The 54068-nt window shown below is 40.1% G+C and carries 54 protein-coding genes and 3 tRNA genes (1 of these 57 only partly in view); 27 read left to right on the forward strand and 30 right to left on the reverse strand.

What is annotated here, in order from left to right; all coding sequences use genetic code 11:
- From PGH07_RS10360 to PGH07_RS10370, 3 genes are all read right to left on the reverse strand, one after another.
- Positions 1 to 48, reverse strand: a tRNA-Arg gene (locus PGH07_RS10360); it reaches 29 nt to the left of the window's first position.
- 26 nt (positions 49 to 74) lie between these two features.
- Positions 75 to 150, reverse strand: a tRNA-His gene (locus tag PGH07_RS10365).
- A gap of 41 nt (positions 151 to 191) precedes the next feature.
- A tRNA-Pro gene (locus PGH07_RS10370) sits at positions 192 to 268 on the reverse strand.
- 190 nt (positions 269 to 458) lie between these two features.
- On the opposite strand from PGH07_RS10370, the gene PGH07_RS10375 reads away from it, so the two are divergent.
- The gene (locus PGH07_RS10375; RefSeq protein WP_289414400.1) at positions 459 to 1925 is read left to right on the forward strand and encodes an alanine/glycine:cation symporter family protein; all 1467 of its coding nucleotides are present in this window, start codon (positions 459 to 461) and stop codon (positions 1923 to 1925) included.
- A 163-nt stretch (positions 1926 to 2088) separates the two neighbouring features.
- On the opposite strand, the gene purM is transcribed toward PGH07_RS10375, so the two are convergent.
- Genes purM through PGH07_RS10390 form a run of 3 tightly spaced genes read right to left on the reverse strand, consistent with a single transcriptional unit; the run spans position 2089 to position 3675 of the window.
- Positions 2089 to 3084, reverse strand: a complete 996-nt coding sequence (gene purM, locus PGH07_RS10380) for a phosphoribosylformylglycinamidine cyclo-ligase (protein ID WP_289414401.1) — start codon at positions 3082 to 3084, stop codon at positions 2089 to 2091.
- 2 nt (positions 3085 to 3086) lie between these two features.
- Complete coding sequence (locus PGH07_RS10385; protein WP_289414402.1) at positions 3087 to 3320, reverse strand: hypothetical protein; 234 nt, start codon at positions 3318 to 3320, stop codon at positions 3087 to 3089.
- Between the two features lie 40 nt (positions 3321 to 3360).
- Positions 3361 to 3675: an MTH1187 family thiamine-binding protein gene (locus PGH07_RS10390; RefSeq protein WP_289414403.1), complete on the reverse strand. Its 315-nt coding sequence runs from the start codon at positions 3673 to 3675 to the stop codon at positions 3361 to 3363.
- Between the two features lie 43 nt (positions 3676 to 3718).
- Here PGH07_RS10390 and PGH07_RS10395 point away from each other — a divergent pair, with 43 nt between their 5' ends.
- Positions 3719 to 4936, forward strand: a complete 1218-nt coding sequence (locus tag PGH07_RS10395; protein ID WP_289414405.1) for a BaiN/RdsA family NAD(P)/FAD-dependent oxidoreductase — start codon at positions 3719 to 3721, stop codon at positions 4934 to 4936.
- Between the two features lie 338 nt (positions 4937 to 5274).
- Here PGH07_RS10395 and typA read toward each other — a convergent pair whose 3' ends face one another.
- Together typA and PGH07_RS10405 are read right to left on the reverse strand one after the other, a co-directional pair.
- Positions 5275 to 7095: a translational GTPase TypA gene (gene typA, locus PGH07_RS10400; RefSeq protein ID WP_289414406.1), complete on the reverse strand. Its 1821-nt coding sequence runs from the start codon at positions 7093 to 7095 to the stop codon at positions 5275 to 5277.
- A gap of 70 nt (positions 7096 to 7165) precedes the next feature.
- Complete coding sequence (locus tag PGH07_RS10405; RefSeq protein WP_289414408.1) at positions 7166 to 8269, reverse strand: deoxyguanosinetriphosphate triphosphohydrolase; 1104 nt, start codon at positions 8267 to 8269, stop codon at positions 7166 to 7168.
- Between the two features lie 106 nt (positions 8270 to 8375).
- Between PGH07_RS10405 and PGH07_RS10410 the strand changes: the two genes are divergently transcribed.
- Both PGH07_RS10410 and PGH07_RS10415 read left to right on the forward strand, forming a co-directional pair.
- Positions 8376 to 9206, forward strand: coding sequence for an FAD-dependent thymidylate synthase (locus PGH07_RS10410; RefSeq protein WP_289414409.1), 831 nt, complete (start codon positions 8376 to 8378; stop codon positions 9204 to 9206).
- Positions 9207 to 10913 (forward strand): L,D-transpeptidase family protein, encoded by a 1707-nt coding sequence (locus tag PGH07_RS10415; protein ID WP_289414410.1) that lies wholly within the window; start codon positions 9207 to 9209, stop codon positions 10911 to 10913. It abuts the gene before it with no gap.
- 175 nt (positions 10914 to 11088) lie between these two features.
- Here the strand turns inward: PGH07_RS10415 and ruvC are convergent, their stop codons facing one another.
- Positions 11089 to 11577, reverse strand: coding sequence for a crossover junction endodeoxyribonuclease RuvC (gene ruvC, locus PGH07_RS10420; protein ID WP_289414411.1), 489 nt, complete (start codon positions 11575 to 11577; stop codon positions 11089 to 11091).
- Positions 11578 to 11689: 112 nt separating this feature from the next.
- Between ruvC and dnaA the strand changes: the two genes are divergently transcribed.
- From dnaA to pyrG, 3 genes are all read left to right on the forward strand, one after another.
- Positions 11690 to 13018 carry a chromosomal replication initiator protein DnaA gene (gene dnaA / locus PGH07_RS10425; protein WP_289414412.1) on the forward strand — a complete coding sequence of 443 codons (1329 nt, stop codon included), beginning with the start codon at positions 11690 to 11692 and terminating at the stop codon, positions 13016 to 13018.
- Positions 13019 to 13212: 194 nt separating this feature from the next.
- Positions 13213 to 14280 (forward strand): DNA polymerase III subunit beta, encoded by a 1068-nt coding sequence (gene dnaN / locus PGH07_RS10430; RefSeq protein WP_289414413.1) that lies wholly within the window; start codon positions 13213 to 13215, stop codon positions 14278 to 14280.
- A 19-nt stretch (positions 14281 to 14299) separates the two neighbouring features.
- On the forward strand, positions 14300 to 15937 hold the full coding sequence (gene pyrG, locus PGH07_RS10435; RefSeq protein WP_289414414.1) for a glutamine hydrolyzing CTP synthase: 1638 nt from the start codon (positions 14300 to 14302) through the stop codon (positions 15935 to 15937).
- A 168-nt stretch (positions 15938 to 16105) separates the two neighbouring features.
- On the opposite strand, the gene PGH07_RS10440 is transcribed toward pyrG, so the two are convergent.
- Positions 16106 to 16549 (reverse strand): thioredoxin domain-containing protein, encoded by a 444-nt coding sequence (locus PGH07_RS10440; RefSeq protein WP_289414415.1) that lies wholly within the window; start codon positions 16547 to 16549, stop codon positions 16106 to 16108.
- A gap of 60 nt (positions 16550 to 16609) precedes the next feature.
- On the opposite strand from PGH07_RS10440, the gene PGH07_RS10445 reads away from it, so the two are divergent.
- From PGH07_RS10445 to PGH07_RS10460, 4 genes are all read left to right on the forward strand, one after another.
- Positions 16610 to 17620, forward strand: coding sequence for a flavin monoamine oxidase family protein (locus PGH07_RS10445; RefSeq protein ID WP_289414417.1), 1011 nt, complete (start codon positions 16610 to 16612; stop codon positions 17618 to 17620).
- A 79-nt stretch (positions 17621 to 17699) separates the two neighbouring features.
- Positions 17700 to 19283, forward strand: a complete 1584-nt coding sequence (gene recJ, locus PGH07_RS10450) for a single-stranded-DNA-specific exonuclease RecJ (protein ID WP_289414419.1) — start codon at positions 17700 to 17702, stop codon at positions 19281 to 19283.
- 265 nt (positions 19284 to 19548) lie between these two features.
- Positions 19549 to 21009: an NAD(P)/FAD-dependent oxidoreductase gene (locus PGH07_RS10455; RefSeq protein WP_434481311.1), complete on the forward strand. Its 1461-nt coding sequence runs from the start codon at positions 19549 to 19551 to the stop codon at positions 21007 to 21009.
- 109 nt (positions 21010 to 21118) lie between these two features.
- A complete protein-coding gene (locus tag PGH07_RS10460; RefSeq protein ID WP_289414420.1) occupies positions 21119 to 21340 on the forward strand; it encodes a hypothetical protein in 222 nt (73 codons plus the stop codon).
- A gap of 55 nt (positions 21341 to 21395) precedes the next feature.
- Here the strand turns inward: PGH07_RS10460 and PGH07_RS10465 are convergent, their stop codons facing one another.
- The 3 genes from PGH07_RS10465 to folE form a co-directional block, all read right to left on the reverse strand.
- Positions 21396 to 22358, reverse strand: a complete 963-nt coding sequence (locus tag PGH07_RS10465) for an iron-sulfur cluster assembly scaffold protein (RefSeq protein ID WP_289414421.1) — start codon at positions 22356 to 22358, stop codon at positions 21396 to 21398.
- Between the two features lie 38 nt (positions 22359 to 22396).
- Entirely contained in the window at positions 22397 to 23599 is a 1203-nt protein-coding gene (locus PGH07_RS10470; RefSeq protein WP_289414422.1) for a NifS family cysteine desulfurase, read from the reverse strand.
- 313 nt (positions 23600 to 23912) lie between these two features.
- Positions 23913 to 24491, reverse strand: coding sequence for a GTP cyclohydrolase I FolE (gene folE, locus PGH07_RS10475; protein WP_289414423.1), 579 nt, complete (start codon positions 24489 to 24491; stop codon positions 23913 to 23915).
- Positions 24492 to 24607: 116 nt separating this feature from the next.
- On the opposite strand from folE, the gene PGH07_RS10480 reads away from it, so the two are divergent.
- Complete coding sequence (locus PGH07_RS10480) at positions 24608 to 26098, forward strand: DUF945 family protein (protein WP_289414425.1); 1491 nt, start codon at positions 24608 to 24610, stop codon at positions 26096 to 26098.
- Positions 26099 to 26120: 22 nt separating this feature from the next.
- Here PGH07_RS10480 and PGH07_RS10485 read toward each other — a convergent pair whose 3' ends face one another.
- The gene (locus PGH07_RS10485) at positions 26121 to 27074 is read right to left on the reverse strand and encodes an A/G-specific adenine glycosylase (protein ID WP_289414426.1); all 954 of its coding nucleotides are present in this window, start codon (positions 27072 to 27074) and stop codon (positions 26121 to 26123) included.
- Between the two features lie 140 nt (positions 27075 to 27214).
- On the opposite strand from PGH07_RS10485, the gene tig reads away from it, so the two are divergent.
- From tig to def, 3 genes are all read left to right on the forward strand, one after another.
- Positions 27215 to 28507, forward strand: coding sequence for a trigger factor (gene tig / locus PGH07_RS10490; RefSeq protein ID WP_289414427.1), 1293 nt, complete (start codon positions 27215 to 27217; stop codon positions 28505 to 28507).
- 141 nt (positions 28508 to 28648) lie between these two features.
- The gene (clpP, locus tag PGH07_RS10495) at positions 28649 to 29236 is read left to right on the forward strand and encodes an ATP-dependent Clp endopeptidase proteolytic subunit ClpP (protein ID WP_289414428.1); all 588 of its coding nucleotides are present in this window, start codon (positions 28649 to 28651) and stop codon (positions 29234 to 29236) included.
- Positions 29237 to 29339: 103 nt separating this feature from the next.
- The gene (gene def / locus PGH07_RS10500) at positions 29340 to 29852 is read left to right on the forward strand and encodes a peptide deformylase (RefSeq protein WP_289414429.1); all 513 of its coding nucleotides are present in this window, start codon (positions 29340 to 29342) and stop codon (positions 29850 to 29852) included.
- Positions 29853 to 29913: 61 nt separating this feature from the next.
- On the opposite strand, the gene gdhA is transcribed toward def, so the two are convergent.
- On the reverse strand, positions 29914 to 31263 hold the full coding sequence (gene gdhA, locus PGH07_RS10505) for an NADP-specific glutamate dehydrogenase (RefSeq protein WP_289414430.1): 1350 nt from the start codon (positions 31261 to 31263) through the stop codon (positions 29914 to 29916).
- A gap of 219 nt (positions 31264 to 31482) precedes the next feature.
- Positions 31483 to 32547: a YeiH family protein gene (locus PGH07_RS10510; RefSeq protein ID WP_289414431.1), complete on the reverse strand. Its 1065-nt coding sequence runs from the start codon at positions 32545 to 32547 to the stop codon at positions 31483 to 31485.
- A 126-nt stretch (positions 32548 to 32673) separates the two neighbouring features.
- Here PGH07_RS10510 and PGH07_RS10515 point away from each other — a divergent pair, with 126 nt between their 5' ends.
- Positions 32674 to 33612: a LysR family transcriptional regulator gene (locus PGH07_RS10515; protein WP_289414432.1), complete on the forward strand. Its 939-nt coding sequence runs from the start codon at positions 32674 to 32676 to the stop codon at positions 33610 to 33612.
- Here the strand turns inward: PGH07_RS10515 and mobA are convergent.
- From mobA to gspG, 8 genes are all read right to left on the reverse strand, one after another.
- On the reverse strand, positions 33595 to 34161 hold the full coding sequence (mobA, locus tag PGH07_RS10520; RefSeq protein WP_289414434.1) for a molybdenum cofactor guanylyltransferase MobA: 567 nt from the start codon (positions 34159 to 34161) through the stop codon (positions 33595 to 33597). The two genes, PGH07_RS10515 and mobA, sit on opposite strands and share 18 nt — an antisense overlap.
- Entirely contained in the window at positions 34154 to 35287 is a 1134-nt protein-coding gene (locus PGH07_RS10525) for an MFS transporter (protein ID WP_289414436.1), read from the reverse strand. Before PGH07_RS10525 ends, mobA begins: the two co-directional genes overlap by 8 nt.
- Complete coding sequence (locus tag PGH07_RS10530; protein WP_289414437.1) at positions 35284 to 35781, reverse strand: RDD family protein; 498 nt, start codon at positions 35779 to 35781, stop codon at positions 35284 to 35286. Before PGH07_RS10530 ends, PGH07_RS10525 begins: the two co-directional genes overlap by 4 nt.
- A complete protein-coding gene (locus tag PGH07_RS10535; RefSeq protein WP_289414438.1) occupies positions 35781 to 36545 on the reverse strand; it encodes a TIGR04219 family outer membrane beta-barrel protein in 765 nt (254 codons plus the stop codon). The genes PGH07_RS10530 and PGH07_RS10535 overlap by 1 nt, the downstream gene beginning before the upstream one ends.
- 3 nt (positions 36546 to 36548) lie before the next feature.
- Complete coding sequence (locus PGH07_RS10540; protein WP_289414439.1) at positions 36549 to 37763, reverse strand: type II secretion system F family protein; 1215 nt, start codon at positions 37761 to 37763, stop codon at positions 36549 to 36551.
- A gap of 92 nt (positions 37764 to 37855) precedes the next feature.
- Positions 37856 to 38281, reverse strand: coding sequence for a type IV pilus modification PilV family protein (locus PGH07_RS10545; protein WP_289414440.1), 426 nt, complete (start codon positions 38279 to 38281; stop codon positions 37856 to 37858).
- Positions 38281 to 38814, reverse strand: a complete 534-nt coding sequence (locus tag PGH07_RS10550) for a type II secretion system protein (protein WP_289414441.1) — start codon at positions 38812 to 38814, stop codon at positions 38281 to 38283. Before PGH07_RS10550 ends, PGH07_RS10545 begins: the two co-directional genes overlap by 1 nt.
- A 12-nt stretch (positions 38815 to 38826) precedes the next feature.
- Positions 38827 to 39261: a type II secretion system major pseudopilin GspG gene (gene gspG / locus PGH07_RS10555; protein ID WP_289414442.1), complete on the reverse strand. Its 435-nt coding sequence runs from the start codon at positions 39259 to 39261 to the stop codon at positions 38827 to 38829.
- Between the two features lie 78 nt (positions 39262 to 39339).
- Between gspG and PGH07_RS10560 the strand changes: the two genes are divergently transcribed.
- From PGH07_RS10560 to PGH07_RS10605, 10 genes are all read left to right on the forward strand, one after another.
- Positions 39340 to 40254 carry a hypothetical protein gene (locus PGH07_RS10560; protein WP_289414443.1) on the forward strand — a complete coding sequence of 305 codons (915 nt, stop codon included), beginning with the start codon at positions 39340 to 39342 and terminating at the stop codon, positions 40252 to 40254.
- A complete protein-coding gene (locus tag PGH07_RS10565; protein ID WP_289414444.1) occupies positions 40232 to 41155 on the forward strand; it encodes a hypothetical protein in 924 nt (307 codons plus the stop codon). Before PGH07_RS10560 ends, PGH07_RS10565 begins: the two co-directional genes overlap by 23 nt.
- Complete coding sequence (locus PGH07_RS10570) at positions 41152 to 41553, forward strand: hypothetical protein (protein ID WP_289414445.1); 402 nt, start codon at positions 41152 to 41154, stop codon at positions 41551 to 41553. The genes PGH07_RS10565 and PGH07_RS10570 overlap by 4 nt, the downstream gene beginning before the upstream one ends.
- Positions 41541 to 42056, forward strand: a complete 516-nt coding sequence (locus tag PGH07_RS10575; protein WP_289414446.1) for a hypothetical protein — start codon at positions 41541 to 41543, stop codon at positions 42054 to 42056. The genes PGH07_RS10570 and PGH07_RS10575 overlap by 13 nt, the downstream gene beginning before the upstream one ends.
- Positions 42040 to 42897: a PDZ domain-containing protein gene (locus PGH07_RS10580; RefSeq protein ID WP_289414447.1), complete on the forward strand. Its 858-nt coding sequence runs from the start codon at positions 42040 to 42042 to the stop codon at positions 42895 to 42897. Before PGH07_RS10575 ends, PGH07_RS10580 begins: the two co-directional genes overlap by 17 nt.
- Entirely contained in the window at positions 42884 to 44872 is a 1989-nt protein-coding gene (gene gspD / locus PGH07_RS10585; RefSeq protein ID WP_289414448.1) for a type II secretion system secretin GspD, read from the forward strand. Before PGH07_RS10580 ends, gspD begins: the two co-directional genes overlap by 14 nt.
- Positions 44873 to 44875: 3 nt before the next feature.
- Positions 44876 to 46387: a GspE/PulE family protein gene (locus PGH07_RS10590; RefSeq protein ID WP_289414452.1), complete on the forward strand. Its 1512-nt coding sequence runs from the start codon at positions 44876 to 44878 to the stop codon at positions 46385 to 46387.
- Between the two features lie 6 nt (positions 46388 to 46393).
- Entirely contained in the window at positions 46394 to 46972 is a 579-nt protein-coding gene (locus tag PGH07_RS10595) for a PulJ/GspJ family protein (RefSeq protein WP_289414454.1), read from the forward strand.
- Positions 46973 to 47022: 50 nt separating this feature from the next.
- Positions 47023 to 49356 (forward strand): ATP-binding protein, encoded by a 2334-nt coding sequence (locus PGH07_RS10600; RefSeq protein WP_289414455.1) that lies wholly within the window; start codon positions 47023 to 47025, stop codon positions 49354 to 49356.
- A gap of 112 nt (positions 49357 to 49468) precedes the next feature.
- On the forward strand, positions 49469 to 49960 hold the full coding sequence (locus PGH07_RS10605; protein ID WP_289414457.1) for a PAS domain-containing protein: 492 nt from the start codon (positions 49469 to 49471) through the stop codon (positions 49958 to 49960).
- Between the two features lie 20 nt (positions 49961 to 49980).
- Here PGH07_RS10605 and pyrE read toward each other — a convergent pair whose 3' ends face one another.
- The 3 genes from pyrE to secG all read right to left on the reverse strand — a co-directional run bounded on the left by pyrE (position 49981) and on the right by secG (position 51640).
- Positions 49981 to 50589, reverse strand: coding sequence for an orotate phosphoribosyltransferase (pyrE, locus tag PGH07_RS10610; RefSeq protein ID WP_289414458.1), 609 nt, complete (start codon positions 50587 to 50589; stop codon positions 49981 to 49983).
- Between the two features lies 1 nt (position 50590).
- Positions 50591 to 51148, reverse strand: coding sequence for a ribosome recycling factor (gene frr, locus PGH07_RS10615; protein ID WP_289414459.1), 558 nt, complete (start codon positions 51146 to 51148; stop codon positions 50591 to 50593).
- Positions 51149 to 51295: 147 nt separating this feature from the next.
- Positions 51296 to 51640, reverse strand: coding sequence for a preprotein translocase subunit SecG (secG, locus tag PGH07_RS10620; RefSeq protein WP_289414460.1), 345 nt, complete (start codon positions 51638 to 51640; stop codon positions 51296 to 51298).
- A 101-nt stretch (positions 51641 to 51741) separates the two neighbouring features.
- On the opposite strand from secG, the gene PGH07_RS10625 reads away from it, so the two are divergent.
- Positions 51742 to 52470: a methyltransferase domain-containing protein gene (locus tag PGH07_RS10625; RefSeq protein ID WP_289414461.1), complete on the forward strand. Its 729-nt coding sequence runs from the start codon at positions 51742 to 51744 to the stop codon at positions 52468 to 52470.
- On the opposite strand, the gene PGH07_RS10630 is transcribed toward PGH07_RS10625, so the two are convergent.
- The 3 genes from PGH07_RS10630 to PGH07_RS10640 form a co-directional block, all read right to left on the reverse strand.
- A complete protein-coding gene (locus tag PGH07_RS10630) occupies positions 52457 to 52879 on the reverse strand; it encodes a thiamine-phosphate pyrophosphorylase (RefSeq protein ID WP_289414462.1) in 423 nt (140 codons plus the stop codon). The two genes, PGH07_RS10625 and PGH07_RS10630, sit on opposite strands and share 14 nt — an antisense overlap.
- The gene (locus PGH07_RS10635) at positions 52872 to 53561 is read right to left on the reverse strand and encodes a Bax inhibitor-1/YccA family protein (protein WP_289414463.1); all 690 of its coding nucleotides are present in this window, start codon (positions 53559 to 53561) and stop codon (positions 52872 to 52874) included. The genes PGH07_RS10630 and PGH07_RS10635 overlap by 8 nt, the downstream gene beginning before the upstream one ends.
- A gap of 79 nt (positions 53562 to 53640) precedes the next feature.
- Entirely contained in the window at positions 53641 to 53817 is a 177-nt protein-coding gene (locus tag PGH07_RS10640) for a hypothetical protein (RefSeq protein WP_289414464.1), read from the reverse strand.
- Positions 53818 to 54068: the final 251 nt, after the last annotated feature.

Consider the following 54068-nt stretch of genomic DNA (forward strand, 5'->3'; position numbering starts at 1 on the left):
ACCCTCAGATCCGAAGTCTGATGCTCTATCCAATTGAGCTACTAGCGCTTCATGAGGTGGTTCTACTATCAAAATGGGGTGGATGACGGGGCTCGAACCCGCGACACCCAGTGCCACAAACTGGTGCTCTACCAACTGAACTACATCCACCATAACTTGATGATTTTACTATTACTATCTTAAAGAACAAATGGTCGGAGTGAAAGGACTCGAACCTTCGACCCCCTGGTCCCAAACCAGGTGCGCTACCAGACTGCGCTACACTCCGTACTTCCTTTTCAATCAATCTGTTTGAATAAGGACCGCAATTATAGTCAAAAGGTTTTGGTTTGTCAATAGTATTTTGCATTTTTTTTAAAAAATTACTATAAATCCTTTAATAAAACCTATTTTTAGGAGAATTTAGGGGTTTACAAGTATAATAGATATTATATCTCTATCACATTTCAAGGTAATCCATGAACAGTATATTCGAACATATCAATGGTATTTTAGGCTCAATATTTTTCTATGATGTATTTTTTGGTATGGTTGAAGGGGCCACTATGCCTTTCATTGTGGCATGGCTTATCATTGGGGGAGTTTTCCTAACATTTCGTTTTGGATTTATCAATGTACGTATGTTCTCGCACGCTTACAAGATTATTACCGGACAATACAAAACGGCCGATGATGTAGGAGAGATCACCCCTTTCCAATCTCTCACAACGGCACTCTCTGCCACTGTTGGACTTGGAAATATTGCCGGTGTTGCCATTGCTATTGCAGTAGGAGGACCCGGAGCAACATTTTGGATGATCCTTGCCGGGTTCTTCGGTATGACACTCAAATTCACAGAGGTATCGCTGGCTCAAATTTATCGTGAAAAAAGGCCCGATGGACGTATTATGGGTGGTGCTATGCAATATCTCTCAAAAGGTCTGGCAACAAAGGGTTATACACGACTGGGAAAAGTTCTTGCTGTGCTGTTTGCCTTTCTTGCAATTGGAGGAAGTTTAGGTGCAGGAAATGCCTTTCAAACCTCACAGGCACTAGGTGCACTGGCTGAAAGCGTACCATTCTTTCAAAGTTACCCTATTGCATTTGGTCTAATCATGGCTCTGATAGTAGGATTTGTCATTATCGGCGGGATAAAACGTATTGCCAGAACGGCAGAGAAAATTGTTCCCTTAATGGTTTTAGTATACCTGCTTGCCTCTTTATGGATATTAATTACCAATGCTTCGGCCGTACCGGGAGCCATCACAACAATCTTTCATGAAGCATTCGCCCCAACAGCAATAGCAGGAGGTCTTATAGGTGTACTTGTACAGGGATTTAAACGTGCTGCCTTCTCAAGTGAAGCAGGAATAGGATCTGCAGCGATCGTACACTCTACTGCATCAGTAAAGTATCCTGTCAGACAGGGGATGGTAGCACTTTATGAACCATTCATAGATACGATCGTCATCTGTACCATGACTGCCCTTGTCATTGTTACAACCGGTGTTTATGACCCAGGTGGGGAGTTTGCAAATCTAGTTGCATCAAAACAGGGTGCTGCACTTACAGCTGCTGCTTACGGAACGGTGATCTCATGGTTTCCTGTAATTCTCACTTTTTCTATCGTACTTTTTGCCTTTTCAACAATGATCTCTTGGTCCTACTACGGTGAACGTTCTTGGACTTATCTTTTTGGAGAGAAGTATACATTGGCATATAAGCTTATTTTCGTTGCATTTACTGTGATTGCTTCGATTACAAGTGCGTCTGCTCTACTGGACTTTTCTGATTTGCTTATACTGGCTATGGCACTACCTAACCTTGTAGGACTCTATATACTCCAAGGTGACGTACACAGTAATCTCAAAGAATATCTTTCAAAATGGAAGAGCGGGGAACTTGATAGAGAGTGTATAGAAAAAGGGATTTGTAAAAGCGAATAAAAGAGTGAAAACGATTAAAAGCTTTTCAAAATAACATTTATATAGTATAGGTTTTTTATAAATTGCATTTAGATTTGAATGTGATGGAAAGGCGAACTTACTGCAGTAAGTGACCGCACCCACCATTCAAAGATGAGTGCGAGTTATAAGAAAGGTATTCTATTTAAACCATCTCTACTCTACGTTCACCCTCTTCAAGGTGACCGATCACATAACCGTCTGTGTTTGCAAGCACTGCATCTACATCTTCAGGTTCAACACACCAGATCATACCAACACCCATGTTGAATGCTCTGAACATTTCCTCTTCATCCACATGTTGTCCTATGAATTCGAAGATAGGAAGCACTCTGATATCATCTTTTTTCACTACGGCTTTGATACCTTCTGGTAATACTCTAGGAAGGTTTTCTACGATTCCCCCGCCTGTGATGTGAGCAAGCGCTTTCACATGCTGTTTGTTAGCCTTATACTCTTTCACATAGATACGTGTCGGCTCAAGTAGTGTTTCAAGAAGCGGTTTTCCCTCAAATTCAGTATCCAAAGTCATACCGAGCTTGTCAAACATTAATTTTCTCACCAAAGAGTATCCGTTAGAGTGAACTCCTGAGCTTGGAAGTGCGATAAGTGTCTGTCCTGCTTTGACATTGGCAACAGTATCCATCTCTGAACGTTCTGCTACACCTACTGCAAATCCTGCCAAGTCAAAATCATCTTCGGCATACATTCCAGGCATCTCAGCAGTTTCACCACCGACTAAAGCACACTCTGCACGTCTACATCCCTCAGCGATACCTGCAACAACCTCTTTAGCATTTTCAGGAAGAAGTTTTCCTGTCGCATAGTAATCAAGGAAGAACATCGGTACACCGTTATTACAGATAAGGTCGTTCACACACATAGCTACAAGATCGATACCTACTGTATCGAGTTTACCGCTCTCAATAGCGATCTTAAGCTTTGTTCCTACTCCATCCGTTGCAGAAAGCAGTACAGGCTCTTTATACCCTGCAGGCAATGCATATGCACCTGCAAATGATCCGATTCCACCGATAACATTACTATCGAATGTTGATTTTACATCCGCTTTAATCGCCTCTACAAATTCATTTCCGGCATCGATATCAACACCGGCATCCTTATAAGAAATATTTGCCATGATTACCCTTCTTCGTTCACTTTCTCTTTACATGGAGGAAATATCTTTTTGAGTACCATAAGACCTGGACACCATCCAGTCAATCCAGCAATAATCAACATGATCATCATCGCAAGCTGTACCAAAAATGCCAGCTGAAGCATTCCCTGCTCACCTGCGATACCCATTGCTGCCATTCCCATGACCATACCAAGAATAATCGCCTGGATAAGACGTTGGATCTTCTCTGCACACATAAATATATCCTCTAGTTGTTTTGGCGTATTATATCGAGTTTTAGCTGTTGAGTTTACGTCCCAATTTTGCTTCGACTGAACCGACTTTCTTGTTAAGTCTTCCTATCGGTCCTTTACGGTAATCGATCTTGATAGAACTATAGATTCGCTCACAATCCGTCTGCAGTTCTTCATAGGCTTTGTTGATCACCGCCAGGACCTCCTCTACGGTCTCACCCTCAATGATCGTACCCATTGGTGTAAGTTGATACTCAAGGCCGCTTTTGTCTACAATATCCAGTACCCTTGCCACAAAAGCGCTTTTGCTTTGTGTCTTTTCTGTCGGGAACATACTGAATTCTACCAATGCTGACATCATTTATCCTTTGTATTTTATTCATCAGGAGCTATAATACCTTATGAATAATAAACCCATGATAATAGTCGGTGCAGGTGCTGCAGGACTCTGTGCGGCCATTACAGCTGCAAGAAACGGTATCAATGTCACTCTTCTGGAACAAAACAGTAAGCCCGGTAAAAAAATACTGGTCAGCGGTAACGGAAAGTGTAATATCACCAATGCCGATATCTCCCCTGCCCGTTTTCACTCCCAAAACCCTGAATTTGCAGAACAAGTACTTGAAGGGTATAGTCTTGAGAGTGTGAAAAAATTTTTTGATTCTATAGGTTTACCGATCATCGAGGGCAAAGAGGGGAAAATGTTCCCGATGAGCCTGCAGGCAGGAACCGTCACAGAGCTACTGGAGTACGAGGCAGATATACTAGATGTAGAGATTATCACAGAGTGTGAAGTTCTCAAAATCTACAGAAAGAACAATCAATTTTTACTGGAAACCAATCAAGGCACCATGCAATGTGAAAAACTTCTACTGGCTTCAGGGTCCCCTGCTGCACCACAGCTTGGAGGTAATGACAGCGGTCTAAAATTTGCCGAGTCTATGGGACATACCCTCATACCAACGTACCCTGCCCTTACCCAGCTTGTCAGTGATGAAAAGTGGGTCAAACATGCAAGTGGTGTGAAAATGGCCGGAGTAGCAAAACTCTATGCCAACGGAGAGTGTATCACTGAGAAAAAAGGTGACCTGCTCTTTACCAACTACGGTATCAGCGGACTGGCGATCCTTGATCTCAGCCGTGAAGTGAGCCTGAGACTGGCTGACTATGAGTACTGTGAACTGAGCCTTGACCTGATGCCTCAACTCAACAAAGAAAAACTTACAAACCTGTTACTCAATAGAATCCATCAAGAGAGCCAAAAACCGCTTACCCTCTGGCTACAAGGGGTAATCAACAAAAAACTTATTCACATCATCCTCGAACAGTCCAAATGCAAAGCCAAAGTCGAGAAAGAGCTAAACCGAAAAGAGATAGGAAAGCTTGTCTACGCCATCAAAAACCTCAAACTAAGTATCAATGATACCAAAGGCTTCAAAGGTGCCGAAGTAGCCACAGGCGGTGTAGATACCCGCGAGGTTGATCCTGTGACGATGGAGTCCAAACTGGTACCCAATCTCTACTTTGCCGGAGAGATACTCGATGTGGACGGGGATAGAGGCGGATTTAACTTTCACTTTGCGTGGGTGAGTGGTATGAGAGCAGGTGAAAATGCATAAATTCAATGATTTAGTTATTATTTTATTCTCTTTGTTTTTGATATTCTCTGGATATGATATTTACACAACAGGTGAACTATATATTCAACATACTACATTTGATTTAAGTGAAAACCAAAAACTAATTAGTAGTATATTACTTATCTTATCAGGTCTATATTTACTATATTTACTATATTTATTCAAAACATATAAAGTGAAAAATAGGGAGAAATAGTCTTTTTATTTGCCGTAGATTTGGTTGAACGGCGTGAGTATAGCGAAGGAGCATACATTACAGTATGTGACTGAGCGGCACGAAGCCGTTCAGCCGAAGATATGGTGAAGAGAAAGAACTATTATTTTCCTGCGTTCTTTTTATCTCTCTGAATTCTCTTTCTCATATTCGGATCCAAGAACTTCTTACGGATACGAATACTCTCAGGTGTTACTTCGATAAGTTCATCGTCTTCGATCCACTCCATCGCTGACTCTAGTGTCACAGGACGTGGTGGAACAAGTTTTATCGCATCATCCGCACCACTTGTTCTCATGTTCGTAAGCTGCTTCCCTTTAAGCGGGTTCACCTCTAGGTCTCCCGGTCTAGCACTTTCACCGATAACCATACCGTCGTATACCTTATCCTGAGGCTTGATGAACATGATACCTCTTGCCTGGAGGTTAAAAATAGAGAAGGCTACCGCTTCACCATTGTCCATAGAAATCAACGCACCCGGAGTACGGCTTTGTACCACACCGCTGTATGGTCTGTACTCGATGAATGAGTGGTTCATGATCCCCTCACCTTTTGTATCAGTCAAGAACTCTGAACGGAAACCGATCAAACCACGTGCAGGGATCTCAAACTCTAGTCTTACTGTACCGTCAGGCATAGGAGTAAGTGAAGTCATTTCTGCTTTTCTCTTACCGAGCTTTTCGATTGCAACCCCTTGGAACTCCTCTGGCACATCCACTACCAGGTGCTCAAACGGTTCCATCTTCACGCCGTTCTCTTCTTTTACAACAACTTCCGGACGAGCAAGAAGGAACTCAAACCCTTCTCTTCTCATGTTTTCAGCCAAGATACCGATCTGGAGCTCACCACGTCCTGAAACCTTGAATGATGCTTCACCCATCGGCTCCATACGCATTGCGATGTTAGTCTCCATCTCTTTTTCGAGTCTCTCTCTGATCTTGTTAGATGTTACGTGTTTACCTTCCTGACCTGCAAGAGGACCGTCATTTACTGACATTACAACTGAAAGCGTAGGCTCTTCAATGTGAAGAGGATCAAGTGCTACAGGGTTTTTCGTATCACAAAGGCTGTCACCTACATCGATATCCGAGAATCCTGCAACTGCTACGATATCTCCTGCTTCAGCTTCCTGGATCTCGATCTGCTCAAGACCTTTGAAACCGATCAATTTAGAGATACGGCTTTTTATCTTTTCACCACTTGCTTTTACCAACAAACACTCATCACCCTTCTTCAATCTACCGTTGAAGATACGAGAGATACCGATACGTCCTACAAAGTTATCTGAAGCAAGTGTAAATACCTGTGCTTGTACTTCATTATCCGCTGATCCTGTCGGATAAGGTACTTTCTCAAGGATCGCTTCAAAAAGTGGTTTCATGTCTTTGTTCTCATCATCCATTTCCCACTTCGCATATCCATCTCTTGCTGCTGCATAAAGTACCGGGAATTCAAGCTGCTCTTCATTTGCATCAAGTGCAACAAGAAGGTCGAACATCTCATCAAGTACACGTTCAGGATCAGCGCCGTCTTTATCGATCTTGTTGATTACTACAACAGGAATCAAACCAAGTTCGATCGCTTTTTTAAGTACGAACTTAGTTTGCGGCATTGCACCTTCTTGAGCATCTACGAGCATCAAAACACCGTCTACCATTTTCAATACACGTTCTACCTCTCCACCGAAGTCCGCGTGGCCCGGAGTGTCGATAATGTTGATCTTATGGTCACCGTAAGTGATCGCAGTGTTTTTTGAAAGGATCGTGATCCCTCTTTCTTTTTCGATATCATTGCTGTCCATCGCACGTTCTTGTACCTGCTGGTGTGCTGCAAAGGTACCTGACTGTTGAAGTAGCTGATCTACCAGTGTTGTCTTACCGTGGTCAACGTGTGCGATCACGGCAATGTTTTTAATTTTTTGCATGGGTGTTCCTAAAGGCAAAAAGCCTATATTTTTCGCGAATTATATCTAAAAATTATTACAGTCGTATACTTTATAGTGTCAAACCGTAAAGATCATGATAGGTTTTCATCGCATATCGATCCGTCATAGAAGCAATAAAGTCTGCTACAACCCTCTGTTTTGGGCGTAATTCCAACAGCTCAATTTGGTGAGAAGGAAGTAGCCCCTCATCTTCAGTAAATGCTTTATAAAGTCCTTTAATACACTGCTTGCCTGCATACATTTTACGTATGATCTTTTCATGCCTGTAGAGTTTTTGGTACATCACTTTTTTGAGTTCTTTAAGCCCTCTGCCTATTTCTTTGGAAAAACCTACCGGCAATGGAACCGTTGCATCCAGTGTTGCACTGATAGGAATTTCCTGACGATACTTATTCACACCCTCTTTGGAGTTTTCTATAAAATCCTCTACCAATACTTTGATAAGTCCTGCTACAAAACGGTGACGGTAGAGTTTCTCACCCCTTCCTACCCCTTCATCCAACACCATTTGATCTACTTTCTTGCAAAGTGGATTGTCCAGAAGGTCATCAAAGCTTATCAGCCCGTATTTTACCCCATCATCAATATCATGTGAAGTATAAGCGATCTCGTCAGCATGATCGACAATCATCGCTTCAAGTGAAGGGTGTTTATCCAGATCGAAACGATCATCCAATCCCTCTAAAAACGTTTTTTTATACGGATAAGAGTGTTTAAGGACCCCCTCAAGTGTTGCAAATGTAAGATTGAGACCATCAAAATCTTTATAGCGTTTCTCTATTTTTGTCAAAACCCTGAATGACTGAAAATTGTGCTCAAATCCCAAAGCTCTTCCATCTGCTTTCAGCAACTTGTCCAGTTCATCACCGCCCACATGTCCAAATGGGGTATGCCCAAGATCATGTGACAGAGCGATCACTTCAGCAAGTGTCTCATTCAACCCAAGCATTCTAGCAAGTGTTCGACCAATCTGACTGACCTCAAGTGAATGGGTTAAACGGGTTCGAAAATAATCTCCCTCATGGTTCAAAAAAACCTGTGTTTTGTACTCTAATCGTCTGAAAGAACTACAGTGTATCACCCTATCCCTATCTCTGGAGTAAGAATCTCTAAAATCTTCATCGAAACTGTGAAAACGCTGGCTGGGCTGCATCCTGCTCTCCTCTACTGAATGAATGTATAAATGTTATTTTTTACATATTTCAGGCTAATATAAATTCGATATAATTGTACCCTATAAAACATTATGGAGTATTACCATGCAAATGTATCAGATAGAGTATGAAAAGCCTACTGTCATACTATTACAAGAGTCAGGTTTAGGAGTTGCGGAGATCGCTGCACGTACCTGCTATGACAGCTTTGAAAACTCTGAAAATGAATGTATAAAAAATGCTATGGATACGCTTGATACAGAAGCTATCAACTGCATTGAAAATTCTGATCTGCTTACCAATCTTGCATGGGTACATCATCATCACTCTATCATCGAACATGCAACACTGAGCTTTCTGGTACAAGGAACCAGTAGAGGTGTACTACAAGAACATGCAAGGCATAGACTACAGGCAATCTCTGTAAGAAGTACTCGCTATACGATGTCTTCAGTGATCAATGCTTTTGTTGCATCTTTGCAGGCAGAGGATGGTTTTGCATTCTTCTTTGAAAAATTGCTTGCAATGAAACTCTTTGTTATTAGTGATGAAGCATATTTGAAAATAGAGATACGTGCCATTTATGAGAAACTGAACTTTCAGTATGAAAGAGATGAAGCATTCATTCAAAATGCCGTTGCAAAATCTTCACTTCCATTTATCGGAGAGTATCAAGGCGATGCAGAGGCCCTCTATAATGCACTTGAAAACGGAAAGAAAAAAAGAAATGTTGGAGATGCTTTCAAACATATCGTCTCGGATAACTGGAAAGTTGACATGGTAGTCACTTTCAATATCCGAAGTCTTAAGAACTATTTTGACCTGCGTGATTCAGGTGCAGCATGGTTCCAGATACAATGGCTTGCCCAGGCGATGAAAGAAGTAACTCCCAAAAAATACCTAAAATTGATTGATAAGAAATATAAAGAGAGTTAGTTGAAGCTGAAAAAACTTTTATGGATTGGACTATTCATCCAAACCTTAACTTATGGACAAGTCACTGTTGGTGCGATTCAATCGCAATTACAAACGTCATTACAGAAACATATCAAAGGACAGAATAAAGATATCATACAAGCACTGTATGCGAGTTCCGGAAATCAGCCTTTATGGCTCGGTGATAAAAACGAACAAAAGAGGAATGAACTAATCAGGGCTTTGAAAGACCCATTATTCAACTATAAAGACAAGCCGTTTGATCAACCTTCTATCGCCGGACTCTATTATATGCTTGATAATAATAATATTTCCTCTGCACAAAAAGCAAAAGTCTATGCTAGGCTGGATCTGATGTTGACAAACTCATTTGTTCGACTTGTACGTTTTATCGTACAAGGTGATGTAGACTGGGATCTGGTACAAAAAAAACTTGCAGCACTAGAAACAAGCGATGATATTCATGCGGTTTGGGAAATGGAGACTAAACCTTTCCCGAATCAAAATGAACTGTATAGTGCTATAGAGAACGGTAATATCGATGCTTATCTATCCTCACTGATTCCAATGGAAAAACGATATAGAAAACTGGTCAAACTGCTTAAAGACTATCGAACCATGGAAAAATTTCCTAAAATCGAATATACCAAAGAACCACGTAAAATGGGTAGTCGAAGGAACAAAAATATAGCAGAGATAAAAAAACGTCTACAGATCATAGGAGATTATCCAAAAGATGCACCGATCAATACTACGTTTGACAAAGCACTTCAAGAAGCAGTGATCTCTTATCAAAAACGTTACAATCTCAAAGTGGACGGACAGATCGATAAAGTCATGACCTATTATCTCAATCAGCCTGTCAAAAACGATATTCAAAGTATTATTACCAATCTGGATAAAACCAAGCTCTATCCTAAAGAATTTGAAGATGAATATGTAGAAGTAAATATTCCAGACTTCAAATTACGTTACTATAAAAGCCATCGATTAGCTATGAGAATGGGAGCCGTTGTAGGACGTATCGACCGCCCTACACCGCTTTTTAGTGATAAAATAGAATATATGGTACTTAACCCTACCTGGACTATTACAGACAATCTTGTCAAACGTGACCTGATCCCTGTACTGAAAGAACACCCGTCATATTTGATTGAAAATAATATCAAAGCATTCAGCGGCAATAAAGAGGTTGATGTCACTTACGAAATGATCGCTCCTTATAAGAACAGTGATAAACCTGTACCGTATAGTTTTGTCCAACAACCCGGCCCTGACAATGCACTGGGACGTGTGAAATTTATGTTCCCTAACAAATACTCTGTTTATCTTCATGATACGGATAATAAGTCACTGCTAACAAGACGTTATAGAATTTACAGTTCAGGATGTATGCGTGTCCAAAAACCGTTTGATTTGATGAATACACTTTTGACACATACAAAAGGCCGTTATACAAAAGAAAAGATTGATCAAATACTTGAAAGTAATACGCCGACCACGATTACCCTATCTTCTCATATACCGGTACATATCACCTATTTCACAGTGTTTGAAGAGGATGGAAAGGCACATTTCAAAAACGATATCTATCTCTATGACCAGATCATCAGTGAATCTATTATAGGTAGATCAAAACCGACATTCACTGTTCCTGATAAACGTGTTGTCTCTGTCAAAAAGAATGCTAAACCGCTCTCAAACTAACCTACAACATTTTTGTAGGTTGGTTTCTACCTCATTTTTTATAGCTTCACTGCGTTACGACTATTTCGGTTTTGCCCTTGTAAATAACAATTCATTGTTATTTACTTAACGGGTCAGCCTTCGCGGGTCACTCTGTTCCACCGCTTTGGTTTCGATCCTAAAAACATAAAGCAATTTATGTTTTCTTAACTGGTCTCATCTTCACGCGTTGGAGATGTGTCCATGCAATAGCCATGGCATCGGTAATATCCAAAGGTTTAATCTCTTTCTTTATACCATACAGTTTTTTTACCATAAAAGCTACTTGCTCTTTTGCTGCTTTTCCGTTACCTGTAACAGCTTTTTTCACCTGTAAAGGAGTATATTCATAAAAGTATCCGACTTCTTGGAGGATTTTCAGTGACAATGCACCTCTGAATTGTGCCAGCTTTAAAACTGTTTTAGGGTTATACGCAAAGAAGATATCTTCTATTGCTACTTCATCAATTTGATGTGACTTTAAAATCACATCAAATCCTTCTACCAGTTCAATGATCTGTTCTTGGAGTTCAGTAGCCTTGATTTTCAACAAACCGGCCTCCAAAAGTGAAAAATTTTTCCCATCCCAATTTAGAATACAATACCCTAAATTACGGCTTCCGGGGTCAATACCTAGTATATTCATTCACACCTTTGTTCACAATGTGAAAATCTTTATTCACTACTGTTTAATGACGCTATTTTAGCCAATTTTGGTTAAAATACTAAAAGTTATTCACATAAGGAAATCCTACCCGATGAACATAGGCCAAAAAGTCATTTTTGAACTCAAAAAAGAGATCTCACAAACAGAATATGAACGTTATATAAAAAGTCTTGTCTATGACACGAAACGTTCAAGAAGTAATATTGTTTACTTTTATGCTCCAAATATGATTATCGCAAAATGGATCAAAACAAAATATAAAGATAAACTTGAACATCTTTTTGAAGTCTATAATGAAATAAAACCCAAAGTAGAGATACAAGTAGGACAACAAAAAAGTGCGACTTCAACCACAAAGGCTCCGGTACCGACAGAAAAAAGCAGCGGGAAAAGTACCTATCTTAACCCTTCACTCACATTTGACAGTTTTATTGTAGGGGATTCAAACCAGTTTGCCTATACTACCGCAAAATCAGTAGCAGAAAAACCGGGAAGACAATATAACCCTCTTTTCCTTTACGGAGGCGTTGGATTAGGGAAAACACACCTGCTGCAGGCAATCGGTAACTATCATATCTCTCTTGGGAAAACCGTTATCTATACTACAGCTGAACAATTCCTCAACTCATTTTTGACCCATCTTCGTTCACAGACAATGGACCGTTTCAGAGACAAGTTCAGAGAATGTGATACATTGCTTATCGATGATATACAGTTTATTTCTGATAAAGAAAAAACGCAAGATGAGTTTTTTCACACCTTCAATGAACTTCACAGTGCAAACAAACAGATCGTGATCACATCAGACAGACAACCGAATAAAATATCAGGGCTTGTAGACAGGCTAAAAAGCCGCTTTGAATGGGGGCTTATGGCCGATATCCAACCACCGGGACTAGAAACAAAGATCGCCATCATTCAGAAAAAGTGTGAACTTGACGGTATTACCCTTGATAATGAGATTATCAACTTTATTGCAACTCATATGGGAGATAACATACGTGAGATCGAAGGGACTATCATCAAACTCAACGCTCTTTCTTCAATGCTCAACCAAGAGATTACTTTGGATTTTGCACAAAATGCGATCAAAGACCAACTCAAAGAAGAAAAAGAAAACATCACTATCGATGATATCATCAAAATTGTTTCCACAGAACTCAATGTAAAACCTTCAGATATCAAATCAAAAAAACGCACTAAGAATGTCGTTGATGCAAGAAGAACAGCTATCTATCTTGCTAGAGAACTTACACCAAGCTCTATGCCACAGATCGCTATGTATTTTGGGATGAAAGACCACACTGCCATCTCTCATGCAATGAAAAAGATTAATGAGATCATAGAGACTAATGAAAATTTCAAAATATTGCTTGAAGAGCTTTCAAACAAAGTGAAAACAAACGCTTTAAACGCATAAACACCGCCCTTTGGGTGCGTTATACTACTATAATAAAAAAAAGATATAATTTTAAAAGTGAATAGATGTGAACATTAATAAAAATATAAACATCTATCGAAGTTCGGGCAAATCGTTGTGTAAAGAGTTTTTCACATATTCAAATTGTATTACTATTATGTACTAATTTATTAAATTAAATAAGGGAAACGTCAATGAAGATCAAAGCACAAAAACAAATTATTGAATCTATACTCATAAATCTCCAACCATTCTTAGAGAAAAAAGATGCAAGCCAAATCACTTCGCATGTCCTCTTTAAAACGGAAGATAATAAATGTGTAATAAAAGCTACAGATTCAGAAATTGGTTTAAAAATCGTAACAGATCACATCACTGTTGAACATGAAGGCTCTTTTACTGCCCATGGAAAAAAACTATTGGATATTGTGCGTATCCTAAAAGATGATGAGATCACACTTGAACTTCTTAATGATACGCTGGTCATCAAACAAAAACAATCTAAATTCAAATTGCCTACCTTTGATCCAGATCTCTATCCTACATTCCCTATAATCAATGATAAACCTCAAATTTCACTTGATTCATTAAGTTTGATCAAAAATCTTAAAAAGATATCTCCTGCTATTGATACAAACAATCCAAAGTTTGAACTAAACGGGGCACTTATTAATATCAAAAATGATTCAACTGACTTAGTAGGAACTGACACAAGACGTTTAGCTATTGCTACAATTGACAGTTCCAACAGTGAAGCGCTTTCACTTATCGTGCCTAAAAAAGCAATTCTTGAAATACAAAAACTTTTTCTAGATCAGATCAATATCTTTTTTGATGAAACAAATCTAATTATCACAAATGATAATTATTTCTTCTATACACGTTTGATCAATGGAAAATTCCCAGATTATGAGAGAATCATTCCGTCATCAGTCAAACATTCAATTACTTTGCCTAAAAAAGAGATGGTGGAAGCGATAAAAATGATCACAACAATCTCTCAAGAGATTAAAATGACATTCCTATCTGATACGATTATCTTCAACTCACTATCTGCAGACAATGTAGAAGCAAAAACAGAAATCGCACTTGAAACTGGATTGGCAGATAAATTCGAACTCTCTTTAAACAGTCGTTATCTGCTTGATTTCATTTCACAAATTGATTCAAATGAGTTCTTCATTCAATTTAATGAACCGAGTTTACCATTTGTTGTCAAAGATGAAAACTTTATCACGATCATCATGCCGATCGTAGCATAACTATAAAGGATAAAATTATATGAGCGAAAACGGAACAAAATATATTTTTGTTACAGGTGGAGTACTAAGTTCTCTTGGAAAAGGTATTACCGCTGCGAGTATTGGAACACTGCTGAAACATACAGGTCTAAGAGTAGGTGTACTTAAACTCGACCCTTATATCAACGTTGACCCGGGTACTATGTCTCCTCTTGAGCACGGTGAAGTATTTGTTACCAAAGATGGAGCGGAAACTGACCTTGACCTTGGACATTATGAGCGTTTTTTAGATACATCATTAACGAAAAAAAATAACTTTACGACCGGTCAAGTCTATAAAACGGTTATTGAAAATGAAAGAAAAGGTAAATACCTTGGAAAAACGATCCAGGTAGTTCCTCATATCGTAAATGAGATCAAAGAGCGTATTTTTAGAGCAGGTGAGGGTAAAGATATCCTGATCGTAGAGCTTGGCGGTACAACAGGTGATATCGAAGGTTTGCCGTATTTGGAGACAATCCGTCAAATGAAACATGAATTGGGTCGTGCAATGGTAATGAACATCCATGTAACGCTGCTTCCATATATCAAAGTTGCCGGAGAACTTAAAACAAAGCCGACACAACACTCTATTCAGGAACTTAGACGTATCGGTATTTCTCCTCATATGATCATTCTAAGAGCAGAACAACCTGTACCTACTGAGATCAAAAAGAAAATTGCTTATAGTTGTGATGTGGATGAAGATTCAGTGATCGTGGCTGAAGATGCTGCAACGATCTATCAGGTTCCGCTTAATTTCTTAAGACAGGATATTTTGACGCCTATCTGCAAACAACTGGATCTAGATTCTTGCCAGCCAAAAATGGATGAATGGGCAGACCTTGTTCATAAAATCATTATGCCAAGCGATGAGATAAAAATCGCATTTGTAGGTAAATACTTAGATCTTAAAGAATCTTACAAATCACTCACTGAAGCACTGATCCATGCCGGTGCCCACCTTGATTCAAGAGTCAATATCAAATGGGTAGACAGTGAAAAGATAGAAGAAGAGGGTGCAGCAAAGTTTATCAAAGAATGTGACGGAGTGTTAGTTGCTGGTGGATTTGGTGAACGTGGTGTAGAAGGTAAGATCAAAGCGATACAGTATGCAAGAGAAGAGAAAATTCCTTTCTTGGGTATCTGTTTAGGTATGCAGCTTTCAATCATTGAGTATGGACGTAATGTATTAGGTCTTGAAGATGCAAACTCTGTAGAGTTTAGCGAGAAGGCTAAAAACCCTATGATCTATCTGATCGATGAGTTTATCGATGCGAGTGGATCTAAACAGGTACGTACGAGTACATCACCGCTTGGTGGTACACTCAGACTGGGTGAGTATGAATGTGAAACAAAAGAGGGATCTCATCTCAGAGAAGCATATGATGGTGCAGCAGTGATCTATGAAAGACATAGACACCGTTATGAGGCTAATCCAAAATACCGTGATGCTCTAGAGGCAAATGGGATGATTGTTACAGGTGAATCTCATGGGCTTGTTGATGCGATTGAGGTGAAAGATCATCCATGGTTCCTTGGTGTTCAGTTCCACCCTGAGTTTACTTCAAGACTTCAAAACCCAAATCCTTCTATTTTGGCATTTGTAAAAGCCAGCATTGAAAATAGATCGAAATAATAAGGGCTAACTACCCAAAATTACATTAGAGAGCCTAAAAAGGCTCTTAGATGTACACTTCAGTAAAGGGGTTATTTTACCCTCCCATTTTTTTGTTTTTTAAGATATATTATCCAATACATTTAGGATATTCATGTTTATATATGATTCAATCTCATTAGATTGCGCTTATAAAGCAACCTGTATGAGACTTTCTGCCCACATGGAGAGTTGATCTTTTGAAAGAGCATTACTGAAACGATTCATCTCTATACTTTTGTTAAAAGCGATGACTGTCGGAAGAGAATTTACACCGTATTGTCTTGCAAGGTCCGGATAATCAAGGGTATTAACTTTTAAAAAACGTACTTCAAGCTCGCAGCTTTTTGCTGCTGCTTCGAAGTCTGGCTGCATCTTCATACAAGGTGCACAATCAGGAGAGTAAAAATCGACTAATACCGGAATGTCGTTCTTTTCAAGATGAATTTTAAAGCTTTCTTCATTACACTCAAGGGGTGACGTATCATTTAGTAGATCTGAACATGAGCTGCATAGTACCTCTTTACGGTTCACTTCAACTTGAACATTGTTCACTGCATTACAATGGGGACAGACGATATTAAGAGTTTGCATGTTTATCCTTTGAGAATTTTTGAATGATATATGCATATTTAATGCTACAAGGAACAAATGATGAAACAACGAATAATTATTATCGGTGCAGGTATCAGCGGTTTATATGCAGCGATGCAGCTTGAGCAGCAATTTGAAGTGACAATACTTGAAGCAAGAGAGCGTGTAGGTGGCAGAGCATTGAGTATCAATGGACATGACTTGGGTCCATCATGGATATGGTCACACCATAAGCATGCTTTAGAGCTTGTAAGTTCACTAGGTTTGGAGATGTTCTTGCAATACACTGAAGGATTGGCCTTGTATCAAACTACAGATGTACAATGTTTTAATCCGCCACCCCAAGAACCTGCCGCACGTATAGTAGGCGGCATCGGTGCTTTCACCGAAGCGATTGTAAATTCTTTAAGTAAAACACAAATTAGATTGAATGAAGCAGTGACATCGATCGTTAAGAAGAGTGAAGGGTTGCAGGTTTATACAAAAAATACAAACTACGAAGCAGATTTTGTGATCAATACGATGCCACCCAGAATTGCCGCAAACATTGAATATTCTCCGCCGTTACCTTTTTCTCAAGTAGAATTATTGCGCTCGATTCCGACATGGATGGGGTACGTTGTAAAAGTGGTTGTAACCTATGAAACAGCTTTTTGGAGAGATGAAGGACTCAGCGGTTTTGCTTTTTGTCACAGCCGCCCTTTAAGCGAAGTGCATGATGCAGTAACGAAAGATGAAGCAGCACTATTTGGTTTTGCAGGATCCAGGTATGCGGATAATGATTTCAAAGAAAAAGTAATAGAGCAGCTCACTAAGTTATTTGGACACAAAGCAAAAGAGTATAAAAACATTTATGTTGTAGATTGGAATAGAGAGGCATTTACGGCTGTTATAGAAGATATGGCTCCGCTTGCAAGTCATCCGCAGTACGGTTACGATATTAATGCAATGGATGGGAAACTTTTATTTGCCGGAACAGAGAGCAGTTTTGGAGAAGGGGGTTATATAGAAGGTGCGATAAGAAGTGCACTACGTAACATTGACAAAGTTATAAAGATTTCAGAAAAATGATAGGATAAAAGAAGTTTTCCGATATGATGACAAAAAAGTAACGCAGTAAGACTAAATTATCAATAATGGAAAATATATTATGTCATTGACTTCTACTGAAATCATCTCAACTCTCTCTTCCCGGAATCTAGATGTTGGATATAAAAGTCTTGCTGAAATTCCACACTTCTCTAAAATGAAGGATATGATCAGGGGCGCTAAACGGTTAGCTGATGCAGTGAGAAATAAAGAACAAATTTTTTGTGTTGGGGATTACGATGCAGACGGATCATGCTCCACGGCCACCTGTGTATCATTTTTCAATGACATAGGTTATCCTATCAAGTGGGTGATACCTAATCGATTCACTGATGGCTATGGCGTGTCTCCCTCAGTGTTGGAACGAATTGGTGATACAGATGTTATATTTACAGTCGATAATGGAATTGCAGCTCATGATGCTGCAGAAGTGTGTAAAGAGCGTGGTATTGATCTTCTCATCACCGATCATCACACACCGGGATCTTTGATACCCGATTGCTATGCTGTTATCAACCCCAAGCAGGATGATTGTGAATATCCATTCAAAGATGGCTCAGGATGTTTTGTCACATGGCTGCTGTGTTGCGCAATCAAGCATGAACTGGGGTTAGATACAGATATGGGAAAATACCTTGATCTGGTTGCATTATCTACTATCACTGATGTCATGCCGTTAGTGGGTATCAACCGCCATATTGTGAAGTACGGATTACAAAAAATCAATACATTAAAACGTCCATTCTTTAAAGAGCTTGCTCTGAGTATGGGCAAAGATTCTTTCAGCTATGAAGATCTAGGTTTTCAAGTAGGTCCGCGTATCAATGCAGCCGGCCGTTTGGAACATGCCTCACTGGCTGTAGAAGCAATTCTGGCTAGCGAAAATGAAGCACAACAACTTGTTCGATTGCTTACTGAAGTAAATCAACGTCGTAAAACAATGCAGAGTGAAATGACAGAAAACATTTTGGAACTTACAGAAGGACAAAAAGATTTTATTGTAGTACACTCAGATAGTTTACATGAGGGTATTGTTGGGATCATTGCAGCTAAGGTTGCGGAAACAACAGGATATCCCACTATCGTTTTAACCACTGCTGAGGACGGTTTGCTCAAAGGTTCGGGACGTACCGTCGGTGTAGTGAATATATATGAACTTGTGAATGAATGCAGCAATCATCTAGAAAAATTTGGCGGTCATGCTGGTGCATGCGGGTTGAGTCTTAGAGCAGAAAAACTTGATACTTTTATTGAAGCAGTAAGGGCTGTTTCCAGAAGACTGCCACGTGAGGCTTTTGAACCACTTAACACAGCTATAGGTGATTTGAGTCCTGCCAATGCGGATTTGGATCTCTATTACCAGATAGAAAAATTTGCTCCTTTTGGAGAGGGGAACCCGGAACCTGTTTTTCACTGTAAGGAAGCAACAATTATCAATAGTAGAGCAGTGGGAAAGGAAGAGGACCATACAAGACTTTCTTTGAGTTGGGAAGGTAAAGAAGTAACTGTAATGGCTTTCAACTCGGATGTGAATAACTACCCGAAGGGAAGCAAGATAACTTTTAATTACCGTTTGGACCTGAATGAATGGAATGGGAAAGTCAATTTACAGTTTATGCCAACGAGTAAAGTAAAGATAAAATAATAAAATATTATCTAAATACCTTTGAACAGTATATCAATCTCTTCTAAGGTGTAAAATTTAAAACTACAGCACTATAAATCGGATATACGGTCAAAGAAAATCATTTTATCGAAAAGAGAAGTTTACAATTAGTGATTGATAATATTGTTAAATTATAGATATTTATAAAGAATTATCTACAAAATTTTTTATGATTATATTAATATTAATTTATAGTTTTTTGTAGTAGAATTGAATAAAGTGTACATATTAGAAGGAGTCGATTGTGGATAATAAAATGATGAAAGATGGTCTAGAGCTCATTGATGCTCATTTTCAAAAGGAAGGTATCTCTAGAAGGGATGCATTGAAACTATTTGGTACCGGCGGTGCAGCAGCACTTATGGCAACCGGTACTACAGGGTGTACTGGCGGAAGCTCTAATGCGAAAGGAAAGATTCTTATCGTAGGCGGTGGTCTCGCAGGTATGTCAACGGCTGCAAGATTGACACATTACCTAAGCAATCCTGATATTACGGTCATTGAGCCAAACGAGTATGCAACATCTTATCAACCGGGACAAACACTTGTAGGTGGAGGTGTATGGAAAAAAGAAGAATTAGTTTATAAAACAGCTGATTATGTACCAGAAGGTGTTACATGGATCAAAGAAAAAGCAGTTGAGTTTGATCCTGAAAATAATACAGTAACAACTTCTGACGGTAAGAAGATACAATATGATTATATGATCGTTGCAGCAGGTCTTAAACTTGACTTTTCACAAATTGAAGGTCTAGGTATTAATGAGACGATTACGTCAGCAGGAGACGCATCTGCAGTAAGTAAGATCATCGGTAAAAATGGTTTGGCTTCTATCTACTTCCAACAAGGATCTGAAGACACGTGGAAAGAGATGCAAAAATTCATTGCCGAGGCAAAAAGCGGTAAGAAAGTAAAAGGTGTATTTACTCACCCCGCAACTGCGATCAAATGTGGTGGTGCACCTAAAAAGATCATGTATCTTACAGATGCAAGACTTCGTGAAGCGGGCGCAAGAGAGAATGCTGAACTTACTTTCTATCCAAACGGTGGAAATATGTTCGGTATACCTGAGTACCATGATGCGATCGTAAAGCAGTTTGAAGCGCGTGACATGAAGTGGAATTATCACCATAACTTAGTTGCTGTAGACCCAGAGAAGAAGATCGCGACTTTTGATCATTTCTGGGAAGAAAAAGGTGCATGGGATGAGGATCTTGAAGAATACACAATGGAAACAAAGCATGAGAATGTAGAAGTTCCATATGACTTTTTACATATCACTCCTCCAATGATAGCTCCGGAAGAGATCGCTAAATCACCTATCGGTTCTTCTCAAGGATGGGTTCCGGTTGTCAAAGAGACACTTCAGCACGTAAAATTCAAAAACGTATTCGCTTTGGGTGATATCGCTGCAGTACCAATGGGGAAAACAGGAGGTTCGGCTAGAAAACAATATAAAGTGGTTGTTGAGAACCTTATCTCTGTTATGGAAGGTAAAGAGCCAAAAGCACAGTATGGCGGATATACTGTATGTCCATTGATCACAGGTCTTGATACAGTAATGCTTGCTGAGTTTGACTGGTCTAAGAAACCGACACCTTCATTCCCGCTTGACCCGACAAAAGAGAGATATATTTGGTGGCTATTGAAGGTTTATGCACTTAAGCCTATGACACAGTATGGTATGCTTTCTGGAAGAGCATAAGCTCTTCTCTTCTTAGAAGGTGATGGAAGCTACTTAATAATTAGCAAACTTTTCCATCACCTCAAAATCTCTTTTACAATCAATAATCACATGTAAAGGTCATCATAAAATGAAAAAAGAGTTAATTATCTTTATAGGTATTTTCCTGTTTTTAGCGATAGGGATGCATTTCAAAGAGTGGACGAGTCATCCCATTGAGCATTTAGAGGCACTTCCTCATGCAGGAGCATACGGTATTGGTGCGATCCATCCATTGGTCTTCACAGTGATTCTATATCTTATCGTAGCGCTATTTAGAGGGATTATTAAACTGTTTAGAAGGGGAAAATAAGTTTTGTAGTGGGGATGAAGTTTTGACTTCATCCCTAAGAAGTATGCTTTATCTTTTAGATAGGCAATATTCTGATATTCTCATCCACTTTTTCTCTGAGGATGTTTTCCATAGCAAAGAGTGTACCGGTACTTGAACTTGCACATCCGCTACAAGCACCCAAGTATCTGATATAGATGTCAAAGTTTGCACCGTTTTCCTTGATATCAAGGATTTCCACATCACCACCGTCCATCTGAAGCATCTGACGGATATTTTCATCGATCACTTTTTCAACAGCTTTAAGGCGTTGTACTACTGTCATTTCAGCAAAACTTACATTTGCACCAGGTGCTGCTGTTCTTGCAAGTTTCTCTTTTTCATACTCTGCAAGAAGATCTACAAGATAGATATCTTTAGCTTCGTGTCCGCCAGGTTTGATACATGATTTACAGAATGCACCGGCCTTTGTATAGTCTGTGATCTGCTCAATCGTTGTCAGATCATTAAGTCTGATCACTTCTTTAAGTGTAGATAGACTTACACGTGCACATTCACATACAATGATCTCTTCTTCAAAACTATCGATATCTACACCCTTGTATTGTGCTGCAGCTTTCTTGATGACATCGTATGCCATAACTGAACAGTGCATCTTTTGAGGTGGAACAGCAGGAACATCCGGTGTATCACGCATTGCTTTTTCTACATCGATGTTTGTGATCTTAACTGCTTCATCCACAGTTTTCCCTTTACAAAGTTCTACCATCGTATCAGAACTTGCGATAGCTGTACCACAACCGAAACTTTTAAACTTTGCTTCTTTAATGATATCTGTTTCAGGATCTACAGCCCAGTAAAGACGTACTGCATCTCCACAACTCTCAGCACCAAAGTCCGCTACGATAAGGTTTGCACCCATCTCTTCAGCTTGCTCCTTTGTGATCTCACCCATATTTTGCGGGTTATTCATCAAATCGGTTACTTTTTGGCTGTACTCATCCCAGATAGTACCGCCTATCAAACTATCCATACCCATGATTTATCCTTTATTAATTCTTATAATATATTTATCTCTTAGTGATGAGCATCAAGGCCACTATCGTGACCTTCCGGTGCGTAAGCATATGAACTTGAGATACCTCTTAGTCTCTCAACTGCTTTCTTTACCACTTCTAATGCATAATCAAGCTCTTCTTGCGTTGTATATCTACTGAGTGAAAATCTAACTGCGGTGTGTGCCAGATCAGCATCTGCACCGATGGCTTCCATTACCGGGTTTGACTCCAGGTCTTCACTTGCACATGCACTTCCTGTACTTGCACCGATACCTGCACGGTTAAGGTCCCAAAGCATTGATTCACCTTCGATCCCTCTAAATGAGATAAGGATCGTATTTGGTGTTCTCTTTTCTCTAGGTGTTACAACGAATGTATCAGGTATCTTGAGAAGTTCATCTTCAAATGCATCTCTCATCTCTCTGACATCACTCATTTCATAGTCAAGCGCATCGATCGCCTGTTCCATGGCTTTACCCATACCTACGATTCCAGGCACATTGAGTGTACCTGAACGGTATCCACCCATCTGTGATCCACCATGAAGGAGTGGAGAAAGCTCTCTACCTTTTTTCATATAAAGTGCGCCGACACCTTTTGGTCCGTGGAACTTATGTGCTGAGAATGTCAGGTAGTCTACATTCAGGCTTTGTACATCTACAGGAGTCTTTCCGATCGCCTGAACTGCATCTGTGTGGAAAGGAACATTATATTCTGCACAGATTGCGCCGATCTCTTGAACCGGGAAGATTGCACCTGTTTCATTATTCGCCCACATCACTGATACCAATGCAGTTTTGTCAGTGATACTGTCTCTAACTGTCTGCGGATCGATCATCCCTTCATGGTTGATCGGTAGATAAGTAACCTTACATCCCATACTTTCAATGAACTTTGCAGTTGCAATGACTGAAGGGTGTTCTACTTCAGAGACAATGATATGGTTTTTTCTTCCTGTAAGGATATACTCAAAATAGATACTTTTGAGTACCCAGTTGTTACTCTCTGTTGCACATGAAGTGATAACAACACTGTCCTCTTTTGGTGCATGGATACCTGCGTAGATTTTTTCCATTGCATCCTTAAGGGCAGGATGTGTTTCACTTGCAAATGCGTGAAGAGAGTTCGGGTTTCCGTATCTTTGTACGAAATAAGGTTCCATCTCTGCAAATACATGCGGATCAACGATGGTTGTTGCATTGTTGTCTAAGTAGACTCTCATAGTTTTTCTCCTTCATTCTAAAGAGATGCATAAATGCTTTTTCTCTTGAAAACGATATTCAATTTTAATTCAGACTAAAATTGTCCTAATTGATTTTCTGAATAATACGCTCTTTTTCTTAAAATAACATAAAATTGATATAAAAAAGAGATAATTATACTTGGAATCTGGTTAGTAACACTTGATACAAAGTGAAACGATAATATTTTAAATTGTGTAAAATTGATCTCTGAAGGAGTAAAGGGAGTTATTTATATGGGTTAAACAGCTACATCACTTTACAATAGAAGTGATGCAGTATGTAGAGAATTTGTTAAAAATTTGACGGTGTTGGCGTATTGATCAAGTTATAAAACTCGTTTCTGGTACGTTCATCACTTTTAAAAAGTCCGCGAAGTGCTGATGATACAGTGGTTGAATTGATCTTTTCAACTCCACGCATCTCCATACACATATGTCTGGCATGAAGTACAACAGCCACACCTTTAGGATTGATGGTCTGGCTGATCGCATCGGCGATCTGTTCTGTCATCTGTTCCTGGATCTGTAGACGTCTGGCAAAGACATTCACGATACGCGGTATCTTTGAAAGTCCCACAACTTTCCCATCCGGGATATAAGCAACATGAGCACGGCCGATGATCGGAAGCATGTGGTGTTCACACATCGAGTAGAACTCGATATCTCTTACGAGTACCATCTCGTCATTACTTGTGCTGAAAAGAGCCTGTGAGAGTATCTCTTTAGGATCTTGTTGATAACCCTCTGTGAGAAAATCAAAGGCTTTTGCAACACGCGAAGGTGTCTTGAGCAGTCCTTCCCTTTTCGGATCTTCTCCGACCAGCTCAAGTACTTTGGTGATAGCCTGTTCAAATTCTTCTTGTCTGTTCATAGTATTCTTTCTTTTATGATTCGTCTTAGGCGTATTGTACCTAAAATAGCATTTAACTAGCTATAGGTCTTGTTTGGATAGAATTTCATTACATTTATTAAAAAGGGGCTTTTTCAATGAAAAAAATTATGATAATTCTAGGCGTAATAGTGCTGGGATGGTTAGGAACAACAGCATATATTTCAAACTCGTTCAAGGGTGAATTTGATCAGTATATACAAACGGTCAACAAACTCTACGCATCACAAGGTGTTTACTATAAAGCAGATGTCAATAGCAGTTTTTTTACCTCTGATGTGAAACTTGAAATTCATTTTGACGAGAAGCGTTTAGGCAAAGCTATAACAGATGTGTATGCAAATTTCATAGAGCTGCCTGTCAAGGTTGAGTATAAAGTAGAACATGGTCCGATCTTCTATCGCGACGGATTTGGTATCGGATTTGCAAAATTCAATGCCGAGATGAAAGCAAGTGAGATGCTTGCCGGGAAATTTAAAGAGAACCTTGTAGAGGCAATACCTGAAGATATCACACTCTATCTTACAGAGGTTCTCTGCTTTGATAAGAAGCTAAAAATGAAGATGCACTCCAATGCTATAACTTTGACAGAAAATGGAGAAAAAGTTGAGATTGAGCCGCTTGTAGGAAGCGGGTTGATTGATACAAAGACATTGCTTGGTTCATTTGATATTACATTTCCAAAGATGTCAGTTGAAGGGAATGGAATCACTGCCGGGATAACCGGTACTACATTACATGTAGAGATGAAAGATATTTTGGGCGGAAAATACCTGTTAGGTGAAGGGCAATTTAAAATAGCAAAAGTAACCATGGAACAAGATGGTCTGTCAAAACCGGTAGAGATGGACTTTACAATGAATTTTAATACCGGTCGTGAAGAGGGTGATTATCTAATGATAGCCTTTGATATGCAATTTAACCAAGAGGGACTTGACCAACTGGATCCAACCGTAAATGAGATCGCTAAACAGGCGAATTTCGCAATGAAACTTCATGGACTTAGTCCGGAAGCACTTAAAAAACTTGAAGAGGTAAATCAAAAACAGGTAGAGATGACAGATACTCTTTATGCAATGATGATGGAGACAGATCCGAGTAAGGCTGAAGCTGCGCAAAAACGTGCAGAAGTTGCACAAGAGACTTATATGAACACTCTAACAGAGGCATTTAGAGCAATGTTGGTAAAAGATAGAACTAAAATGAGTGCAAGTCTGGACTTTACGACTAAAGATGATGCCAAATCAAGTATGAGTTTCTCTATAGGATATGTGGGAGAAGCATTAACCGGAAGTTTGGAAGAGATGACTGCTTATCTTCAAACAAAACCATTGGAGTATCTTGCTTTAGATGCGGATCTGAATTTCAATGAAAAACATTTTGCTCTCAATCCATCACCGCAGGAACAGCAACAGGCTAAAATGGGATTGGACATGGCCGTGATGCAAGGCTTTATGAGTCTTGAAAACGGTATCTACTCAACGAAACTTGAGTACAAGCCTAAAGTACTTAAGATCAATGGACAAGATAAAACCCAGGAGATACTTCCTATGCTTGAGATGTCAATGGCACAAGGAACGATGAATTAATGATCCATGATAGAGATGCTTTCTAAAGTGTCTCTATCGTTTTCTCCAAAAGTTTAAGTATCTTTTCATCCACTTTAGAGATCGCCAGTTCTCTAATCTCATCCAAATTAAAATAGTGTATCTGTTCAGGACTGCTCTCATAGTAAAGATAGACTTTGCAGTTAAGTTTGAAGTGTGTATATGCATGGGATACTTCACCCAGATACTCAGCAGCACACGGTGGTACTTCCATACTCTCAAACCCCCAAAGTCCATGTAAAAACTTTCCGCTTCTCTGGGAAAGTGAAAGACGGTCATTATAGCTATGGATCACGATGTGCTCTTCCCGTGTGGGAACAAGACGTTTTTTCTTCATTGGGTATAGCCCGGGATCAACTTTGCCTTGACAGATACTCTCCAACGGACAGAGATTACACTGTGCATTCTTAGGTAGACAGATCGTTGCACCGATATCCATCATCGCTTGATTGTAGTCAAAAGGGTTGTCTCTGTCTACAAGTCTATAGGCATATTCCCAAAGTTCTTTCTCCGTAGGGGTTTTAAGTTTATATATACGGCACAAGATACGTTTTACATTGGCTTCCATGATCGGTACGGGTTGATGAAAGGCAAAAGCAGCGATAGCATGCGCAGTATTTTTCCCGATTCCGGGAAGCTTGATGAGTTCTTCGATATCGGAAGGAAGTTCATGCACAAGTGTTGCTGTTTTATGCAGGTTTTTGGCGCGGTTATAATAGCCCAGTCCTTCCCACATTTTAAGTACATCATCGAGTTTTGATTCCCCAAGCTCTTTTAGTGTAGGAAAACGTTCTATAAAAGGAAAATAGTAACGCTCATAGACTGTTTTTACCTGTGTCTGCTGCAGCATGACTTCACTGAGGTAGATGTAGTAGGGCTCATCCGTATTTCTCCAAGGCAGAGTTTGACGGCCATGATGTTGATACCAGTTATGGATATTGCGGTGGAGTTTTTTCATGCGCAATTATAGCACGGCTGATTTGTGATTATATGCCGTTAAAACGATGTTGAAAAAAGTGTTTTTGGCATGATATATTCAATTTTTATCGTTTTTTAGATAAAATCACAGAATTTTAGTATTTAGAATAAAGGAATGTAATGAGCATTACAGTAAAAAAAGTTGATGATGCAAACGCAATCGTATCAGGTAAAATTGATAACGAAGCGATTGAAAAAAATGTTGATAAGCTGGCAAAAGAGGCAGCAAAGCAGGTAAAAGTAGACGGTTTCAGACCTGGTAAAGTACCTGTATCAGTAGTAAAGAGCCTTCATGGAGATAAACTTCAGCAAGATGCTGAGGGTGAAGCACTTAGAGAATTTATCGATGCTGGTCTTAAAGAAGCAAAGATCGCTGCAGCAGACATGATCGGTCAGCCTAGCTTTAAAAAGTATGAAAAAGGTGATAAGGAGATCGATGTTGAGATCGAAATCTCATTGAGACCTAAATTTGAAGCAGAAGGGTACAAAGAGGTTATGCCTAAATTTGAAAAACCTGAAGCTGATGAAAAAGCGATCGATGAGAAGATCGAAGAGATCCTTACTCAGCAAGCGCCATGGGTAAAGATCAAAAGAAAGAGAATGGTAAAAGAAGGCGATATGACAGTGATCGACTTTGAAGGTTTCATTGACGGTGAAGCATTCGAGGGCGGTAAAGCTGAGAAGTTCAACCTAAAAATCGGTTCAGGCCAGTTCATTCCAGGATTTGAGGATCAGATCGTTGGTATGAAGTATGAGGAAGAGAGAACAATCAAAGTAAATTTCCCTGAAAACTATCAATCAGCTGACCTTGCAGGAAAAGAAGCAGAATTCAAAGTAACACTTCATGAGATCCAAGAGCAGGTACCTGAAGATTTGACTGATGAACTAGCACAAAAAATTCTTGGCGGAGAAGAGGGTGCTACTGTTGAAACACTTAAAGAGAGAATCAAATCTCAACTTGATAGAGAAGAGATCTCTAAGCTTTACCATACAGAACTTAAGCCAAAAATCGTTGAAGCATTGGTAGAGAAGTTCAACTTTGCATTGCCACAAAACATTGTTGAGCAAGAGATCGATGCAAAGATCAATCAAAAAGCTCAGGAAATGAGTGCAGAAGAGCTTAATGAATATAAAGAGAACCCTGAAAAAATAGAAGCACTTCGTGATGAAGTAAGAGCTGATGCTGAAGCAAGCGTAAAAGCAACATTCATCGTAGATGAGCTTGCAAAAAAAGAGGGTATTTCTGTAGCAGATCAGGAAGTATCTCAAGCACTTTACTATGAAGCGATCATGTCAGGTCAGGATCCTCAAGCGATCATCAAGTACTATGAAGAGCGTAACCTTCTTCCAGCGATCAAGATGGGAATGATCGAAGATAAACTCTTTGGTAAACTTCTTGGACTAGATGACTAATCCCTTCTTTTGATTCTCCCTCTTATAGGGGGTAGAATCACATAACTCCATTATTTTTTAAATACTATCTAATAATAATAGTGTATAGTTAACTAGTTTTTTAGTAATATACTTAACTATATACTTAACAAAGGTGACCAAATGAGTTATATCCCATATGTTGTAGAGCAGACCGGTAGAGGTGAAAGATCATACGATATCTATTCACGTCTGCTTAAAGACCGTATCATTATGCTAAGTGGCGAGGTAAACGATGCTGTAGCCTCGACGATCGTTGCACAGATGCTATTTTTGGAAGCACAGGATCCTGACAAGGATATCTACTTCTATATCAACTCACCGGGTGGTGTGATCACAGCGGGAATGTCGATCTTTGATACGATGAACTACATCAAACCTGATGTTGTGACGATCTGTATGGGGCAGGCAGCCTCTATGGGTGCATTCCTACTCTCTTCAGGGACTCCGGGTAAACGTTATGCACTGCCGCATGCACGTATCATGATCCACCAACCGCTTGGTGGAGCTCAAGGACAGTCTACAGATATTCAGATCCAGGCAAAAGAGATCCAAAGGCTGAAAGACACGCTCAATGAGATCTTGGCAAAACAGACAGGAAAGACACTGAAAAAGATAGAAAAAGATACAGATAGAGATTTCTTTATGTCTTCAGAAGAAGCTGCAGAGTACGGTCTGATCGACAAAGTATTGGAAAAAAGTTTTTCGTAAAATAGGACGCAAAATGAACAAAGTCCATTATTACTACGTTAACACTGGGTTCTCTTCAGCAGAGAGCTCACGCAACTTGTTGCATGGAGGAGAGAACTAAGGTATGGTTAGAGAGATTGTCGTATATCCGGATAAGAGATTAAAGCTTGTCTCTAAAGAGGTAGAAACATTTAACGGTGCCTTGCATGATCTGCTGGATGACATGTACGATACAATGATTCAAAGCAATGGTGTAGGTCTTGCTGCAATCCAGGTAGGCATCGATCAGAGGATACTGATCATTAATGAACCTAATGAAAATGATGCACAGCTAAGAGAAAATACCTTAGAGATGATCAACCCTGTGATTATAGAAAAGAGCGGTGCTACAAAGTATCAGGAGGGATGTCTCTCTGTTCCCGGATACTATGATGATGTAGAACGCTATCAATATGTCAAAGTAGAGTACCTGGATAGAAACGGTCAATCACATACGATTGAAAATGACGGCTTTCTTGCTATTGCGATCCAACATGAGATGGATCATTTGGATGGAAAGGTCTTTGTAGAAAAACTCTCATTTACAAAACGTAAACGTTTTGAAAAAGAGTGGAAAAAACGTCAAAAAGTCTCCTAACTCATAACGAAGAGATAAAATTGTAAAGAGAGAACAAAGCTCTCTTTGCACGATCCTTTTATTATACCCCCTGTGCGATCAATGCATTTGCTACACGTTTAAATCCAAGGATATTAGCCCCGGAAGCCAGATCAAGACCTAATGAGTATTTATCACAGGTTTTTTTGATATCTTTATAGATCTTTGACATGATGCCCTGAAGTTTTTCGTCGACCTCTGCAGCACTCATATAGTTGAGTGAATTATTCTGGCTCATCTCTAGGACTGATACTGCTACACCACCCGCATTCGCTGCTTTTGCCGGGGCAAAGATGATTTTGTTTTTCATGAAGAGTTCTATACCTTGCGGCGTTGTAGGCATGTTTGCACCTTCAGCAATGATCTTTATCTCATTATCAATCAGTTTTTGTGCACTCTCTTCTCCCAGTTCATTCTGTGTTGCACAAGGAAAGGCAGCAAAACATGGAATGCTCCATACATAACTTCCGCCTTCATAATCCTCTCTTTTGACATATGTGGCTGCTTTTCTCTCTTCTGCATAGTCTTCCAGAGAAGCACGATTGACCAGTTTGATCTGTTTAAGCAGGGCAAGATCGATCCCGTTAGGATCATGTATGGTGCCTTTTGAGTCTGAACAGGTTACCGGAATGGCACCGATGTCATAAAGCTTCTCGATGGCATGGATCGCTACGTTACCGCTTCCGCTGATGGTACAGATCTTTCCTTTGAGTGTCTCTCCCATATCCTCAAGCAGTGTTTGCGTAAAGTAGACCAGACCATAACCGGTTGCTGAGGCTCTTCCCTTACTTCCGCCAAGAGCGATAGGTTTGGATGTGATGATACTGTCATAACTGTTGGTCAGTGTTTTGTATTGACCAAAGAGATAGCCGACCTCTCGTTCACCCACACCGATATCTCCACCGAGGATATCGATATCCGCACCGATACTGTTATAGAAGGCTGTCATAAATGCCTGACAGAACTTCATGATCTCTTTATCGCTTTTGCCTTTAGGGTCAAAGTCCGCTCCCCCTTTTGCACCGCCGATATGCAACCCGGTAATAGCATTTTTGAAGATCTGCTCAAAAGCAAGGAACTTTAGAATATCAGGATTCACTGATGGATGAAATCGTACACCTCCTTTGTACGGACCCAATGCATTGTTGAACTGTACACGGTAACCGTTGTTCACTTGAATGTTGTTTTTGTCATCCAGCCATTCGATCTTAAAACGGATCTCTCTGTTTGGATAGATGATACGTTCGATGATATTGTTCTCAAGATACTTTGGATTTTCTTTTATAACAGGTTTGATCGAGGTGAGTACCTCTTCTAATGCTTGAAAAAATGTAATGTCGGACTGACAGTTAGTCAATTTAGCCCGGTTCATGGCCTCTGTAATGTAATTCAAGTTTCATCCTTTATCTTAAAAGTCTATATTGTTGATATTATAGTCAAAGTTCACAACGGAAGTTTAATCTCTTCATGCTTTTTTGAAAAATATGACAATATGACATCCTTTTAAATCTCCATTATGTTAGATTGTTTAACGAAGGTGTATTGATGGATAAAGCGATTAGGGGGAGTTATAAATTTATTAGGGGATTCCCGACTAATGTCGGGAATGTTATTAGAATACTGAACAAATCGCTTTAGTAACGATGAATCCACCGATCACCAGCCATGCGAACATTGCTGATGCTGTATAGATCGGTGCGAGTCCCAGTCCTTTGAACTTCGCAAAACGTGTTCCCATACCAAGAGCAGTCATCGCCATCGTAAGTAGGAACGTATCGATCTCGTTGATCACGCTTACGATATCTGTAGGTACAAGGTGTAGTGAGTTGAAACCTGCAACACCGATGAAGTAAACTGCGAACCAAGGGATCACAAGTTTTACTTTTTCACCTGCACCACCCTCTTTTCTAGCAGTGTAGCTTAAGTAGATACCAAGGATGATCAGCATCGGAGCGATCATGATCACTCTTGTCATCTTAACGATCACGGCTGCATCTGCCATCTCTTTAGGTGCATTTGGGATAGAAGCAGGAACAGCAACAACTTGAGCAACCTCGTGGATCGTACCACCCACATAGATACCGAACTCTCTAGCAGTCATATGCAAGAATCCAACTGCCGGTTCAATGATCGCACTATAGAGTACCGGGTAGAGGAACATAGAGATCGTACCGAAAAGTACCACCATAGATACAGCGATCGCTGCTTTATACTCTTCAGACTTCAGTACAGGCTCTGTCGCAAGTACCGCAGCTGCACCACACACTGATGCTCCAGAGGCAGTCAACATAGAAGTATCTTTTTCCATACCAAAGATCTTATGACCCAACCATGTACCCAGGATAAACGTAGAAGCCAGCATGATAAGAGAAACAAGGAATCCTGCCATACCTACATCAATGATCTCTTGGAAAGTCAGTCTGAAACCGTAGAAGACGATTGCAAAACGGAGGATCTTTTTCGCCGAGAAAGTGATCCCTCCCTGCCATGCTTCAGGCGTCTTGTTATGTAGAGTGTTGGCATAGAAGATACCGATCACGATACCGATGACAAGTGGAGAGATACCCATTGCCTGTACAGCAGGGAATTGGGAGATAAATGTCGCTGCAGCCGCAAAGATCGCTACAAACAAGATACCGCTGATCGTATCTTTTCTTTTTTCTGGAGAAAAAGGCATAAGCTTCCTTCATAATTTTTTATTATTCATGGAATTATACTGATTTTTGGGTATACTTTCAAAATCAATAAAATTGAACTAAATTTTAAATATTATCAATTATAAATATTATAAGGGAAATTTATTATGAAATTAACATTACGGCAGATGGAGATATTTATCAATGTAGTTGCATCAGGTCACTTGACCAATGTAGCAAAAGAGATGAATCTTAGTCAATCAGCAATTTCTATGTCTATCAAGGAACTTGAAAATATTTTGGGAAGACCGGTTTTTGACCGTATCAATAAAAAGTTGGTGCTCAATGAAGTGGGAAGAGCTTTCTATAAAGAGATAGAGCCTATATATAGAAAGCTTTCTGATATAGAATTTGAATTCAAGAACTCTGAAAATAAAGGAGTGATCCGTGTAGGGGCCAGTACAACGATCGTGGATTACTTGATGCCTTCAATTATCTGTAGCTATATGAGCGCTTATCCTGAGGTGAAGATCGTACTTAAAGAAGGTAACACAAAAGAGATCGCGCAGATGATCGAGGAAGGATCGATCGATATCGGATTTGTAGAAGGTTTTGTATCGGGATCGGATATCGTAAAAGAGAAGATCGGGATCGATGACCTGATCGTAGTCACTGCAGATAAGGAAATTGCTAAAAAAGAAGTGTTTATCGATGAGATCGCTAATAACCGTTGGGTACTGAGAGAAGAAGGTTCAGGGACCAGAGAAGTATTCCTTGACTACATCAAAGAGAAAGTAGACAGTCTTAATATCTTTTTGGAGCTTGGACATACCGAGTCGATCAAGAGTATCCTCAACAACCGTTCGTGCCTAACCTGTATCTCTAAGATCGCTGTGGAAGATGAGCTCAAAAGCGGTAAGCTTTTCCATGTACCTGTGAAAAACTTTGACTGTAAAAGAGATTTTTTGATGATCCACCACAAAGACAAATACCACAGTTCACTGTTTGAAAAATTCGTTTTCTTCTCACGTAAACTTATGGTGCAGATGATCGAAGAACAAAAATGTTCACTTGATGTGGTAAAAGATCTAGAGAAGTCTTCGTAAGGCCTCTTGATATTCTTCGGGATGGTTGAGGTTTAAAAACGGCTCTTTGTCGGTAAACCTCACCTTTTTTGTCTCTACGTTTTCAAGTAGTGTGGTGAGACGGTGATTATCGCTTTTGAGCATTTTTGTCGCCTCAGGCAATATAGAACGTCTGTAGATACCGCATAAAGGTTCCAACCCATTGGGACTTTCAGCTATGACAATGTCATACTCTTTTCTCTCTTCATTCATCAATGTGTCAATCACATGTTCATCGACAAACGGCGCATCCACACTGAGTATGAACACTTCGGGGACATCCAGCTTTTCAAACACGGAGATGAGTGCTGCAAGGGGTGAATGTACTTCATAGTTGTCTGCGATCACCTCGCATCCGAATTCAAATTTATCAGACTTTGCCGAGAGATAGACCTTTTCAAAGAGTGTACCCAGGCGATGGTATTGATACTCGCTGAGTGAAGAGTAGCCTGCAAATGCAAGTTGTGATTTATCTTTTCCCATACGTGAACTTTTGCCGCCGGCAAAGATAATCACAGACATCTTATACATCTGCTTCTATCCTCTCTCTGCGTTTTTGGTGGATGTAGAGTGCTCCTGCTCCAAAGAGTGTGATGATCGCTTCATACAAAAAGAGGTGTTCCCCGTACAGTTTTCCTGAGATGAATGCCCCGACAGAGCCGCCAAGACCAAAGGCCACACCCAGAAAAAACTGTTGAGCGAGTTTCTTTTGTGTATAGAGTGAATAGACATAGGTGATCGCAGCAGTATGATAGAGTGCGAAGCTTACGGCATGAAGTGACTGCGAAGCAAAGGTAAGGGTCAGCGAATCAGGATAGAGCCAAAGGATCATCCAGCGTAGTGCTGTGATATGCATGGCAAACTGTAAAATACGCAGTAGATTACGCTGAAGTAAAGGCCCTTGAAAATAGAGCATCACGATCTCACAAAGTACGCCAAAACTCCACATCCAGCTGGTCACTTCAAGGGAAACACCATGTGCGGTTTCATAGATAGTAAAGAAGTTGTAAAATCCACCGAATCCTACCTGCATCAAGAAAGCCGAAAGCCAGAATGCCCAGTATTTGGAGAGTGAAAAACTTTTGTCGGATTCGCCTGAAGTACGCGGTGCCTGATCGTAGCGTATAAGCATTGCACCAAAAAACAGGGTGATAAAGCTTACCGAACTGAGGTAGTAAAATGCCTGTTCGGGTGTCTCCAGCACGCGTCCAAGCCAAAGTGCGATACCTGTAAAGCCGAGTGAGCCCCAAAGACGTACTTTTCCGTAGTCACTTTTTTGTAAAGAAGAGAGTGCGATGGTCTCGACATAAGGCAAAGAGACACCTACGGCTGCCCCAAAAAAGAGATTGGCAAGCAAATAGAGCCAAAAGGAGTGTGCAGTTGCAATAAAAAGTATTGTGGCAATCAGTGTGAAAATCAGTGAAAGGATATAGATCCTAGGGGTCAAGGTCAAGAAATGACGAAAGGCAAAAGGAAGCAAAAAGCGCATAAACGGTGCTGCCATGTAGATGATCCCAACTTCAAAGGCAGTATATCCAAGCTCTGTTAGCACCTTTGGCATGAAGATGACATAGACACCTACCCCTGCAAAATAGAAGAAATAATACGCACTCATCAGCAGTGCAAAGAGGCTTCTGATAGGATAGGTTTGTGTCATGGTTTATGGATCACGGCCGTGTTGCTAAGCAGATCATGCAGGGTTTTTCTATCTTTTCTAAAGAACATCATCACCCATCCGATGATCGAGAAAAAAGAGAGTATCGCACAAAGGTTTCTAAATAAAATAATGAAAAGAGAGGGCTTCTCACCAGTACTCACATCGATCAGCATAAGATTGTAGGCTCTGTAACCTGGAGTTTGAGCACTTTTAGCTAAAAAGAGTGTCTGTACGACCACGAAGGGGACAAGAATATAGATCCATCCTATAAGCTTATGCTCGCCGAAAGCTTCTCTACCTCCCATCACAAGATAGAAGACGATATACATAATAGGCATCAAGAGCATAAAGCTATCGGTGATAAATGCTTTGATCTTATCACCGAGTGAAGCATACGGATAGGAGAAAGAAGACTTTGCATCAGCCTGTAATGGCCCGTTGTGCTCTTTTTTCTGTTTGATATCCCTAAATCGTTTTTTGTGTTTAGTGCTCATTAAAAGTCCCATACCACGGCTGCGTAAGGTCCCTTGAAATCTACATCAAGTGCAAGACCGGCAGCCAGCTCGTTATCATCCAGATGCATCATACGGTAGCCACCTTCGATCCCCAGACCCATTACTGCCGTATAACGCATCGTGAAGAGTGCATCATACATGGTAGAACTTGAAAAGGTGATCGCATTGAGCTCGGCTTGAAATGTAATATCAGTGGTCGGCACATCAAAACGTCCCTTCATATAGATCATCGGGATCCATGTATCGTAATCAATCGTTTCTTCCTGTGTCATAAACATATTGCCGGCTTTTACATAGATATCTCCATAGACATGTCGCAGCGTCAATCCCGTATCAAGGCTGGCCCAGTTATCGATGAGTTCATAATATAAGGTTACATCGAAAGCGTGCATATCAAGTTTATTGCTAAGGTCCCCGGTAAAGTCACTGATGTCTCCCCAGGTAAAGCCGCTGACCGGTCCTGAGCCTTGATGGGAGAGATCGTTGTATTCGAGCTTTATATTGGAAATGACAGGTAGGGGATGCTCGAGGTAAGCTTTGAAGAATAGATCTTGTGACTCTGTCCAGTGCAGTGTATCCTCTATAGAGGTTTTACTCTCCATACCGTAAATATCATAGGCCGCATATCCCTTGGGTGTATGGCTATATACTCCCACAGAGAGCTCTCCACCGATAAAGTCTGCATTTAAAGGGATATAGAATAACGAGGATAAAAAGGCAGTTTTTAAAAGGGTTCTAACCATTTTTTATGCTCCTGCAAGGCTCATGCTGAAGATCGGTAAGAGCATTGCAGCCACGATAACACCGACAATGAGTCCGATAAAGAGCATCATTGCCGGTTCAAGCAGGCTAAGCAGCAGTTTGAGTCTGTCTTCATTCTCTTCAGTATAAAGTTTCGAGATATTATTTAAAATATGAGCCACTTCACTGGACTCTTCCCCAAGGGCAAGTGACTGCATGAAGTTACGTTTGGGCTTAAATCCCTTAGTGATGTGTAAAGCATTGGAAAGTTTGTTACCTTCCATCACCTTGACTGAAGCTGCTTCAAAAAGTTCTTTGAGCACGATATTGCCGAATGTCGCAGTAGAGAGCTTTACCGCATGGGCATAGGAAACCCCTGATTCCAACATCAGTGAGAGGATATAAGAGAAACGTCCAAGCTCATGGTTTTGTATAAGCGTTCCTATGACGGGAACCTTCAGCCACATTCTATCTATTAATCGATGGAACACAAGAAAATATTTGTAGGCAAGTTTATAGCCGGTGATTGCCATCAGAAACCCGACAAAAAGAGCAATATAGTGCTCTGTCAAAAAATGACTGATCCCCAGGACAAACTGAGTGATAGGCGGAAGTTCCTGATTGTTGTCTTCAAAGATACCAACGATCTTGGGTACGACAAAAGAGATCAGAAAACCAGTCATTCCTATGGCTACGATGAAGATAAAGAGAGGGTAGACCATGGCATTTCCCACCTGCTTTTTGACCTTGTTCTGTGCGGAGAAGAAATTCCCCATATTGATAAGCACTTCAACCATCTTCCCGCTCTGTCCTGCTACATTGAGACTTTGCAGAAAAAACTCCGGTAATGCATAGACTTTTTGGGCATGCAGTGCATTATAAAGAGATTTCCCCTCGTCGATCATTGTTTTGAGCGAATTGAGAAAAGAGACATATTTCTTCTCCCCTTCATGCTGGTTTTCCAGCAGTTTGATAGCCGTGAGTACTGTCATGCCCGAGTTGAGGTAAGAGGAGAGCTCTTTGGCAAAGGCACTAAGGAGTTCACCGGGCATCTCTCTTTTTGCAAAAGACTCCAAGGAGAGTTTTTGTGTAGGGGCCAAAGTCTCATAATAGATGTTTTGTGCACGGAGCTTTTGTGCTGCTTCCTCATGTGATGCAGCCGTCACTGTACCTTTGACCTTTTTACCGGTGTTATCAAATCCTTTGTACTTAAAAAGCATTTGTTTGAGCATCCTTGGAGTAGTTAGTTAGTGTTAGCATTATAGCTTGTTTATCTAAGAGGAATAAACATTTTTACTATTGCGATCTTTTTCTAAAATGAATTCAGTTTAAATTGAAAATAGCTTGAAGAGTATTGGTCTTTAAGGATCATCCTGGTCACTTCAGCTTTGACAGTACTCTCTTCCGGAGCAGGTACCGCGATAGGTTCGGGTACGATGATATCTCTGGAGATTTTTTTGAGGATATCTTTGCTGTCGTCATCGATGTTCTTAAAGTATGGCTGAACAAGTTCATAGGCATTCTTGTTTTTTTTGTGATACTTCGAACTCTCATCAAGCAGGTAAAAAGAGTCAAGAAAAGCAGCTTTATTACGTTGTGACAAATAGACGGCATTATCTTTACTTCTTGATTGGATCTCCATGAGTGACATTACGACAAACGAGATGATCATTACCGAGACAATCACCTCTATCAGTGTGAATCCTGCACGTTGCTGCTTTATTGTTGTAAAACGCATTAGTAAAAATCTCCTGTACCAGTTACCAGTTTGGTATCCTTTAGCCAGAGATCTTTAGCTGCCTCAAGCGATTCAACTTCTTGCGGTTTTCCGAAATAGGAAGGCAGATAGAAGATACCTTGTGGCGTTTTGAGGACTGCTTTGGTGCTGCTGCCGTTTGGATAAAAGTCGAGTTGCAGACAAACTTTTTTATCATCATACCTGCCATACTCGGCAAGAGAGAGATCATTGTAGGTATCGAGCAGATAGACCTCTGAATTTTGGAGATTTGCTGCGTTCTCATAGAGTTTAAAGTCACTTTGAAGGCCCTGTCTGAGATAACAGGTCTTGCATTTGTCGGTACATAAAAGTGTAGTTTGCCCGCTCAGCATCCCTGCATCTGCCAGTGATGCTTTGAGCGTAAGCGGAGTAAGGGCTTCGGGTTTCGTCTCTTCTTCACTGAAGTAGCTGAAAACCAGAGCATAGATCAATACGATCAGAAAGATTACGATCATCAGTTCAATAAGCGTAAATCCTTTCCGAAATGTTTGCATAGTGCGCTTTTACTACTTTTGACACTCTTTGGTATAGAAAATATCACTTGCATACTCTTCACCGCCTTCTTTTCTATCGGTTCCGAAGCTGATCAGTTCTATTTTCCCGCCTTCATTGATATAGATAAAAGGTGTTTGCCATGCATCTTTCGGAAGGCGTTCCATATATGGCTTAGGACGATAGTTTGGATATTTGTCAGCATCCGGGTTTGACAGAAGTGCCTCAATACCTTCTTCTGTATCAGGGAAGCTACCGTTGTCCAGTCTGAACATATCTAAAGCTTTGTTGACCTCTGCCATTTGGATACATACTTGATCTCTTTTTGCTTTATCCGCTGAATCCATCAATGATGGTGCGACCATACTAACAAGTAGTCCCAAAATTGCAATTACGATCAGTAGTTCAATCAATGAAAAAGCGTTTCTTAGATTCGGTTGGTTCTTCATACTATTAAGTCCTTGCATTATTTCTTTTGTTATAATAACTAAAATTGCGAACAAATTCTACTTCAACAGAGCTTTTATATGGATAAACCCTGCTTTTACCGACAGAGAAAAGGTGTAGCCCTTTTAATCACTCTTATCACTATTGCAGTTATGATGGTGCTCGTGGGTACCCTGGTCACTGCATTGGGAAGTGTACAGAAAGACTCCAGGGATACTTCATCTCTGCTTCAGGCAAATGTTTATTATGGAAACATTGTGAATATTTTTAGAAAATTCAAGGACAAGGATAAAGAGCTGCTTTTCTCTACGCTCTATCAGGCACCTATTCCATTTTCTACGGAAGAGGAGAACTTTTTTATGACGGTAGGGTGCCGTCCTCTTGCCAATGGTGCCAATATCAACTGGCTTGGATTGGAAAATGATACCAAAATGATTCCAAACTATGATATAACCCGGAAAATTTTTGATTCGATTACTGCTATGTACAATCTATCAGATCCGGTGATGCTCGAAGAGATGTTGCTTGAAGAGATAGGAAAAGAAGGTGAATTTGAACATAAATTTCATAGTAGACTCCTGCAAAAAAGAGGTATAATAAGTTATCAACAGTTTGCACATATCATTGATAGGTATCAACTCGAAGCGGATGATCCTGTGGTTAGTAGTATACCTTGGGACAAATACTTTTCTTTTACCACCGAATCTAACGTAACAGACGGGAACTATATGTCTGCAGAGGCAGTTGCAGCGATCTTTGATATGGAGCTCTCCGCAGTAGAAGAAGAGTGGGTACCGGGGACTGATGCCTTGCAAACATTTAAGCAGACCTATCAACCCGTTGATTTTGAAAAGTACAGTCCGGCTTTTTCAAAACATTTTGTAGATATTGCAGAGTGTGAAGTAATATATACCTATGCAGATGAACCGTATAAATTTACATTTATGTATAGCAAAGGAGAGGTAAAGCATTTTGAATTTCTTGGAAGACAATAAAAAGCTTATATTGGTCCATCGATCAATGCAGTCAATGGAGATAAAGCAGCCGGTCAATGTGATGCTTACTCCCCAGTTTTATACACTAAAAAAAGAGATACTGCCTATAAAGTTTGCTTATCAGGCAAAAAGGATCGCGGCTTCTCTTTTTGAGGGGATGTTGCCAGAGGGAAGAACATATGACTACTTTGTTTTTAAAGAAGGTGAATACTGGGTGTTTATAGCCTATGCCCTGGAAGAGATCACCGAATTTTTTAAAAGTAAAGGTCTATCACCTGAATATATTTCAAAACTCTTTTTTGCACAGCAGTCTGTACCTTCTTTCTCAAATCCCTATCTTTTAGATGATAAGGAAGTATTGGCGGTTTTGAATGATATCGTTGTAGTCATGCCGAAATCCGCAGTAGAGGATGAATCGATCAACACTGCGCTGGATATACCAAATCCCAAAAAAAGTATTGCAATACAGAGTGCCTATGCTTCAGTATTGAGTTTAAAAGAGTCGCTTGGGTTTGCAGCTATATTCATACTCTTAGCAGTGCTGTTTATTATTGAAGGTGTACGCTATGGCGGAGATACACAGTCGGGAATGCAGGAACTTGAAAGTTTGATGGCGGCAAATCCCTCGCTATCTAGCCAATATACAAGAAAAAATATTGTCACAAAGTATCGTAAGCTGGATGATGTCGAGAGAAAAAAACGTGATGCGGTTAAAGTGCTTATAGGCATGATCTATAAAGGGGTAGAGCTAAAGACACTTCACATCGATGAAAAAAGTTTCCGTGCAAACTATATGGTCAAAGAGGATAAAACGATCAAGTTGATGGAAAGTGAAGCCAAAAAAGCAAAGTTCACCGTTCAAAAGGTCACTGATGGCATTACAGTGGAGGGGAAACTATGAATTTCAGGCGTTATCAAAATGAATTGATCGCAGGTATCTCCCTTATGATTATGCTTGGTGCATTTCTTTTCAAGCAAGGGCAGATCAGCGGAGAAGAAGAGCGGATGAAGACGTTGCAGAGTTCTGTATCAGAGATGAAAGAAGTGGTCGCACTTAAAGAAATATGGGATAATACGAACTTGAACAAAAAAGTAAAAGAGCTGCAAACCTCTGTACCGCCGGCTAAAGTGAAATGGCAGGAGAACAATAAAAAGGTGATCGCAAGTTATCAAGGTCTCAGTGTTGATGAGTTCAACAACCTTATGAAAAAATTGTTAAACCTTGGAGTGGAGATACAGCTATTTGATGTGAAAAAACAGAGTGCACTCTATGATGTGGAGCTAAGATGCAAATGGTAAAAAAGATAGGAACTGTCATTGCCGTATTATGGCTTGCCATCATCGTGATGATGCCAAAACAGGAGATGTACTATCTTCTTGAGCAGGAGTTGGCAAAAAACGATATCAAGATCAGTTCTGAGAAGATCAGTGAGAGTTGGTTCACTCTCAGTATAAAAGAGCCTTCTATCTATGTAAAAGGTATCAAAGTCGCAACGATCAAAGAGATACATCTTTTCACACTGCTCTTTTATACCAGAGGTTCTTTAGAAGGTCTGCTTCTTGATCGCTCACTCGAAAGGTTTGCGCCAAAAGAAATTGACCAGGCTGTAGTGACCTATAGTGTGGTGAACCCTCTGAATGTCGTGGTTGGAGCCAGTGGTGTATTTGGCGAAGCTGACGGAACAGTAAATCTTATGCAGAAGCACGTCAAGATGAAGTTTTCCCAGAGCCAGAACCTCGGTATGCTGAGGTCAAAGCTGAAAAAAGATGGAGAAGGTTGGTTATATGAAACATCTTTTTAAGCCAGAGACTATGAGACAGGTCATGATCATTTTAGCAACCATAGTGTTTGTGAAGCTGGTGTGGGTGGTGGTCGCATTGATATGGCTGCCTACTTCAGGGGTAGAGTACAATGAAGACAAGGGGCCTAAAAACCTTTATTACAGAGTCAGGATCTCTTTGGACAATCAGCCTCAACAAGCAGAAAGGCCTAAAGAGGCACCAAAAGCCAGTATCCAGGATATCGACCTTCTGGCTATTTACAGTGCTTCTGACATCACCGTCGTCACTGTAAGACACAAGGGAAAAACAAAAGTGTTGTCCAAAGGTGAAGAGATTAACGGATTTGTACTGGAGGGAGCAGGAAGTGACTATGCGACATTTAGCAAAGACGAAAAACTCTATACGGTGACACTGTTCATGCCTAAAAAGAGTGACAAAGGTGTTGGCACGATCACAACTGTAAACGGTTCTGCCGGTGTTTCCCCTCAAAGAACCAAAAGCGATCAAGAGGGACCGGTTACCGGAGAAGTTGTAGACGCAGGTGACAGAAGGATTATCGACAGGTCACTGATCACCCATTATGCAACGAATATGGGTGATATCTTTAAGGATATCGGGATCAAGGATATTAAAGACGGTGATTCGATCAAAGGTTTTCAGGTCAGTTTTGTGCGGAGAGGAAGCCACTTTTCCAAACTTGGTTTGCAAAGAGGAGATATCATTAAGTCCGTTAATGGACAAGAGATCAACAGCTACAATGCTGCCTTTGGTATCTATAAAGACATTCAAAATATAGAAAATCTGACGCTGGTCATCGTCAGAGACAATAAAGAGATGGAGTTAGAGTATGAAGTTAACTAAAATAATATTGGGTATTTTACTGATCCTTTCAGTGGGGTTACATGCGGAAGAGGAGACGGTAGAGGTCAATTTTCGTGACTTAAGTGTAAAAGATTTTGTTGAGATGGTTTCTAAGATCATGCAGAAGAATATTCTTATCGAAGAGGATTTGAGAGGTAATGTTAACTTCGTTTCTACCAAACCTATCAAAAAGAGCTCTCTCTTTACATTAACCAATGTCATACTCAGCAGCAAAGGATTGACACTGGTGGACCAGGGTGAATTTTATAGGGTTGTTAAAAGCCAGTCTGCCCCGGGTGAAGGTGTACCGGTCAGTTCAAGTATTGAAGGTGATACATTGAGGACTGTGTTGTTCCCTTTGAGAAATACCAATGCTGCGGTCATCCGTGCAAAGATCAAACCATTGCTCGGTAAAAGCGATGAAGTGATCTCTTTCAAAGAGAACAATGTTCTTTCAATTACTTCACAGCCAAGGACATTGGCTTCCATCTCTAAATTGATCAATGCCCTCGAAGAGAAAGGTGAAAAAACCTCTGTAGTAGTAAGGCTCAAAAACTCCAGCACAAAAGATATCTTTACCAATGTCAACAACATGGCCAAAAAATTGTTCCCTCAAGCTATCGAGAGTGAAGCAGTCGATATCTTTGAAGACAGTGCGACAAACTCTATTATCCTTGTCGGAAAACCGGAAAATGCAAGACGTATGATCAAGTATATCAAACAACTTGATATTCAGGGAGAAAGCGTCACACAAAAAATGTATGTGATCAGACTCCAAAACTCTAACGTCGAAGAGATGGAAAAGATCATGAGCCAGCTTATCTCGCAAATGAACAGTATGACACCAGATAAACCTGCTAAACAAGGTGAAAGACCTCAAAAAGCGATGGTGGTTTCTGATATCGAGAGAAATGCATTGATCGTCCTTGCTACGGCTGAACAGATGAAAAATATCAGAGAAACGGTAAATAAGATTGATATCCCGAAAGTACAGGTGTATGTGAAAGCGCGTATTGTTGAGGTCAACAAAAATTTGGCTTCACAGATAGGGATGCGCTATGGATTTGAAGGCGGAGCGATTACTTCACAGGGGCTTTTCTCTGCAGCGGCAAATATGGGGGCTTCTTCTCTAATGGTCTCTCCGACACTATTAGGGTTCTTGAATTCTCAAGATACATATACAAACCCGATTACGGGAGGAGTAAGCACCATTACAACACGTCCTTTCAAATTTGATAGTAACATTTCCCAAGTATTTGCACTAGGTGCGCAAGTGGATCTGCTTGAAAAGAATGGTGCGGCACATATCCTCAGTGAACCTTCGATTCTCTGTACCAACAACAAAGAAGCAGAGATCTATGTCGGGCAGACACAGTCCATCCTGACTCAAGCTCAACAGACAACACAGGGCCAGGGAAATATCATCAACAATTACTCCAGAGAGGATATAGGGATCACCCTAAAGGTGAAACCGCGTCTCTCAAGCAACAATCAGGTGACACTGGAGGTAGTGACCGAGATAGAGGATGTATTGCCTGGATCTTCTGCATCCGCAGATAGACCGACAACGACCAAGAGAAAAGTCACGACCAATGCCATCGTAAGCAACGGAGAGACGATCATTCTTGGAGGATTGATCAAAAAAGCTGGAGGAAAGGGTGAATCACAGGTACCGATCCTTGGAGATATCCCTATCGTGGGTGAACTTCTCTTTAGCAGTGACACGGATGCAGAGAGTGAAGAGAATGTGGTGGTTTACCTCACGCCTTATATCGTAAGAAAGAGTGAAGACCTTAAAAAGTTGAAAGCAGTGCTGACAGAACTTGAAGAGGTACAGATAAGATACAATGAATATGTCTACGAAGGACTTGAAGGCGGTGCTTTGAATTCTCCGGAAGGTACAGGGAAGAATCCTGCAAGCCAAAGGATAAAAAGAAAGCCAAAGAGCAACTTGGCAATCCTGGATGAGGAGTAGATGATGCATTTTTCACGTCTGCAGGATGTAGACCTAGAAGCGTTATGGGAAGAGGAGATCAACCATAAACTAGCGATCAAGCACTCATTGCTTTTTAGTATAGTTGAAGGCGATAAAGCTACTATCGTAGAGGAAAAGAGTCTTGCTGATGCACTCAACTACCTTTCAAAACTTGATCTTGACTATCCTATCTACCTGGTAGATGCAGACAGCTTTACCAGACTTAAAAACAAGTTTTTGGAGATACAGACCGGTAGTGACTTTGAAGAGATGTCGACAACTTCTGAAGAGCTTATCGAGGTTGAAGCTGACCTTTTGGAGTTTATTAGAAGATCTCAGGATCTGCTCGCCAGCGAAGAGTCTGCACCGATCATTAAACTGGTCAATTCACTCTTTTTCCAGGCGATCCAAAAAGGTGCAAGTGATATTCATATTGAGAGCGGTGAACGTAAAGGGGAAGTGCGTCTGCGTATCGATGGGGCCCTTAAAAAACATATTGATCTTGAGAAAAATATAGTGAGTCTCGTGATCAACCGTGTTAAAGTTATCTCTAGTTTGGATATTTCAGAGAAGCGTATCCCTCAAGACGGCCGTACCCAAATTATGATCTCGGGGAAAACGATTGATATCAGGGTTTCTGTTTTGCCTACCTACTATGGCGAAAGAGTGGTAATGAGGATCCTTGCGCAAAGTGAGTATATCCCGAGCCTTGAATCATTAGGATTCCAGCCTGAAATATCAAGAGATCTCTATAGACTGCTCAACCATGCACACGGTATGATTCTGGTTACCGGACCTACGGGTTCAGGTAAGTCAACCACACTGCATGCCTGTCTACAGCATATCACAACACCGGATAAGAATATTATCACGGTAGAAGATCCTGTAGAGTACAATGCAGCAAATATCTCTCAAATCCAGGTCAATACCAAAGTGGGGCTCACTTTTGCAGCGGGACTTCGTTCTATTTTGAGACAGGACCCCGATATTATCATGGTAGGTGAGATCCGTGACACAGAGACTGCAGAAATTGCACTGCGCTCTGCACTTACGGGACACTTGCTGCTTTCTACCCTGCATACCAATGATTCAACATCGGCACTAAGCCGTCTGATTGATATGGATATTGAGAGCTTCCTTATCTCTTCTACACTACTTGGTGTCTTGGCTCAAAGACTGACAAGAAAGCTTTGTCCTGAATGTAAAGTGGCTAAACCGTTGGCTAGCCATATCACGGAAGAACTCAATATCGATCCTGCAAAGATGTATTTTCATGCAGTTGGCTGTAAAGCATGTGACTTTACCGGCTATAAAGGAAGACAGGCGATCGGTGAACTTTTTATGGTTGACGATCATGTCAAAGAGATGATAAAACAAAACGCAAATGATCATGAGATTCGTGAAGCGATGAAATTAAGAGGAATGAGAACGATCGCCGATAAACTCAAAGATATGCTTATAGCCGGTGAAACAAGCTATGAAGAAGCATTGCGTGTCGGACTGATGGATGGATAAAGTACTGTGCTGAATCGTAAAGCTTTTACACTGCTGGAGGTACTGATCTCTATTGCATTGCTTACACTTGTAATGCTTGCTTTGAATCACAGTGTAGCAATACTGCGTGACTCCAACACGCATCTGTTGGATTATCTAAGAACAGCCAAAACAGAAACAAAAGTGCTCAACACCCTCTATAGAGACATTATAGGCTCAGACGGTAATCTTACGATCTCTAAAGATGAGTTTTCAAGGCTCTGTATCGAAGAGACAGCAAATTCACTATATGAACTTCCTTCAGCTAAAGTATGTTGGGTGGTTTTAAAACAGGACAAGACACTTGTGCGTATAGAAGGAAACAATTACGGTCTTCCGGTCGGTAATGAAGAGCAGGTTGAAGTTGATGTATTGGTCAAAAACCTTGAACTGTTTGATATTTATCATGATAAAGACAAAGTCTTGGTTTTAATGAAAGAACGCAGCAAAGAAGCTATGGGATTCATGATACAGGGGATTAAAAAATACGAACCTGAAAAGAAAGATAACAACACAACCACACCTACCGCTGCACAGCCTCTAAGTATAGATTCCCGTACCAATTAAACGATCAAAAAATTTGTTACAATACTTACTACCACTTAGAGGAGTAAGCGATGTCAAAGAGCTATGAAAAACTAGGTCTTTTCTACTTAGGAAAAGATGTTGATAAAGAGACGATGCAGGCAACACAAGCTCTGACTTTGTTAAAGAATAAAAACTTTACGACACATGCAGCGATCATAGGTATGACGGGATCGGGTAAAACAGGTTTGGGTATCGGGATTATAGAAGAGGCCGCTCTGGATAATATCCCTTCGATCATCATAGACCCAAAAGGAGACATGGGTAACCTCTGTTTAAGTGATCCAAGTTTTAGTACAAACTCTTTTGAGCCATGGGTAGCGGATGAAGCACACAGTAAAAACGAAGATGTAACCTCCTATGCACAGGCAACGGCAAAGCAATGGAAAGAGGGAATAGAAAGTTGGGATCAGGATAGTGAGCGTGTAAAGAAGTTTCATGACATTAAAAAAACGATCTATACGCCGGGGAGTTCAGCGGGTGTTGCGGTCAATGTAATGAATTCTCTTACAAGTCCGTCTTTGGAGGTAATGGAACAGAGCGATACACTGGCTGCTTATCTCAAAAGCACCGTTACAGGCCTTCTTTCATTTATAGGAATGAATGTTGATCCGCTGGAGTCAAAAGAGTATATCCTTTTGGCCCAGATACTTTCAAAGTCCTGGGTGAATCAAGAGGAGTTAAGCATCGACCGTTTGATCGGGAAAATCATCAGTCCCTCATTTGATCACATAGGAGTCCTTCGGCTTGAGGATTTTTATCCTCAGGAAGAACGGTTTACACTGGCAACAAAATTTAATACACTGCTTGCCTCCCCAAGTTTTGCCCAATGGCTTACAGGGGATGAACTTGATATTCAAAAACTGCTTTATGATGAGAACGGCAAGGCAAAAATAGCTATCTTCTCCATCTCGCATCTTAATGATAACGAACGCATGTTTTTTGTCACGTTATTGCTTAACAGATATATTGCTTGGATGAGACTCCAAAGCGGTACATCGACGCTTAAAACAATACTCTATATGGATGAGATATTCGGATTTTTCCCTCCTACGAAGAACCCGCCGAGCAAAGAGCCTATGCTGTTGCTTCTAAAACAAGCGCGTGCCTTTGGCGTTGGTATCGTACTTAGTACACAAAACCCTGTAGATATAGACTATAAAGGTTTATCAAATATCGGAACATGGTTCATAGGACGTTTACAGACTACTCAGGATATCGATAGAGTCATAGAAGGGCTTGGTGGGAAAATAGACTCTGAGTTTTCAAAAAATGAGATCAGAAGCATTTTATCTCATCTTACAAAACGAACCTTTTTTCTAAAAAGTGCACATTTAGATCATATCCGGTTGTTTACCACTAGATGGGCACTCTCTTATCTTAAAGGGCCGCTTACCCGTGTAGAAATTTCACTACTAATGCAGGGCAAGAAGTTAAAACAAAACAGTGAAAAGAGTCAAGCACTCTCCAATGAGACTATGGGACAGGACTTTGAACCTTATCAGAAAGTAGATGCTACTATTCCCCAGTATTATGCCCCTGATGTTACGGAGAAAAATCATTTTGTACCAAGTCTGTGTGCAAAGGCAAAAGTCCACTTTTTTCAGGATAGAAGATCGATCGATGAAGTATATGAGTATCTCTTGGAACTTACACTTGATCCCAAAGAACTGCGTATTGATTGGACAGCATCAAGAGAGATCGACGAGGATTTTTCTGTGTATGCACACACGGCACCGCAAAAGGCAAAATTCGGAGCACTGCCGAAGACGCTTTTAGAGGATAAAGGACTGAAGAATGCTGCAAGTGCATTGGAAGAGTATCTCTATCGAACAAAAGAGCTAGAGCTTTTTAGATGCATATCACCTAAATTGGAATCAAAAGCAGGAGAGAGTCGTACAGACTTTATTATACGACTGCAAGACATCCTGAATGAATCCAAAGAGCAGGAGATAGAAAAACTTCAGGAACAATACTCTAAAAAAGAGAAGATGCTTCTTGATCGTCTTGCCCGTGCAAAAGAGCGTGTTGAGAAAGAATCGGAAGATTCGCAAAGTTCTATGATAGAGACGGGAATTGCGATACTTGGAGCGCTTTTTGGAAAAACAACACCTACTAAAATAGGCACAGCTGTTAGAAAAGGTAGCAAAGTACTTAAAGAGCGCGGTGAGATGAGTAGGGCCGCAGAACGTGTCGCTGAAGTTGAAACAGCTTTGGAAGATCTGGAGTATGAACTGGAAGATAAAATAGACCTTTTGGATGGAAAATACCGTATAGAAAACTATGAGATTGAACGTTTTAGTATTAAGCCGAGAAAGAGTGATATTGTGATTGAGGAATGTGCAGTGATATGGAGGACACTATAAAAAATGCAGTATAAAAATCCTATTGATCATTAAAATTAATTATGATATTATATTACAAAAAGGATGATACTTTTAGTTTTATAATAATTCAATAGAAAGGGGGGAGGCTAAGATGGAAATCTTTACAAATATAAAAACAGGTAAAACGGTGATGCGAGATGCTCCTCAGGAGAGTAAAGTTGCGTATGATGGAAAAATGATGATCGTCGAGATTGACAACGAGGGAATCATTACGTATGCCAATCGTACCTTAAGGGATATGCTTGATTATGATAAAGAGGAAATAGTAGGACTTCCATATGCTGTAAGCTTTCATCCCGATATGCCTGAGGGACTTTACAAGCAGGCATTTGATGTGGCAAATGAAGGGAAAATATGGTCAGGTTATGAAAAGTCCATCACACGGAATGGTCAGTATTTCTGGACAGCTGTTTGCGTGCAGCCAAAATATGAAATGGACAAGTCGATTAACGGATATATTATCAGAAAAAAACTGCCGGAAGAAGATGTAATCAAAGAAGTACAAAAAGAGTATAGCAGACTTGCGACACTCGACTTAGCAGAGTGCAGCAGTGAGTTCTGCGGAGAACTGAATTTTCATTAAAAAGAGAAGTTGAACCGGAATTAGCCTTTGCTTCCCGGTTTGATTGCTTCACTTTCTCCGCTTTTGCACATTGGACACTCTTCTGGTGTATAGATTTCAAATGTAAAATCACCTAAAGAGAAAAACGGTACATCAGCTGGAAGTTGACACTCTGGCTTAGCTTCCATATCGCTACCCTCTCTATGACAAAATCCTCTGTTCGCTATAGAAGCAAATGCAACAATCTTACCGCCTAGTTCCTCTATCGCTTTTGCCGCTTTCAATGCTGAACCACCAGTAGTGATGATATCTTCACAGATAATTACCTTTTCTCCTTCGGCGATCTCAAAACCACGTCTGAGCTCCATACCGCCCTCTTTCTTTTCAACAAAGATAGAACGGACGTCAAGTGATCTAGCCAGTTCATATCCGGCTAGTACTCCACCAAGTGCAGGTGCACATACGGTCTCTACCTCAATGCCTGCTTCTTTAATCATGGCCGCAAGAGCATCAGTAAGCTCAGATGCTTTTTTAGGATATTCAAGTACCTTTGCACTTTGAAGATATCTGTTTGAATGGTTACCGCTTGCTAGAAGAAAGTGTCCTTCCAGTAATGCATTTGCGTCTTTGTAGGCTTGCTCTACGTTCATTTTATACCTTTAGGATATCTGCTTCTTTTGCTTTTAAAACTTCTTCGATTTTTGCTATATGCTCATCAGTAATCTTCTGGATCTGTTCTTGAGCTCTTTTTGAATCATCTTCACTGATCTCTTTATCTTTTTCAAGTTTTTTGATCTTATCGTTTCCGTCTTTTCTTACGTTTCTTACAGATACTTTTGCATGCTCAGTCATTGATTTAGCTTGTTTGACAATATCTTGACGTTGTTCTACCGTCATTGGTGGGAAGAAAAGCTTGATAAAATCTCCATCGTTATTCGGATTCACTCCGATGTTTGCTTCCTGGATCGCTTTTTCAATAGGTCCTAAAAGTGTTTTTTCCCATGGTGTGATGGAAATTGTTGTAGCATCAGTTGCAATTACACTCCCTACCTGGTTAAGTGGAGTAGGGTTTCCGTAGTAATTTACTTTGATATTGTCTACGATAGCAGTAGTAACTTTACCGGTTCTCAATGTTCCAAAGTCGCGCTTAAGTGCTTCAATACTTTTATCCATATTTGTTTTGGTCTGTTCAAATACCTCATTTACCATATCGTTGCTCCTTGGTATAAATTAAGGAATTTTACCCTTTTTTACCTTTTTTAGTACTTCATGGTGTGGAGAGAAAGGTGATTATTGATGATATTGGAAGAGTAATCAAATGATTAGCCAAGAAGAGTGATCTTCTTGGAAAAATAATTACTGAGCAGGTGCTACAGGAGCTGCAGGCGTGTTTGTTTCTGCTGGAGTAAGAGGAACTGCAGGTGTATTGTTCCCTGTAGATGTAATCTCCATAGTGTCTGCTACAGAACGTTTGTTTTCACTTGTATAAAGGTATCCAAGTGCCAGTGTATTGATGATCAATAGCAGTGCCAACGTAAAAGTAAATTTTGTTAAAAATCCAGTTGGACCTTTCGCCCCAAATACTGACTCGTTGCTTCCGCTGTATGCACCAAGTCCGATACTTGAACTTTTTTGAAGGAGAACGGCAATGGTAATTAAAATAGCCAATACTATTTGTATAATCAAAAGTGTAGATGTCATTAATGCCTCTTTTTAAAATATGAGTAGCCCAAATGAATTTTGGGTATAATGGCGCGATTATATCTAAAAAATTATGAAATAGCGATGAAGATGGAGAAGGTGTGCCAAATAAAGTCAAGAAACAACCTAGTGCAGTAAAAGGATTTTCAAGATTTGCGCATACCTATGAGCAATATAATATGATACAGGCCGAAGTAGCAAAACAGCTTGTCTCCGGTTTGGAAAAGAAGCATTATTCAACCATCATAGATATTGGTTGCGGGAGCGGTGCTGTAATTAAAAATCTTGAAAAAAGATCTATTGGTTTTGATAAATTCATAGCAGTTGACCTTTCTGAAGAGATGCTTTCATTACATCCTTCCGAAGAGAATATCATGAAATGTTGTGTGGATTTTAACAGACAAGAGTCATTTGATAAATTAAGTCATGACAAAGAGGCTATAGTTATCTCATCTTCAGCTTTGCAATGGAGCAAAGATCTGGATCTAACTTTCTCTTGCCTCTCTAAAATTGGGAAGAAGGCATATTTTGCGGTCTTTACCTCAGGGACATTTAAAACACTGCACAAAAATGCAGGTATCACATCACCCATTTATCAAGAAGAAGTAGTGAAGAAAGTGATTTCAAAGTACTATAATGCAAACTTTATACTGCAGTCTTATCAATTAACCTTTCCAAATGTCAAAGAGATGTTCCGTTATATTCAAAAAAGCGGTGTAAGCGGTGGAGAGAGACAGCTTGGATATAAAAAGATGAAGCGTTTGATGGAAGAGTATCCTTTGGATTATCTAGAGTTTGAAGTCCTTTTTGTGGATGCTACACCTCTGTAGCAGAGTGTTTAAGAAAAAACTTCTTTTCAACTCCATATAATCCATATCTGACCTCTTTGGCAATCTCTGATAATACCGGGTCAATGAGTTTAAAACTCTCTTCCAGTACTCTAGCAGACTCTTGGGCCCTTGAAAAATTTGCAATAACAAGATCCGTGACACTGCTGCGCTTTAATTCACTTTCAATGCTCTTTTTTTGTACATCATTTTCGATATCTCTAAAATATAGCCGCTCTTGTGAATAGATGATTTGTAATTTGTGTCGAAGTGATTTAAGTTCTGAAGTAAGAGAGGCATCATCATAGATATAACGATTAATATCCTCTATGACACGAATACCTTCTTTGAGTCGGTTCAAGTTGGCATCAATAAGACGCGCAACTTTCTCCGAAGTCTCCGATTTATTCATCGTTTCCAAAAATTCCTAGAAGTTGAAGGATCGCAGTAAACATATTGAGGAAGTCAAGGTATAGAGATACTGCCGCATCCACAGGTGAATCATAAGCGCCGTTAGCGATGTTTTGCGTATCATAGATCGTAAAGAGACTAAAAAGCAGCAAGATACCTGCCGTGATAATGATATGCATTATAGGACTTTGAAGCAAGAAGTAGTTCACCAATGATGCGATCACAACAACAATAAGTGTGATAAAAAGTGGTTTTCCCCAGCTTGCATAATCTTTTTGACTGTTGATTGCAAAAAGGCTCAATGCACCGAAAAGTACAGAAGTCATCAAAAATGCATTACCGATAACACCGCCGTTACCTGCTCCGATCAACGCTGCCAAGAGTGGAACCAGTGATACACCTGTAGTGAATGTAAAGACAAAGAGTGCTGCAAGGTTAAGACCCGGCTTATGTCTTGTCATCCCCAAACCGATGAAGAGCATAAAGAGTTCAAAACCAAAAATGAACCATTTATACTGCATGACTATTTGAGCATAAGGCATTGTTAGATATGCACCTACAGCTGCAGCGATCATACTTGCAGCCAAAAGCTGATAAGTTTGCTTCATAAAACTTACAGAAGTTCCTTCTTGAACATAACCGGTTTCAACTGTATTGCTATAGTTTCTATCATATAGAGCCATGATTGTATGTTTCCTTTTATAAATAAATTTTAACGCTAGTATAATTTTCTTTGTTTAATCTAAGATTAATCGTAAGCACTTATTGTGCATCACGTTCCTTTTGCAGCCTTATATACTCTTCCTGTGCAATCTTTGCTTCAGTTTTATTTTCTTGAATTTGAGTATTTGCAATCGCTGCATCAGAACCTTTTGGCTCAGGATCATTCATACATGCTGTCAGTAATAACACCGTAGGTAAAACGAGTAAAAATCGCATACATCCCCTTTTGATAAATTTGCCGTTAGTATTGTATTGTATTGTATTGTATTTTCGTCAATTAAATCATTAATCATAGAGTTTATTAATGTCTTGTAAGTATAAAAGAGTTAATTAAACAAAAAAACAATAAAACAAAGCATTTTGTTTATATATATGTAAGTAATAAAAGACAAATAAAAAAAAATTGTATAAATTTACATTTTTTCTAAAAAAACCCTTGACAACAAAGGAGTTTTTGTCTATAATTC

Source organism: Sulfurovum zhangzhouensis, assembly GCF_030347965.1.
Lineage (GTDB): Bacteria > Campylobacterota > Campylobacteria > Campylobacterales > Sulfurovaceae > Sulfurovum > Sulfurovum zhangzhouensis.

Coding starts and splice junctions, on each gene's coding strand:
- PGH07_RS10375 (WP_289414400.1), top strand. CDS start 459: ATGAACAGTATATTCGAACATATCAATGGTATTTTAGGCTCAATATTT.
- purM (WP_289414401.1), bottom strand. CDS start 3,084: ATGGCAAATATTTCTTATAAGGATGCCGGTGTTGATATCGATGCCGGA.
- PGH07_RS10385 (WP_289414402.1), bottom strand. CDS start 3,320: ATGTGTGCAGAGAAGATCCAACGTCTTATCCAGGCGATTATTCTTGGT.
- PGH07_RS10390 (WP_289414403.1), bottom strand. CDS start 3,675: ATGTCAGCATTGGTAGAATTCAGTATGTTCCCGACAGAAAAGACACAA.
- PGH07_RS10395 (WP_289414405.1), top strand. CDS start 3,719: ATGAATAATAAACCCATGATAATAGTCGGTGCAGGTGCTGCAGGACTC.
- typA (WP_289414406.1), bottom strand. CDS start 7,095: ATGCAAAAAATTAAAAACATTGCCGTGATCGCACACGTTGACCACGGT.
- PGH07_RS10405 (WP_289414408.1), bottom strand. CDS start 8,269: ATGCAGCCCAGCCAGCGTTTTCACAGTTTCGATGAAGATTTTAGAGAT.
- PGH07_RS10410 (WP_289414409.1), top strand. CDS start 8,376: ATGCAAATGTATCAGATAGAGTATGAAAAGCCTACTGTCATACTATTA.
- ruvC (WP_289414411.1), bottom strand. CDS start 11,577: ATGAATATACTAGGTATTGACCCCGGAAGCCGTAATTTAGGGTATTGT.
- dnaA (WP_289414412.1), top strand. CDS start 11,690: ATGAACATAGGCCAAAAAGTCATTTTTGAACTCAAAAAAGAGATCTCA.
- dnaN (WP_289414413.1), top strand. CDS start 13,213: ATGAAGATCAAAGCACAAAAACAAATTATTGAATCTATACTCATAAAT.
- pyrG (WP_289414414.1), top strand. CDS start 14,300: ATGAGCGAAAACGGAACAAAATATATTTTTGTTACAGGTGGAGTACTA.
- PGH07_RS10440 (WP_289414415.1), bottom strand. CDS start 16,549: ATGCAAACTCTTAATATCGTCTGTCCCCATTGTAATGCAGTGAACAAT.
- PGH07_RS10445 (WP_289414417.1), top strand. CDS start 16,610: ATGAAACAACGAATAATTATTATCGGTGCAGGTATCAGCGGTTTATAT.
- recJ (WP_289414419.1), top strand. CDS start 17,700: ATGTCATTGACTTCTACTGAAATCATCTCAACTCTCTCTTCCCGGAAT.
- PGH07_RS10460 (WP_289414420.1), top strand. CDS start 21,119: ATGAAAAAAGAGTTAATTATCTTTATAGGTATTTTCCTGTTTTTAGCG.
- PGH07_RS10465 (WP_289414421.1), bottom strand. CDS start 22,358: ATGGGTATGGATAGTTTGATAGGCGGTACTATCTGGGATGAGTACAGC.
- PGH07_RS10470 (WP_289414422.1), bottom strand. CDS start 23,599: ATGAGAGTCTACTTAGACAACAATGCAACAACCATCGTTGATCCGCAT.
- folE (WP_289414423.1), bottom strand. CDS start 24,491: ATGAACAGACAAGAAGAATTTGAACAGGCTATCACCAAAGTACTTGAG.
- PGH07_RS10480 (WP_289414425.1), top strand. CDS start 24,608: ATGAAAAAAATTATGATAATTCTAGGCGTAATAGTGCTGGGATGGTTA.
- PGH07_RS10485 (WP_289414426.1), bottom strand. CDS start 27,074: ATGAAAAAACTCCACCGCAATATCCATAACTGGTATCAACATCATGGC.
- tig (WP_289414427.1), top strand. CDS start 27,215: ATGAGCATTACAGTAAAAAAAGTTGATGATGCAAACGCAATCGTATCA.
- clpP (WP_289414428.1), top strand. CDS start 28,649: ATGAGTTATATCCCATATGTTGTAGAGCAGACCGGTAGAGGTGAAAGA.
- def (WP_289414429.1), top strand. CDS start 29,340: ATGGTTAGAGAGATTGTCGTATATCCGGATAAGAGATTAAAGCTTGTC.
- PGH07_RS10510 (WP_289414431.1), bottom strand. CDS start 32,547: ATGCCTTTTTCTCCAGAAAAAAGAAAAGATACGATCAGCGGTATCTTG.
- PGH07_RS10515 (WP_289414432.1), top strand. CDS start 32,674: ATGAAATTAACATTACGGCAGATGGAGATATTTATCAATGTAGTTGCA.
- mobA (WP_289414434.1), bottom strand. CDS start 34,161: ATGTATAAGATGTCTGTGATTATCTTTGCCGGCGGCAAAAGTTCACGT.
- PGH07_RS10525 (WP_289414436.1), bottom strand. CDS start 35,287: ATGACACAAACCTATCCTATCAGAAGCCTCTTTGCACTGCTGATGAGT.
- PGH07_RS10530 (WP_289414437.1), bottom strand. CDS start 35,781: ATGAGCACTAAACACAAAAAACGATTTAGGGATATCAAACAGAAAAAA.
- PGH07_RS10535 (WP_289414438.1), bottom strand. CDS start 36,545: ATGGTTAGAACCCTTTTAAAAACTGCCTTTTTATCCTCGTTATTCTAT.
- PGH07_RS10540 (WP_289414439.1), bottom strand. CDS start 37,763: ATGCTTTTTAAGTACAAAGGATTTGATAACACCGGTAAAAAGGTCAAA.
- PGH07_RS10545 (WP_289414440.1), bottom strand. CDS start 38,281: ATGCGTTTTACAACAATAAAGCAGCAACGTGCAGGATTCACACTGATA.
- PGH07_RS10550 (WP_289414441.1), bottom strand. CDS start 38,814: ATGCAAACATTTCGGAAAGGATTTACGCTTATTGAACTGATGATCGTA.
- gspG (WP_289414442.1), bottom strand. CDS start 39,261: ATGAAGAACCAACCGAATCTAAGAAACGCTTTTTCATTGATTGAACTA.
- PGH07_RS10560 (WP_289414443.1), top strand. CDS start 39,340: ATGGATAAACCCTGCTTTTACCGACAGAGAAAAGGTGTAGCCCTTTTA.
- PGH07_RS10570 (WP_289414445.1), top strand. CDS start 41,152: ATGAATTTCAGGCGTTATCAAAATGAATTGATCGCAGGTATCTCCCTT.
- PGH07_RS10575 (WP_289414446.1), top strand. CDS start 41,541: ATGCAAATGGTAAAAAAGATAGGAACTGTCATTGCCGTATTATGGCTT.
- PGH07_RS10580 (WP_289414447.1), top strand. CDS start 42,040: ATGAAACATCTTTTTAAGCCAGAGACTATGAGACAGGTCATGATCATT.
- gspD (WP_289414448.1), top strand. CDS start 42,884: ATGAAGTTAACTAAAATAATATTGGGTATTTTACTGATCCTTTCAGTG.
- PGH07_RS10590 (WP_289414452.1), top strand. CDS start 44,876: ATGCATTTTTCACGTCTGCAGGATGTAGACCTAGAAGCGTTATGGGAA.
- PGH07_RS10600 (WP_289414455.1), top strand. CDS start 47,023: ATGTCAAAGAGCTATGAAAAACTAGGTCTTTTCTACTTAGGAAAAGAT.
- PGH07_RS10605 (WP_289414457.1), top strand. CDS start 49,469: ATGGAAATCTTTACAAATATAAAAACAGGTAAAACGGTGATGCGAGAT.
- pyrE (WP_289414458.1), bottom strand. CDS start 50,589: ATGAACGTAGAGCAAGCCTACAAAGACGCAAATGCATTACTGGAAGGA.
- frr (WP_289414459.1), bottom strand. CDS start 51,148: ATGGTAAATGAGGTATTTGAACAGACCAAAACAAATATGGATAAAAGT.
- secG (WP_289414460.1), bottom strand. CDS start 51,640: ATGACATCTACACTTTTGATTATACAAATAGTATTGGCTATTTTAATT.
- PGH07_RS10630 (WP_289414462.1), bottom strand. CDS start 52,879: ATGAATAAATCGGAGACTTCGGAGAAAGTTGCGCGTCTTATTGATGCC.
- PGH07_RS10635 (WP_289414463.1), bottom strand. CDS start 53,561: ATGGCTCTATATGATAGAAACTATAGCAATACAGTTGAAACCGGTTAT.
- PGH07_RS10640 (WP_289414464.1), bottom strand. CDS start 53,817: ATGCGATTTTTACTCGTTTTACCTACGGTGTTATTACTGACAGCATGT.